Raw genomic sequence first — 45,571 nt, forward strand, 5'->3', positions numbered from 1 at the left:
GGGGTCCTTATAAGTCGTAAGTATGGGGATCTAAATACAAATGAGATAACCTGTTATTGTCAAATTTAAATATTAATCGATATTGTTTATTGACCCGAATGGAGTACATCTTATTCTCTTTCGGCTCTAATAATTCGAGATGATTTGCAGGGGGAATACGTAAGTCGTTAAGATTTTCCGCTGCGTTGATCATATCTAATTTACGCGCAAGCACTTTCCTTAAATTCGCAGGGATTTTGCTATCTGTTTCGCCATATTGGAAAAAACGATAAAGATAGCTATCCCGAAAGTGCGCATAGGTTAGGTTAAACATTAGCTTTCTCTCAATGAATATATAACAAAAAAATGCACAGTGCAACTATGCATTAACAGGTAAAAGAATAGAGATAGAAGAGATATTCATCAATCATATTGTATGATTTTTGGAATATGGATCACAAAATTAATATACAAGGGGCGAAAGATGTGTCGCCCCTACAGGATAGACAAACAAAAAAGGAAAAAACAATGCTCATCAACGAAAACACCATTGAACAAGCCTGTTTGCGATTTTTGCAGGAATTGGGTTGGGATTATACGCACGGTTCGACCATCAATGCCGATGGGGAAAATCCTTGGCGGTTGCGGACGGACGAGGTGGTGTTTCGTTCGGTGTTGCGTGAGGCGGTGGAGCGGTTAAATCCGCAGTTGCCGTCTGCCACGGTGGATGAAGTGGTGGCGTTGGTGTGCAAAACGGATATTACGGATTTAACGGAGCGTAATCAGCAAGCCTATCGCTATTTGCGTGAGGGCGTTCGGGTGGAATATCGGGAAAATGATGAGCAAAAGGTGGAGTTTGCCCGTTTGATTGATTTTCAACAGCCAAGCCTGAACCGTTTTGATGTGGTGAACCAGCTGACGATTTTGGGGCGGAAGGGTAATCGCCGTCCTGATGTGATTTGTTATATCAATGGCTTGCCTGTGGTGGTGTTGGAGCTGAAAAATCCTTTGAAAGAGAATGCGGATTTGCCACAGGCGTTTAATCAGTTGCAGACGTATAAGCAGGAAATCGGCGATCTGTTTGTGTATAACCAAGCCCTTGTGATCAGCGATGGTATTTTGGCGAAGGTCGGTTCGCTCACGGCAGATTTGGAGCGGTTTACCCCTTGGCGTGTGGTGGACGAGAAGAACAAGCAACGTATTTCCTTTGAACACGAGTTGGAAGGCTTGGTGCGTGGTTTGCTTAACCCTGCGAGTTTGTTGGATTATATCCAAAATTTTATTGTGTTTGAGCAAACCTCAAGCGGTCGTTTGGTGAAGAAAATTGCCGCTTATCATCAATTCTACGGCGTAAATGAAGCGGTGGATTGTACGCTGTGGGCGGCGAGCGAGCAGGGCAATGGCAAAATCGGGGTGATGTGGCATACACAAGGTTCGGGCAAGTCGTTGTCGATGTTGTTTTATGCGGGCAAATTGTTGTCGCAAGCGGAGTTACGCAACCCGACCATTGTGGTGGTTACCGACCGCAATGATTTGGACGGTCAGCTTTATGCCACCTTTTCAGGCGGTCAGGCGTTAATTCGTCAGCAACCTGTGCAAGCAGACGGCAGGGAGGCGTTGCGTGAAGAACTTGCCAAGCGAGAAACAGGCGGTGTGATTTTTACCACTATTCAGAAATTCGGTTTGCAAGAGGGCGAGCAGGCTCACCCTGTGTTAAACGAGCGACACAATATTATTGTGATCAGCGATGAGGCTCACCGTTCGCAATATGGTTTTAGCCAAAGTGTGAAACTGAACGATAAAAACTGCACAGGGACATACCGTGTCGGCTATGCAAAACATTTGCGTGATGCTTTGCCAAATGCCTCTTTTATTGGCTTTACCGGCACGCCGATTAGTCTTGAAGATAAAGATACCCAAGCGGTATTTGGCAAATATGTGTCAATTTATGACTTTGATGATGCAGTGAAAGATGGGGCAACGGTGCCGTTATCTTATGAACCGCGTCAAATTAAGATTGATGCGAGTAGTGACTTTGAAAATGCAGTGAAAGAAGCACAAGATTTATTTGTTGAAGATGAAAATTCCTACCGTTTCCGTTTGCGTGAGACGTTGATGGGAACAGATGAGCGTTTGCAACGCCTTGCTGAAGATTTTGTGCAACATTTTGAGCAACGTAGTGCTTTAGTAGAAAGTAAGGCAATGTTGGTGACGATGAGTCGTCAAATTTGTGTGAAATTGTATGAAAAAATCACCGCACTTCGTCCCGAGTGGCATAGTAATGATGTGAATGAAGGGGTGATTAAAATTGTGATGACGGGTTCGGCAGACGATTCTGATGAAATTCAAAGGCATATTTATTCTGCGCAAGATAAAAAGCTGTTGGAACGCCGTTTTAAAGATCCTGACGATCCGCTGAAAATTGTGATTGTGCGTGATATGTGGCTAACAGGTTTTGATGCCCCTTGTTGTAATACCATTTATATCGATAAACCAATGCGTGGACATAATTTAATGCAGGCGATTGCACGCGTAAACCGTGTGTTCCGCAATAAAAGCCGTGAAAATGGCGGTTTGATTGTGGATTATGTAGGTATTGTGGAAGAACTGAAAGAAGCGAAATTGGAATATTCGCGTGCAAACGGTAAAGGCGAAATTATCGTGGATATTGCGAAAGTGAAAGCCAAGATGCTGGAATATTTCGACATTATTCGTGTGCTATTTGCAACACCTGTGAAAGGTGAAAGTTTTAAACTGAATGATGTGTTGCAGTTAGAAGATGAAACAGCGTTGTTCCATCAAATTATGTTGGGTGGCAACCATATTATTGGGTTAGATCATCAAGAAAATAAAAACCAAAGTGATCGCACTTCTTCAGAAAATTCTCGCCGCAAAGTCTTTTTGAATGCGGTTCGTAGTGCGAAAAAGGGGTATTGTTTGTGTGGGACTTTACCTAGTGTCAAGACATATGAGAAAGAGCTTGCCTTTTATGATGCTGTGCGTGCGATTATTGCGAAACGTTCGCCAGGCGATAAAACCAATATGGCAGATCGTCAATTGAAATTGGTAGGGCTAATCAATCGGGCTGTGCAGGCAGATGGTGCTGTGAATTTGTTGGATATGTTACATCGCGACCAACCTAATATTAGTTTATTATCTGAAGAATTCTTAGACAAAGTCGGGAAAAGTAAGACAAAACATCTGTGGTTGCTTGCGGTAGAGCGGTATCTTCGTGCTGAAATTCAGAATAAAGGTGGTGTGAATATTGCGGTACAAAAGGATTTCGAGCAACGTTTAGCGGAAGCGATGCGTAAATATAATAATCACACCATTAGCATTTTAGATGTGCTTGATGAATTGATTAAGATGGCAAAAGATTTCACGGAGCGTTTACAACGTGGTGAAAAATTAGGTTTATCGCCAGCAGAAATTGCCTTTTACGATGCCCTTGCTCGCAATGAAAGTGCGGTACGAGAATTGGGCGATGAAGCCTTGAAAAACTTAGCAAAAGCGATTACCGATAAACTGCGTAAATCCGCCACTATCGACTGGCAATACAAAGAAGCCGTGCGTGCCAAAATGCGAAACTTGGTGCGTGTAACGTTGAGATTATTCAAATATCCACCGGATAAATGCGATGAGGCAATCCAATTTGTGTTGGAACAAGCGGAAGTGATTGCGGATGAATTGACGGCGGTGTGAGGTTTGACGATGGTATGGGCGGACATGAAATCCGCCCTATGACACAAATTAATCTAAATATTTAAATACTTTCATCACCTGTTTTACACCGCTCACTTCACTGGCAATTTTGGCTGCCGCAGTGGCTTGATCTTGGGTGACATTGCCCATTAAATATACGGTTGCATTTTCAGTGATAGCTTTAACGTCAGTCGTTTTAACTTTGGCATCAACCAGCATATTGGATTTTACTTTAGTGGTGATCCAACTGTCTTGTGCACGTTGTGAAAGACTAATTGGCGTGCCAATGGTCATTTCATTGTAAACCTCGTTATCATTTACGCCTTCAACGCCTTTGGTTAAGCTAGTTGCTGTTTCTTTGGACATCTCATTCGGCATTTGACCGATTAATAATACACGACCGCTATAAGCCACTACGACAGTACGTCCTTCGGCTTTAATTTGCTCATCTTTAGTAATGGCATCATAAACTTTAAATTCTAAGGTTTCGTCATCAATTTGCGTGCCGGTTGTACGAGGGTCTGTGGCAATTTTACCACCTATTGCCGCGCCGCCCACTACCGCCGCTACACAACCTTGTAGCAAAACCGCAGATCCTAGAATGAACGCTAATTTTTTTATGTGTTTGATTGTCATAAAAATCTCCTTAAATAATTGTGCCATAGTTTGCGGTTAAGTCATTAAGCTGTCAACTTTTATTTGTAAATTTAATCCACAAAGCGCGGTCAAGAAAATGAAATTTTTAACCGCACTTTTGCACTTATTTTTCAAAATGTGAGCATATTCACAAAATTTTATCAAAAAGTAACTATAATGTAACATAAATGTTACCAATTGCTCGATTTAACATTTTTAATAAGCTGGTTACGCTTTTCAGAATGTTGTACACCTAAATCACTCATCGAACATCAATCTCATTAAGGAGGATATTATGATTATAGGTTGTCCAAAAGAAGTAAAAGTTCAGGAATATCGTGTTGGTTTAACCCCTGCTAATGTTCAATCCTATGTGGAAGCAGTCCATACTGTTTATATTGAGCAGGGCGCGGGAGCAGAAATCGGATTTGCCGATGAAGCTTATCAAGCTGCGGGGGCGATTATCACAGATAAAACAACGCTATTTGAAAAAAGTGATATGATCATCAAAGTGAAAGAACCGATTGAATGTGAATATCCTTATTTTAGAGAAAACCAAATCCTTTATACCTATCTTCATCTTGCCGCAGATAAACCACTTACCGATATGTTGCTTGAACGTAACATTCAATCTATCGCTTATGAAACCATTAAAACCCCAACAGGTTTGCCTTGCCTCGCGCCAATGAGTTCTATTGCCGGACGTTTGGCAACCTTGGAAGCGGCGAAATATATTCAAAAAACCTTTGGCGGTGCCGGGGTGTTATTAAGTGGTACAGCCGGCACACCTAAAGCGAAAGTGGTGATTTTAGGTGCAGGCGTGGTGGGGTTGAATGCGGCTCAAGTGGCGATGGGTATTGGGGCTGATGTGACCATTTTAGATATTAATGCGGCACGCTTAGCTTATATCGATCAAATTTTTGATATGCGTATTAAAACCTTGACGAGTTCGCGCGGTAATATTTTGAGCTTGTTACCTGAAGCGGATGTGGTAATTGGGGCCGTCTTAATTCCGGGAGCAAAAGCACCGCACTTATTGCGCAAAGATGATTTGAAATTGATGAAAAAAGGCGCAGTGTTGGTGGATGTGGCGATTGATCAAGGTGGTTGTTTTGAGACCTCAAAAGCCACTACGCACAATGACCCCATTTATGAGATTGATGGCGTGATTCATTATTGTGTGGCAAACATGCCGGGTTGTGTGGCGCGCACATCGACATTAGGTTTAACTGATTCAACCTTAGAATATGGCTTAAAAATTGCGGCATTAGGTGTTAAAGCCGCCTGTTTATCTGATCCTGCCTTATTGCAAGGTTTAAATACCTATAACGGTAAATGCACGTTTAAAGGTGTGAGCGATGCCTTTGGCATTGAATATACCGAACCACAAGTGGCGTTAAACGCTTAATCAAAATATCAAGCCGAGTTGTATGAGAACGTCCCTCTGTGTGTTATCACAGACGGGCGTTTTGGCTATCCAAAAACGAGGTGAAATATGAGTGTTAACACAAAGAAAATACGACAGTCTTGGTCTAGTCAACTGACTTATATATTAACCGTCGCCGGGGCAACGGTGGGATTTGGCGCAACCTGGCGTTTTCCTTATTTAGTCGGTGAGAATGGCGGAGGGGCTTATGTATTACTGTTTTGTATTGCGATGATCGTTATCGGGATTCCGATGATTTTAGTAGAAAATGTGATTGGTCGACGCATGCAAGTCAATTCCATTGATGCCTTTGGTGGGGAAGTCAATGGGAAGAAAATTGCTGGCGCGTGGAAAATCTTAGGTTATATGGGGTTATTAGGCTCCTTTGGCATTCTTGCCTATTATATGGTGTTAGGCGGTTGGGTGTTGACCTATATTGGCAGCCTTATTTCAGGTAACTTAGATTTATCCGAGCATGTCACCATTGAAACAACATCTGCATTTTTTAATGACAAAATTAAAAACTCGCCCATTACTGTGCTCATTTACACCGCACTTTTTGTGGCAGCGAATTACGTCATTTTAATTAAGGGGATAAAAGATGGCATTGAGCGTTCTGTGAAAATTTTGATGCCGTTATTATTTATCTGTTTAATTATTATGATTATTCGGAATATCACCTTACCGGGTGCGATAGAAGGTATTAAATTCTACCTTGTGCCTGATTTTTCAAAAATCACAAAAGAGTTATTTGTCTTCGTGTTAGGGCAAGTATTCTTTGCTTTGAGCCTTGGTTTTGGGGTATTGATTACCTTATCAAGTTATCTGTCTAAACAAGAAAATTTAGTGCGTACAGCAACGATTACCGGTGTGATCAATACGCTGATTGCACTTGCCGCCGGCTTTATGATTTTCCCTTCGTTGTTTACTTTTAATGTTGCCCCCAATTCAGGGCCCACTTTAGTGTTCCAAAGTTTGCCGATTGTTTTTTCTCATATGTGGGCAGGGGGCATATTTGCCACCGTTTTCTTTAGCTTGTTGATTACCGCCGCATTGACGACATCCATTACAATTTATGAAGTGTTGGTTACCGCGGTGCAAGAAAAAACGGCATTTAGTCGAAAACAAGCCATTACCTTAGTCTTAGTGGGAACCTTTATTTTAGGCAATATTCCTTCTGTGTTGGGTGATAATGTTTGGGGGCATATTTCTATTGGGGGGCAAAGTATTTTTGATGCCTTTGATTATGCCAGTGGCAATATTTTGTTTATTTTGACCGCACTTGGTAGCGCGATTTTTGTCGGTTATGTGCTTAAAGATGAAGCAAAAAGAGAATTAGGCGCGGGAAAAACCTTTACAAAACTCTGGTTTAATTATGTGAAATTTGTTATTCCATTGATTATTCTTGTCATTTTTATTAATTCCAACTTCTTATAAGGAAGAATAAAGGATAGGCACATGTCTATCCTTTTCACCGAGAACAAGGATTGTCTATTGCATAATCACTTGAATTCCTATAGAATTTCGGCGTTTTGTAAAAAAGAATAAGCCAAGAGAGTCTATTTATACTTTGTTGGCAATTACAGTGAGTTAAATTTACTAGAAGGAATAACACTATTAAACCTGTAAAACGTGTTCAATCAAATCGCGCCCATCGTCTTAATGATGAAATTCGCGGTATTAAAGAAGTTCGCTTAACGGATGAGAATGGCGAGCAAGTAGGTATTGTTTCATTGCAAGATGCGCTTGCAAGAGCAGAAGAAGCAGATTTGGATTTAGTGGAAATTAGTCCAAATGCTGAGCCACCTGTTTGTCGTATTATGAATTACGGTAAATTCATTTACGAGAAAGAAAAAGCCGCAAAAGAGCAGAAGAAAAAACAAAAAGTAGTACAAGTGAAGGAAATTAAATTCCGTCCGGGTACAGACGAGGGAGACTACCAAGTTAAACTTCGTAGCATTATGCGTTTCTTAGAAGACGGCGACAAAGTAAAAATTACCGTGCGTTTCCGTGGTCGCGAAATGGCTCACCAAGAAATTGGTTTTGATGTATTAGAACGTGTTAAGCAAGATACATCAGAAGTGGCGGCAGTAGAATCAGCGCCAGGTAAATTAGAAGGTCGCCAAGCAGTAATGGTGATTGCACCGAAGAAAAAATAATATTTTCTTGCATAAAACGGATGGATTTTGTAAAATTCGTCCGTTTTTCGCATCTGAAAAACAGAGCAATCCACAGGCAGACTCAGCAGCCTGATTTGCTTTAGGCTTTTAATTAAGCCATATCGCGTAAGCGATTTTTAGAGATAAGCAGTGCTTTCCAAGTAAAAGCGCGGTTTGAAATAAACCTGTTTTTCGCCTGATTATCGTTGTATTAACAAAAACAATGCGGAGTTTATAAAACAATGCCTAAAATTAAAACAGTACGTGGTGCTGCGAAGCGTTTCAAAAAAACAGCTTCTGGCGGTTTCAAACGTAAACAATCTCACTTACGTCATATTTTGACTAAGAAAACTACTAAACGTAAACGTCATCTACGTCATAAATCAATGGTTGCGAAAGCAGACCAAGTTTTAGTTGTAGCTTGCTTACCATACGCATAAGCCGTTAAGCAAACGTACGTCAAGTAAATTTTAGTTATTAATATACATTAGGAGATTAAATAATGGCTCGTGTAAAACGTGGTGTTATTGCAAGAGCACGCCATAAGAAAGTTCTTAAGGCTGCTAAAGGTTATTATGGTGCACGTTCACGCGTGTATCGCGTTGCTTTCCAAGCAGTAGTTAAAGCTGCACAATATGCTTACCGTGACCGTCGTCAACGTAAACGTCAATTCCGTCAATTATGGATTGCACGTATCAACGCGGCAGCGCGTCAAAACGGTTTATCTTACAGCAAATTCATCAATGGCTTGAAAAAAGCATCTGTTGAAATCGACCGTAAGATTCTTGCTGACATCGCTGTATTCGACAAAGTGGCTTTTGCTGCTTTAGTTGAAAAAGCAAAATCTGCGCTTTAATTTAAAGCATAGAATTAGGACACCTTAGGGTGTCCTTTTTTATTACTGCAATATACCTTAAAGTAGTGAAGAAATAATATAAAAAAACCGCTATCAAAGGGATAGCGGCGAATAAAAAGTTAAGAATATTTATAAAAAAGACGACTGATATTTCTCAATAGCAGCGCACTAGCAATAACTCAGACTTGATAAGATAAAAATAGTTCAATCCATTTTGTTATTTTTTCAAAAATTGTTGAATTTTTTCTTCAATACCTTTCGCATCTAAACCTAAGTCTGCCATAATTTCTTGTTGTGTACCTTGCGGAATAAAGAAATCAGGTAAACCTAATTGTAAAAGTGCGGTGTTTTCTTGATGAGAATTTAACACTTCAGCCACGGCAGAGCCCGCTCCCCCTTGAATTGCATTTTCTTCTAAGGTGACAATTAATTTATGGCTTTGTGCAGTTTCTAAAATGCGATCTTCATCAATAGGTTTTACAAAACGCATATCAATTACGGTAGCGTTAATTTTTTCAGCGACTTCAATGGCTTGTGGTAACAAAGTACCGAAATTCAAAATAGCAACATTTTTACCTTGACGAATGAGTCTTGATTTACCTAATTCAAGCATTTGTAGTGGTGCCAATTCAACACCAACGGCGTTACCACGAGGATAACGTACAGCTGCAGGTTTTCCGCATTGATAACCGGTATAGAGCATTTGACGGCATTCATTTTCATCACTTGGCGTCATCACCACCAAGTTAGGAATACAACGCATAAATGATACATCGAATGCGCCTTGGTGAGTTTGTCCATCTGCCCCTACCACACCTGCACGGTCAATGGCAAATAATACAGGCAGATTTTGGATTGCGACATCGTGAATAAGCTGATCGTAAGCACGTTGTAGAAAACTGGAATAAATGGCAACAACTGGTTTATAGCCGCCAATTGCCAAGCCGGCAGCAAAGGTGACTGCATGTTGTTCCGCAATTGCCACATCAAAATATTGGTTTGGAAAACGTTGAGAAAATTCCACCATACCAGAACCTTCGCACATGGCAGGCGTAATCCCCACTAAGTGCGGATCTTTTTCTGCCATTTCGCATAACCAGTTACCAAAAATTTGAGAGTAGGTTGGTTTGGAATTACTTTTAGGTAAGGTACCACTTGCCGGATCAAATTTAGGCACACCATGGAAACCAATAGGGTCGTTTTCTGCCGGGGCATAGCCTTTGCCTTTTTTAGTGCGAATATGTAAGAACTGTGGGCCTTTTAGCTCTCGCATATTTTGCAAGGTTGCCACTAATTCTTCGATATTATGTCCATCAATTGGCCCAATATAGTTAAAGCCCAGTTCTTCAAATAAGGTACTTTCAGGAGAGAACATCACGCCTTTCATGTGTTCTTCTGTTTTTTTCATAAAGTTTTTAACAGACGGTACTTTATCCAGTAATTTTTTGCTGCTATCACGTACGTTGGTATAAAGTGACCCGGAAAAGAGACGGGCTAAATGATTATTTAATGCCCCCACATTTTTAGAAATAGACATCTCATTGTCATTTAAGATAACGAGCATGTCTGTATGTAATGCGCCTGCATGGTTTAAGGCTTCAAACGCCATACCGGCGGTAATCGCACCATCACCAATCACACAAACAGTTTTTCGACCTGCATTTTCTTTTTCAGCGGCAACGGCAATGCCTAGTCCTGCACTAATGGAGGTAGAAGAATGTCCCACACTCAAGACATCAAATTCACTTTCTTCGCGCCAAGGAAATGGATGAATACCGTTTTTTTGTCGAATAGTAGACATTCTATCTCTGCGACCGGTCAGGATTTTGTGGGGATAAGCCTGATGTCCGACATCCCAAATCAGTTGGTCGAAAGGCGTTTTATATACGTAATGGAGGGCAACGGTTAATTCTACACAACCTAAACCGGAGGATAAATGCCCGCTGCTTTGACTTACTGATTCAAGCAAATAAGCGCGTAATTCATCACAAATTTGAGGTAATTGCTCTTTATTGAACGCACGAAGATCGTCCGGACTATTAATTTGAGAAAGTAAAGGGTATTTTGTCATTGCTTGAAATCATCAATTTGTAAATAAAAATAAACTTCGCCATTGTACTTGATTTTGTCGGGTGTTAAAAGAAAGTCGAAAATGCTAATTCTTCCGCTGAATGATAAATCCAGCTAACGCACGTAATACTGTGGTGTCTGCTTCAATTTCATCCAAAACCGTCACCGCACTTTGATATAGCTCTTGTGCTTTTTGTTTGGCACCTTCTAAACCTAATAATTTAGGGTAAGTGCTTTTATCTAAATCTAAATCAGAACCGACAGGTTTACCGATTTCTGCCTGATTGCCTTCAATGTCTAAAATATCATCTTGTACTTGAAAGGCGAGACCGATGGCAGCGGAATAACGGGCCAGTTTCTGTTCTAAGGTCTTGTTTTGCCATTGTGGTGAACAAAGAAAACCCATCGTCACGGCGGCTGAGAGTAACGCACCGGTTTTATTACGATGAATACGTTCTAATTCTGTCAGTGAGACTTGTTTATGTTCTGAAATTAAATCTAAACTTTGTCCCAGACACATACCTTGCACGCCTGAAGCTTGCGCTAATATTTGCACTAAACGTAGTTGTTGTTCCGCAGAAAGTGCGGTGGATTTAGTCAGAATTTCAAAAGCCAATGTTTGCAAGGCATCGCCTGCGAGAATAGCGGTGGCGTGATCATAGGCAATGTGGCAAGTCGGCTGCCCACGGCGTAAGGCATCGTTATCCATTGCAGGCAGATCATCGTGAATCAGCGAATACGCGTGGATACATTCAATTGCGGCTGCTGCATGATCCAAGTGAGCTTGGGTTGCGCCGAGCATTGTGCCTGTGGCATACACTAAAAATGGGCGGATACGCTTGCCACCTAGTAATAACCCATATTTCATTGCGTCTGCTAGCGGAGACGGTTGGCTGTCAATGGCAGAAAATTGCTCTAGCATAAAATCATTAATATGCTGCTGGATGTGTTGTAAATCCTGTTTGAAATCGTATTGGCTCATATTATTCTTCAGCTTGATAATCGTCTAAAGGGGCGTTTTCATTTTTCTGCAACAAAATTTGAATACGTTGTTCCGCTTGCTGTAAGCGTTCTTGCCCGATTTTGGCTAATTTCACGCCGGCTTCAAATTCTTTTAAGGCGTCTTCTAAGGGTAAATCGCCATTTTCTAAGCGTGAAACAATGGTTTCTAATTGCGATAAGGTGCTTTCAAAATCTAATTCTGTGGGTTTACGTGCCATAGTGGTTCTCTTATAACTAAATTTTTTGTATTGTACTGGAATTTACGCAGACGGCAATTTAATTTCCCGTATTGCCATATTTAAGCCATCGATCATCAATAATCGACCACATAAATTCGTGCCAATTTTTAACCGCACTTTTAGGGCTTCTAAGGCCTGAATTGAGCCGACAATGCCCACGATTGGGGAAATTACCCCTGCTTCGACACAGCTTAATACATTATCACCAAAGAGTTGGCTTAAAGTGCGATAAGTCGGGGTATTGGGTTCGTAGGTAAACACGGAAACCTGTCCTTCAAAGCGAATTGCCGCCCCTGAAATCAGCGGGATTTTCGCTTGCCGGCAACAGCGATCCAATTGGTTACGAATATCCACATTATCCGTGCAATCTAAAATGACATCAAAGTGCGGTATGATTTCCGTCAGTTTTTCTTCGCTGAGCAAACCATTAATCGTTTGAATCTCGATATGTGGATTGATCTCTTGCAACGCAATTTGTGCTGATTGCACTTTGGGCATTTCTAATCGACTGTCGTTATGCAACACCTGACGTTGTAGATTTGACAGGGATACGGTATCAAAATCCAGCAAGGTTAAATGTCCCACGCCGGCGGCAGCAAGATATTGACTTGCCGCACAGCCTAAACCGCCTAAACCCACAATGAGCATTTTGCTGTCTTTAAGTTTTTCTTGTCCGTCAAAATCTACTGCTTTCAGTATAATTTGACGGTTATAACGCAATTCTTCTTGATAACTTAACTCAGCCATAATTTATGCTAACAAATGGTTAAAGGGTTCTATGGTCACAATTTCGCCTGCGCTAACGTTGCCGCGTTCTTGCTCTAATACAATAAAACAGTTGGCTTTTACAAAGGCACTAAATAAATGCGAGCCTTGGAAGCCGACCGGTTCCACTTCAATTTGCCCTTGTTCATTGACGCGGTAAAAACCCCGTTGGAAATCTAAGCGTCCGACACCTTTTTTCATAGGGGTTTTCGCCAGCGCAGGCAGTTGAGTTGAGCGTTGGTAATGGGCGCCTGATAATCGGGCAATCACCGGTTGAACTAATTGATAAAAGGTCACCAAGGCAGAAACAGGATTACCGGGTAGGCCGCAGAACCAAGCATTTTCTAATTTTCCAAAGGCAAAAGGTTTTCCTGGTTTAATAGCAAGTTTCCAGAAGTTCACAGAACCGACTTTTTCTAATACAGTTTTGGTAAAATCCGCTTCACCGACAGAAACGCCACCACTGGTAATGACTAAATCTGCTTGTGATTGCGCTTCGACAAAGGCTTTTTCAAACTGTTCTTGATTGTCAGGTAAGATACCAAAATCAATTACGTCACAGTGTAACTTTTCTAACATTAATTTTACGGCAAAACGATTGGTGTCGTAAATTTGCCCTTGCCCTAAAGGTTGACCTACGGGAACCAGTTCATCGCCTGTGGAAAGCACGGCGACTTTTAAACGTGGGAACACCGCGACTTCTGCAATACCTAAAGAAGCCAGTAGTGGTAATGAAACACTATTAAGCGGCGAACCTTGTTTTAAGACCACATCACCTTTTTTCACATCTTCACCGACACGGCGAATATTTTGGTTCAATTTAGGCAATGTAGAAAAGGTTACCGTACCATCTTCATTCAGTGTAACTTCTTCTTGCATCACTACCGCATCAGCCCCTTCAGGAATCATCGCACCTGTCATAATTCTCACCGCACTTTGCGGCATCCAATCACCGTTGAAAGGATTACCGGCAAAAGATTTGCCGGCTACAGATAAGGTCATGGATTGAGCCAAATCCGCCAGACGAACGGCATAGCCGTCCATTGCCGAATTATCAAAAGAAGGCACATTAATGGGGGAAACCACATCTTCCGCGCAAATATGATTAGCGGCTTGCTGAATGGCTAAGGTTTGGTGTTGTGTTGGGCGGGGTAAAGCGGTGAGCATTTTTTCTAATGCTTGATCTAAGGTCAACATAAATTTATCCTGTTTTCAAAAAATCAGCCTGATTTTAGCATAAAAGTGCGGTGAAAATTCCAATTAAATTTGGATATTATGGGTTATATGCCTTTTGTACGCCCGACATAATGCCGTTTAAATTTCGTAAAATCCGATAAAATCAGTATAATGGCGTCAATATATTTCAACTAGGACAACCAATGAAAATTATCTCTTTTAATATTAACGGATTGCGTGCGCGTCCACATCAATTAGAACAACTTGTTACGACTTATCAACCTGATATCTTAGGTTTACAAGAAATTAAAGTGGCAGATGAACAATTTCCTTATGAGTTGGTGGAAAACTTGGGTTACCACGTGTTTCATCACGGACAAAAAGGGCATTATGGTGTCGCTTTGTTCACTAAACAACAACCGAAAGCCGTGCGTAAAGGTTTTCCTACTGATGTGGAAGATGCACAACGCCGTATTATTATGGCGGATTTTGATACGCCTTTTGGTGAATTAACTGTGATTAATGGTTATTTTCCACAAGGGGAAGCGCGTAATCACGAAACTAAATTTCCTGCAAAAGAGAAATTTTATGCGGACTTACAGCGTTACTTAGAACAAGACTTAACGGCTGAAAATGTGGTGATTATGGGCGATATGAATATCAGCCCCTCAGATTTAGATATTGGTATAGGCGAAGAAAATCGTAAACGTTGGTTGCGCACAGGAAAATGTTCATTTTTACCTGAAGAACGCGAATGGTATCAACGTCTTTACGACTTTGGTTTGCAAGATACGTTTCGTAAATTAAACCCAACGGTAAATGATAAATTCTCATGGTTTGATTATCGTTCAAAAGGCTTTGACGATAACCGTGGTTTGCGTATCGATCATATTCTTGCCAATGAAAAATTGGCTGCACATTGTGTGGATACCGGTATTGCCTTAGATATTCGCGCAATGGAAAAACCGTCTGATCATGCGCCAATTTGGGCAACATTTGAATAAGGGGCAAAATGGATATTGAGCAAAATTGGCAAACCTATCGTTCCTCTTTAAATGATAAGGTGGCTGTTTTTTCAGCAAATTTAAGTTTATTTGAACAATTCCCTCATCCGCAATCGAGTCATGTGGTGCAATTTTCTTTATCTTATGAAACGGATGATGAAACAGGCTTGCCTAATGAAGAAGAGTATGAACGTTTAACGCGTCAAACCTTTAAAGCCTTGACACAACTGTCTGCTTTGCCTGATACGCTTTACGCAGGCAATATTATGTCGGCAGGAAAATCGAAATTGTATTTCTATACCAGTGATACTGCGGTATTTTTGACGGTGTTAAATCAAATTGACGGTGTTGATGATATAGAAACCCAGCGCGATGCGGAATGGGATTTATATTTTGATTTCTTATTGCCTTCGCCATTAGAAATGAAGATCAATGCGACAGAAGAAATTCTGGAAATGTTAACCCAAAATAACCGCGCTTTGAGTGAGACTTATGTGGTTGAGCATCGTTTTCATTTTGATGATAAGGATAATTTGCAAAAGTTTATTGAAAAAGTGCGGTTAAGTGATGTGCCGTTTAATCAAATTCAATATACGGACGAGCTTGTTCCTGTAAATGATGAAGAAATGATGTATATGGCAAAATTAATACAGGAAATTAAATTAGATTCGCAGGAAATATTTAAATTAGTGGAATATTTTGAACAACTGGCGAATCAACTTTCCGGCGAATATATTGGTTGGGAATGTGATGATCTTTTTTCGGATAAACAGCTGAATTAAGATAGCGGATCTTTTTTAGTCCCAACGAGAAACTTAATGACCTAGCACCGCGTGTGCTAGGTTATTTTTTGGTTTAGAATTCTTTCTTCGATAAGTTTCGCGTAGGTTTGTTTGTCGATGTGTATGGCAATAACTTCAAGGTAAAATACACTGCCCACACACAAATACTGCCAATAAGTGCAATACAAACTAGCCGAAATCCCTCAATGCCTTGTTCATACAACAACACACCAAATACCACAGGCGTAATAAGAATAAGCAAACTGAGTTCTTCGAGTAAATGAAAAAACGGATTGGAATGTTTCATACTCACCACCACAGCTTTTGTTCCTGTTATGGCTATTGTGCAGAAATTAGTAAGATGTTTCCGTGAGGGGGATCACAATTTAGGAAAATAGGGTGTGAAAAAGCACTTTAAACGCGCGGGATGTTCACCGAGAGCAAACCTAGCACGAGCCGTGCTAGGTTCATTAAACTCAGCCCCACTGGGGCTGTATGTAAGAGCTGTGAGTGGCTCAGATTAAGCAATCCTATACCACTTGTATAGGGCGCAATTAAAATATTACAAATTAATTTTCTTAAGCTGGTCGAAGAATTTGATTTGTCCATCATGTTGCACCATTAACTTATCAAACATAATGGATAGGTTTTTCACAACAGCTTGATTTCCATCTCTTTCAGCAAAAAGTTCTTTATTGTGCTTAAAGTTTACGAGCATATTTTCGTAATAGGCAAGATAGGCATTTAACACTTTCGTATTATAGTTGCCATTTAAAATGTCTAATAAAAGAACGTCATTATTTTTAAAAACCTTGCTGTATTCCTCAAATAAATCATTAAAGGGGATTAATTTGGGATTATCCTTAAATTGCTTAGCGAGAGAATTATCGTATTCTTTTGCTGCCTGAATTTGTTCTAAGAGTTGAGTTTGCATTACGGGCTGGCTTTTAGCTTTTTCGGGCGGATAATTTTTTCCTTGAAACTTAAAGCTTTGTAGTGTCGGGGTAATTTCTGCGCCGGCAGTAGGTGTTGTCAATACCATTGCCGTACCCAGTAAAAAAGAGAGAAGTAGCGTGCGTTTTTTCATGTTGTTCCTGCTTCATTCAGTGTTTAGTTAAGATAAAAAACCGCACATTAAAAGTGCGGTTAATTTATAGGTCAAATTAGAAATTCGCGTTACGTGGCGCGCGTGGGAATGGAATAACATCGCGGATATTTTGTACGCCGGTCACATACACGATTAAACGCTCAAATCCTAAGCCGAAGCCTGAATGAGGTACGGTACCGTATTTGCGTAAATCACGATACCACCAGTAATCTTCAGGTTTTAAGCCCATTTCCACCATGCGTTTATCTAATACATCTAAACGTTCTTCACGTTGTGAACCACCGATAATTTCACCAATTCCCGGGGCTAACACGTCCATCGCAGCAACGGTTTTACCGTCATCATTTAAACGCATGTAGAAAGCTTTAATGTCTTTCGGATAGTTTTTCACCACTACCGGCGATTTGAAATGTTCTTCCGCTAAATAACGCTCGTGTTCAGACGATAGGTCGATACCCCAAGAAACCGGGAATTCGAATTTTTTGCCTGATTTTAATAACACATCAATCGCATCTGTATAATCGATTTGTGCAAATGGTGAGTTGATGAAGTTTTCAAGACGTGTGATCACATCTTTATCTACGTGTTTAACGAAAAACTCTAAATCGTCACGGCGTTCTGCTAATACCGCTTTGAACACATATTTCAACATATCTTCTGCCACTTTAGCGTTATCAGCTAAATCTGCAAAAGCAATTTCAGGTTCAACCATCCAGAATTCTGCTAAGTGACGGGTTGTATTTGAGTTTTCCGCACGGAACGTTGGACCGAAGGTGTAAATTTTGCTTAAAGCACAAGCGTAGGTTTCACCGTTAAGTTGACCTGAAACCGTTAAGAAGGATTCTTTGCCAAAGAAATCTTGTGAAAAATCCACCGCACCTTTATCTGTGCGTGGTAAATTTTCAAGATCTAGCGTTGAAACACGGAACATTTCGCCCGCACCTTCCGTATCTGACGCGGTGATTAATGGAGTCGCCACCCAGTAGAAGCCTTGTTCGTGGAAGAAACGATGAATGGCTTGCGCTAAACAGTGACGAACACGCGCTACCGCACCAATTAAATTCGTGCGTGGACGAAGATGAGCTACTTCGCGTAGGTATTCGATAGAGTGGCGTTTTGCTGCCATTGGATAGGTATCCGGATCTTCTACCCAACCTGTGACTTCAACGCTTTCCGCTTGTAATTCGACTGCTTGACCTTCCCCTTGTGAAGCAACCACTTCCCCTGTCACAATAACAGAACAGCCGGTTGTTAAGCGCAATACTTCATCTTGATAATTTGTTACATTGCTATTGATTACCGCTTGAATCGGGTCAAAACAAGAACCGTCATAAACCGCTAAGAATGAAAAACCTGCTTTTGAATCGCGGCGTGTACGAACCCAACCGCGCACTGTTACTTTTTCGCCAATGGCTACTTTACCCTGTAGAACATCAACGATAGTTGCAATTTTTGCCATTTTTATCTCCGAATAAAATAGATTTGTGATGTAAAAAACGCGCTCTAGTTTACCCTAATTTAGTGAAATTACCAAAAAAAAGACCGCGCTTTGTTTAATCTTCTTGCTGATTTTGCTAGAATGCGCCATTAATTTTGACTTGGCTCTAAGAATAAAAAGTATTAAAGGATAAAAAAATGGCGATTTCAGCAGAAGCGGAAAAAGTTCGTGCTGCCTTAATTGAAAAGGGGATTGAAACCCCAATGAAAACATTGCGTATGGCGAAAGATGAACGCCGTACTGAAATTCAGCAAAAAATGCGCGAAGTGATGGAATTAATCGGTTTGGATTTAACGGACGATAGTTTGGAAGAAACCCCTACGCGCTTGGCTAAAATGTATGTGGACGAAATTTTTAGCGGTTTGGATTACGCGAACTTCCCCAAAATTACCAATATTGAAAACCGCATGAAAGTGAGCGAAATGGTATTGGTGAATGATGTAACCTTAACCAGCACCTGTGAGCATCATTTTGTGACCATTGACGGGTTGGTTTCTGTGGCGTATTACCCGAAAAAATGGGTGATCGGGTTATCAAAAATCAATCGTGTGGTGCAATTCTTTGCTCAACGCCCTCAAGTTCAAGAACGTTTAACGGAACAAATTTTATTGGCATTTCAAACGATTCTTGAAACGGAAGATGTGGCGGTTTATATGAAAGCGACCCATTTCTGCGTAAAATGTCGCGGTATTAAAGACACTAATAGTTACACAGTGACATCGGCATTTGGCGGTGTGTTCTTAGATGATCGCGAAACACGTAAAGAATTTTTGAGTCTGATTAATAAATAAGAAAACATTAAGTATGGGGCAGTTGTTGCCCCATATTGTTTTTTGTTTTTGCTTAATAAACGGATATTGCGCTTGGTAATTTGGCTTCAACTAATACGCCTTTGTCATTCATCCAATCCCAATCAATGACGGCTATTGTGGCAGGATGAAAACTCACGGTATTTTTCCCACAAAATTCTTTGACTAATTCCCCCACAAGCGGCAAATGAGACACAATGAGAATGGTCAAGTTATCGCCATTATTTTCTTCCGCTAACACATCTAAATAATTACGAACCAATTCAGGATTACCGTAAGGTGTGACGTTGTCCCAAGATTCGGTTAAATCGCTAAGGGTATGATTGAATTCAGCATTAATGGCTTCAAAGGTTTCCAACGCGCGCACATAAGGACTTACGATCACTTTATCAAGTGCGGTAGAATTTAAAGCAGTTTTTAACCATTGCCCTTGCTCTGCCGCTTGTTCTTTGCCCAGCGGGGTTAAATGACGTTCTTTGTCCGAAGGCGCAAGCATTTCTGCTTCACCGTGACGCATAATATAAATTCGCATAAATTTTCTCCGAAAATAAAACCGTCATAATCTACTGAAGAACCCATAGAAAAGTCAATGTATTCAGGTTGAATTTATGATAGAATGTGCCGATTTTTTTACTCATTAACAAGAATTCAACACATCATAGGTTTTTAATGAAAGACAGTATTATCAGTAAATTAGACAGCCTTTCAGAACGTCACGAAGAATTACAGGCGTTATTAGGCGATGCTTCAGTGATCAACGATCAAGATAAATTCCGTGCTTATTCAAAGGAATATGCGCAGTTAGAAGAAGTGGTGAAAACGTTTAATCGTTGGAAAAAACTGAATACGGATATCGAAGAAGCGCAATTATTGCTGGATGATCCTGACATGAAGGATATGGCAGCGGAAGAAATTGCGGAAAATAAAGCGGAAATTGAAAGCCTTGAAAATCATTTGCAGATTTTATTATTACCAAAAGATCCCCACGATGAATTTAATGCTTATTTAGAAATCCGTGCGGGAACCGGTGGCGATGAAGCAGGGATTTTTGCCGGCGATTTATATCGTATGTACAGCCGCTATTGCGAGAGCAAACGCTGGCGCATTGAAGAAATGTCTGCCAACGAAAGTGAACAGGGCGGATATAAAGAGATCATTGTGAAAATTTCAGGTGAAGGGGTTTATGGTCAGCTGAAATTTGAGTCGGGCGGTCATCGTGTGCAACGCGTACCTAAAACCGAAAGCCAAGGACGTATTCATACTTCTGCTTGTACGGTGGCGGTTATGCCTGAATTGCCTGAAAGCGAAATGCCTGAAATTAACCCGGCAGATTTGCGCATTGATACTTACCGTTCTTCGGGCGCAGGTGGTCAGCACGTAAATACCACAGATTCCGCAGTGCGTATTACCCATATTCCAACGGGTATTGTGGTGGAATGTCAGGACGAACGTTCACAGCACAAAAACAAAGCGAAAGCCTTATCCGTTTTGGCTTCGCGTATTGTTCAAGTGGAACAGGAACGCCAAGCAGCAGAACAAGCGGATACGCGCCGTAATCTTTTAGGTTCTGGCGACCGTTCGGATAAAATCCGTACTTATAACTATCCGCAAGGTCGTGTGACCGATCACCGTATTAACTTAACCGTCTATCGTTTAGACGAGGTAATGAACGGGAAAATTGACGAGCTTATCCAACCAATTATTACTGAATATCAAGCAGATCAGTTGGCGGCCTTGTCAGAAAATAATTAATTTGTATGCGTAGGGACAGGCTTTATGCCTGTCCTTTTCGCTTGTTAAATAGCGATATCAATAGATTTTGCGGACATTTTGGAAATTGGGAATGAACTATCAACAATGGCTTAATCGCGCAGCAATCTTTCTTTCAGAAAACCTAAAAAATGATCCCTATCTTAATGCGAAAGTCGATGTGCATTTGCTGTTGCAATCCGTTACGCAAAAATCCAAATCCCAAATTTTGGCCTTTTCTGAAACAGAATTAGACGCGCAAACCCTAGAAAAACTCACCGCACTTTTAACGCGCCGTGCCACAGGCGAACCTATGGCTTATATCCTAGGGGAAGTTGATTTTTGGACATTAAATTTAGAAGTATCGTCCGATACCCTTATTCCACGTCCCGATACCGAAATTTTAGTAGAGCAGGCATTAAATCGATTACCTTTAAAAGAACCTGTTATGATTTTAGATTTAGGCACAGGAACAGGAGCCATTGCGTTATCATTAGCGGATGAATTGAAAAAGCGCGGTCAAAACTCGCGAGTTTTGGGGGTAGATTTAATACCGAATGCAGTCGCGTTGGCACAACGTAATGCCTTGCGTAATCAGTTGCCACAAGTGGAATTTCGTCAAAGTTCATGGTTTGAAAATGTGACGGAAAAATTTGATTTGATTGTCACTAATCCCCCTTATATCGATTCACAAGATATACATCTAACACAAGGAGACGTGCGTTTTGAACCTTTGACGGCGTTAGTGTCTGAAGAAGAAGGGTATAAGGATTTGCGCCATATTATTGAACAGGCACCGGATTATTTAAATTCCGCCAGTTGGTTGCTTTTAGAACATGGCTGGCAGCAAGGGGAAAAAGTGCGGTCTTTTTTTGATAATAATTTGTGGGAAATGGTTGCAACGGTAAAAGATTATGGCGACAATGAACGCGTTACCTTAGCACGATTAAAATGATGAAATACGATAAACAAGCACTTTATTTAGAAATGGAAAGCTTTTATCTGATTACGACATCAGATGAAGGAGAAGATTTGCGCACAATTCGCTCCATGATGGGCGGTTTGGTTCGTAAAGCCCGTAAAGCGATTCCGGCCGAGGCGGATGTAAAAGAGAAAATTCATCAGTTGTTGCAATTAATGTATGGGGAGTGGGGGTTTTATTGTGATCCTAACACTTATTTCCGTCCCGAAAATTTATATATGAGTTATGTGCTACGAAGCAAGCAGGGTATGCCGGTTAGTTTAGGTTGTATTTTGCTGTATTTAGCAGATAAATTAGATTTGCCGATTTATCCTGTATTATTTCCTACACAATTAATTTTACGTGCGGATGTGGATAATCAAACGGCATTTATTGATCCTTGGAATGGTCAATATTTAAGCCAAGAAGATTTACAGAAATTATACCAAGGGGCTTTTGGCTTTGGGGCGCAATTAACCCCTGATGAATTAGCGATTGCTGAGCCTCGTGATTTAACCGAACGCTTTGCGCAAATGGCAAAAAGCTGTTTAATTCGGGAAGAAATGAATGATGCGGCATTTAAATATATTGAAAATCGTTTGCGTTATACTAAGACCCCAAAAGAAAAAGCCTATGAATTACGTGATCGTGGATTGGTATTGGCGCAAATGGGGGCTTATCATGCTGCGGTAGAAGACTTGCAGTATTTTATTGACCAATGTCCGGAAGATCCGACCGCTTATATGTTAATGGCACAGTTACCGGATATGGAAAAAGAATTAGAAACAGATTTATTAAACTGAGTACCAGTTAAGGAGCGTTTATGTTAGAAAAAATGAAAGATGAAGAACTAAGGGAGCTAGAAAAACAGGTTGAAGCGGCTCGCAAAGATATTCAATCAGGACGCTTTTTTACGCCTGAAGTTTCTAAAAAACGCGTCTGGGATATTGTTCAACGAACAATTAATGAAAAATATTGATAAGGAGCAAAACAAAATGACAAATAAAATCGTAAAAATTGGCGATATTGATGTGGCAAATAACAAACCTTTTGTGTTATTTGGGGGAATGAATGTGCTTGAAAGCCGTGATATGGCAATGCAGGTTTGTGAAAAATATGTAGAAGTAACGAACAAATTGGGTGTACCTTATGTATTTAAAGCTTCTTTCGATAAAGCAAACCGTTCATCAATTCATTCCTATCGTGGTCCCGGCATGGAAGAAGGGTTGAAAATTTTCCAAGAATTAAAAGAGACGTTTGGGGTAAAAATTATTACCGATGTACACGAAATTCATCAATGTCAACCTGTTGCAGATGTGGTTGATGTCATTCAGTTACCTGCTTTTTTAGCGCGCCAAACCGATTTAGTGGAAGCGATGGCACGCACAGGGGCTGTGATTAATGTGAAGAAACCGCAATTTTTAAGCCCGGGGCAAATGGGAAATATCGTTGAGAAAATCGAAGAATGTGGTAATGATAAAGTGATTTTATGTGATCGCGGTACTAACTTTGGTTACGATAATTTAATTGTGGATATGTTGGGTTTTAGCGTGATGAAAAAAGCCTCAAAAGGTTCGCCGGTCATTTTTGATGTGACGCATTCGCTACAATGTCGCGATCCTTTTGGTGCGGCTTCCGGCGGTCGCCGAGCGCAAGTCACAGAGTTAGCGCGTTCAGGTTTGGCCGTGGGGATTGCCGGTTTATTCTTAGAAGCGCATCCTGATCCGAATAAAGCCAAATGCGATGGACCTTCGGCATTGCCGTTATCCGTACTTGAGGGATTTGTGAGCCAAATGAAAGCGATTGATGATTTAGTCAAATCTTTCCCTGAATTAGATACATCAATTTAAGTCTATTTACTGTTGCTCTGTTGTTATAAAGATGGGCTTCGCGCTCATCTGTGTAATGATAATTCATTTTTTGTTTAATTCTGTAACAAGGAGAAGGTGATGAAAATCGTGTTTCTTGACAGTACAGCATTACCAAGTCATTTATCTATTCCGCGCCCTGATTTTGAACATGAATGGGTGGAATATGAAACGACTTCAGCCAATCAAGTGATTGAACGTGCGTTAGACGCTGAAATTGTTATTACGAGCAAAGTCGTGTTTAATCGCGAGGTGATGCAACAGTTGCCTAAACTAAAATTGATCGCATTAACGGCAACAGGCACTAATAATATTGATTTAGTGGCGGCAAGTGAGTTGGGTATTGTGGTGAAAAATGTCGCCGGCTATTCTGCGGTGACAGTGCCGGAACATGTATTAGGTCTAATTTTCACCTTAAAACACAGTTTGCATTTATGGTACCGCGATCAACAACAAGCCAAATGGGCGGAAAGCCCACAATTTTGTTATTTTGACCATCCTATTACGGATGTGCGGGGTTCCACGCTAGGCATTATTGGTAAAGGTAGCTTAGGGTCTGAAGTCGGGCGTTTGGCTGAATTGCTGGGGATGAAAGTGCTTTATGCTGAACACAAAAATGAGACGACTTGCCGTGAAGGTTATACCGCATTTTATGAGGTATTAGCACAGGCGGATATTGTCACATTACATTGTCCATTAACGGCAGATACTGAAAATTTAATTAATGAAGAAACCTTGTCACATTTCAAACCGGGCGCATTTTTAATTAATACCGGTCGTGGTCCCTTGGTGAATGAAAGTGCACTTTTAGCCGCATTGGAAAGTGGAAAATTAGCCGGGGCAGCTTTAGATGTCTTAGCCAAAGAGCCGCCGGAAAAAGACAATCCCTTAATTTTAGCGGCGAAGACGATGCCAAATTTAATTATAACACCGCATATCGCTTGGGCATCAGATAGCGCAGTGACCACGCTGGTGGGAAAAGTGCGGTCAAATTTAGAAGAATTTGTAAGAACAGGAAAATAATGAATTTAGGTGTTTCTTTATTTATCGCCTTACGTTATTGGCGTGCAAAAAGTGCGGATCGTTTTGGGCGTTTAGTTACCAATTTAGCCAGTAGCGGTATTGTGCTAGGCGTCATGGCATTAATTATCGTACTTTCTGTGATGAATGGGTTGGAGAATTACCAAAAACAACAGCTTTTATCGCACATTCCCCACGCCATTATTATGCAAAAAGAGGGAAATTTTGACTTAAAAGAAGCAAACATCCCTTTGCCCCAGTTACAAAAAATAACAGGGATTGAGGCAGTAACACCGATTAATACAACCAACGCCATTTACCAAACTACGCAAGGTGTGAGTGCTGGTACGGTAATTGGCGTGCAACATGCAACCGATGATCCACTCTTAGATTATTTGGATCAGGCTCAACTGGAAAGTTTATTGCCCATAGGGGAATTTAAGCTCATTATTGGTGCAACCCTAGCGGAAAAGTTAGGGCTTCATGTCGGTGACAAAGTGCGGTTAATGTTAACGGAGAATAGCCAATACACGCCTTTTGGTCGCGTGCCAGCTCAGCGTTTATTCACAGTGAGCGATATTTATGTGTCTGAGAGCGAAGCCGCAGGCTATGAAACCTTTGCGAATTTGGCGGATATCGGGCGTTTAATGCGTATTAAACCTGATGAAGTACAAGGTGTACGCTTATTCTTAACGGATCCATTTCAAATTACTGAACTTCCTACCATTTTTTCTGAGCAGCAATGGCAAATTATTGACTGGCGCGCGCAAAAAGGTGAGTTTTTCCAAGCGGTTCGTATGGAAAAAAATATGATGGGCTTATTAATTAGCCTGATTATTATCGTTGCCGTTTCCAATATCGTCACGTCTTTAAGCCTAATGGTGGTGGATAAACAAGGGGAAATTGCCATTTTACAAACCCAAGGTTTAACCAAAGGTCAGGTTCGCCGGATTTTTATTTTACAAGGTTTTTTAGTGGGCGCAGTAGGCACGCTTATTGGTGCAATTTTAGGGATTTTAATCACCTTAAATCTCGCCCCCCTATTAAATGTTATTAACCCTATGGGCGTGTCTTTACCCACTGAAATCAATGGGTTACAAATTATTGTGATTATTGCATTTTCTCTTGGATTAGCATTGCTTTCGACAATTTACCCGGCTTATAGGGCAAGTAAGGTGGAACCGGCAGAAGCATTGAGATATGAGTAGGGCTTTCCTACTTTTCTTTGCTTACTTTCTTTACACGAGTAAAGAAAGTAAGTCGCCCATTGTGCGAAACCCAATTGAAATAAAAAAAACTAAATAAAATGAAAAACACACTATTAACTTGTCAAAACATCACAAAACACTACACCGAAGGCACGATTCAAACGGAAGTGCTGAAGGATGTTTTTTTTCAACTAAACGACCGTGAGTTGGTGGCGATTGTTGGCGCATCGGGGTCAGGTAAAAGCACCTTATTGCACACCCTGGGGGGGTTAGATCAGCCAACTTCAGGGGAAGTGTTTATTAAAGGTCAGTCATTGCAAAAAGCGAGTAGTGATGAGCTGGCAAAATTACGTAATCAATACCTTGGCTTTGTATATCAATTTCATCATCTTATGGCGGATTTTACTGCATTGGAAAATGTATTAATGCCCATGCTCATCGGCCGTCAAAATAAAACGGAAGCACAAGACCGTGCAGAAAAAATGCTGGCAGCCGTGGGGCTTTCTCATCGAATTAGCCATAAACCCTCCGCACTTTCAGGGGGCGAACGTCAACGTGTGGCGATTGCGCGTGCTTTGGTGAACAACCCTGCATTGGTTTTAGCTGATGAGCCCACAGGTAATCTCGATCGTAAAACCACAGAAAGTATTTTTGAATTAATTCAGCAATTAAATCAAGAGCAAGGCATCGCCTTCTTATTGGTTACGCACGATTTACAATTAGCGGAAAAATTACAACGTTGTATGACCATGCAAGATGGTGTATTGCGAGCGGAGCGTTAATATGAATACGCCTTTTTTCATTAGCTGGCGTTACCAGCGCGCGAAGCAGCGAAATCGTCTTGTTTCTTTGATTTCCTTTTTTTCTACTTTAGGTATTGCCCTTGGTGTCGCGGTGTTAATTTTAGGATTAAGTGCAATGAATGGATTTGAGCGAGAACTGAATAATCGCATTCTTGCTGTCGTGCCGCACGCAGAAATTACCGCCGGTTACAATGAACCTATTTCACAATATCAGCAACTTGCGCAAACCCTTGAAAAAATTCCACATATTCAAGGCATATCGCCTTATGTCACCTTTACTGCGTTGATAGAAAATGGTGCCAAGATGAAAGTGGTACAAGTAAAAGGGGTGAACTCTACCGAGCAAGATAGCGTGAGTGCTTTGGGGAAATTTGTGCTTGAACAGGGGTGGCAAAACTTTACTCAACAGGGCGGTTTGGTTTTAGGTTATGGTATTGCCAAGGAACTTGAGGTTCAAGCCGGTGATTGGGTGACCTTGCTGATTTCGCAAAATAACCGCGGCGAGATGGCACAGCCTAGCCGTGAACGTGTTCAAGTGACAGGGATTTTGCGTTTAGATGGTCAATTAGATCATAGTTATGCCTTAATTTCTCTGGCACAAGCACAGCATTTTTTAGGTTATCAACCCGATCAAATTACCGGCTTTGACCTCAAAGTCACACAACCTTTTTCCATGCAACATATTGATTATTCTAGCTTAAATCATTATCCGCAATTACTCAACTTAAATACTTGGATGAGTAAATTTGGCTATATGTATCATGATATCCAACTTATTCGGACAGTGATGTATATCGCCATGGTGCTTGTCATTGGGGTGGCTTGTTTTAATATTGTTTCTACGTTGATTATGGCCGTGAAAGATAAAGCGAGCGATATTGCGATTATGCGAACCCTGGGGGCCAATAATGGTTTTATCAAACGTATTTTTTTATGGTACGGCTTACAAGCCGGAATGAAAGGCTGTTTAATTGGAATCCTATTAGGGGTATTTTTAAGTTTAAATTTAACCGCACTGATTCAAGGAATAGAGCAACTTATTGGACGAAAACTGTTATCAGATGGAATTTATTTCGTAGATTTTCTACCGAGTGAGTTGCACTGGCAAGATGTGGGATTTGTCCTGTTATCAGCGTTAATTCTCAGCTTAATGGCAAGCTTATATCCTGCAAGCCGCGCTGCAAAATTACAGCCTGCTCAAATTTTAAGTGGGCATTAATAAAATCTCTTGTACTACTTTACCAGTACAAGAAAATAGTGTTAAACTAACCGCACTTTCGAGCATTTGTGCGGTTTTCTTGTGTAAATGCTCATATTTTCAAATACAACATAAATAGAGAGTAAATTATGCCAAAAAGCAAAAATGAAGTACGCTTTGCTAATGACGACACGCGCATTGCTAATATTGAACAAGTATTGCCCCCTATCGCTTTATTAGAAAAATTCCCTGCAAGCGAAGTGGCGATTAAAACTGTAAAAAATGCACGTAAAAAAGCCCATGATATTATTCATGGCGAAGATGATCGCCTATTGGTCATCATCGGTCCTTGTTCTATTCATGATACAAAAGCGGCATTAGAGTATGCCAACCGCTTAAAACCATTACGTGACAAATACAAAGACAACCTTGAAATTATTATGCGCGTCTATTTTGAAAAACCGCGTACAACTGTAGGTTGGAAAGGCTTAATTAACGATCCGCACTTAAATGATACTTATGCATTAAATGACGGTTTACGTGTAGCGCGTAAGTTATTATCGGATATCAATGACTTAGGTTTACCGACAGCCGGTGAGTTTTTAGATATGATCACACCACAATACGTGGCTGATTTTATGAGCTGGGGGGCAATTGGTGCGCGCACCACCGAATCACAAGTTCACCGCGAATTAGCGTCAGGTTTATCTTGCCCGGTTGGTTTTAAAAATGGCACAAATGGTGGGGTAAAAATTGCCCTAGATGCGATTGGTGCCTCAGAAGCACCACATCATTTCTTATCTGTGACAAAATTTGGTCATTCCGCTATCGTCACCACAAAAGGTAATGAAGACTGCCACATTATTTTACGTGGTGGCGACAAAGGCACTAACTATGATGCAGAAAGCGTAGCAAAAGTCTGCGAAAGCATCGAAAAATCAGGTCGATTGGGGCATGTTATGGTGGACTTCAGCCATGCAAACAGCAGCAAACAATTCAAAAAACAAATGGAAGTCTGTAAAGATGTCTGCCACCAACTTGCCAACGGCTCAACACAAATTTTTGGCGTAATGGTAGAAAGTCACCTTGTTGAAGGTCGCCAAGATTTGGTTGAAGGTAAAGCTTTAACTTATGGACAAAGTATCACTGATGCCTGCATCGGTTGGGAAGATACGGAAATCTTACTCAGTGAACTTAATGACGCTGTAGTGGCTCGCCGAAAAGTAAATGCTTAATGTAACTTTTATATAAGTGGGGTATTGTATATACCCCCTTTCTTATTGAAAGATAAACACCTCTAATGTCCTCTTTAAGTTATTTTTGCTTTACCGAGCCAGTTATCAAATTTGAAATTTTGTTAGTAGAATTTTGTGATCTTTTTAGCATAATTTAAGATTACCACTTTCTGAAGTTTTTCTTTTTCTATATAAAATATATTGAAGTTTAACTCCGAATAAAGGTAATCATATGAAAATTAAAAATTCAAAATTCAAAATAACTGCAGTATCACTCCTAATATCTGCATCAATTAGCACGGCTTTTTCAGCAGACTTGTTACCTGAACACGCCAAAGTTCCGTTAGGTGCTATTCCTCAAAAAGAGCAGCTTCTATTTCATCAAAGCCTTTCTAGTAGCGATAGTGTCCCTATTTGGCGAATTCCCTCATTAATTAATATGAAGAATGGTGTGTTATTGGCCGCCGCTGATAAACGCTGGCAGCATCGCGGGGATTGGGGAAATATTGATATAGCTATGCGAACTAGTTCAGATAATGGTAAGAGCTGGGGAGATATTACTACTGTTTTAGATTTACCTTCTAATGGAGTCGCTTTAACGCCGGATAATCCCCCTAAATTTAACCCTTGGGGGGTAAGACAACGCAATCCCGAGTATCGAAATTCTGCATTTATCATGGATTCAGTTATGGTGCAGGATAAAAATAATGGTCGAATTATTCTTGCCGTGGATATGTTCCCACAAAGTACAGGACTCTCTGGTATTGCAGATAATGGTGTTCGTGATTTTGGTTCAGGATATGTCAATATTGGCGGTAAATCCTATTTAAAATTAAATAGAAATGGTAAGCAATGGACATTACGTGAAAATGGTATGGTATTTGATGAATATAACCAAGAAACTTCTTTTAGGGTTGTTGTTCAGGGGGATCCTAAGCAAAATTTCAAAAATTTAGGTGATGTTTACGAGGTAAATAATACCCAAAAATTAGGTAATATTTATTTAAATAAAGATGGCGAAAATAGTAATGTGCCTTTTACCGTTCCACATACTTCTTATTTTTGGATCATCACATCCGATGACAATGGCAAGACTTGGAATAACCCTATAGATATTACGCCCCAAGTAAAAAAAGATTGGATGCGTTTCTTTGGTACAGGACCAGGAGTTGGCATCCAAACAAAATCAGGAAATCTATTATTACCTGTATATTATTTCAATCGCAATAATAAACAGTCTTCAGCGCTCATTATTAGTCGTGATGGAGGGAAAACATGGGAGTTAGGGCAAAGCCCCAATGATACGAGAAATAATGCTACATCAGAAACCTTAAGCTATACCTATAATGGTGATGGGAAAGAAATTACTGAATCACAATTAGTAGAATTAGATAACGGCGATATTAAGTTATTTATGCGAAATAATAGTGGTCGTGTAATTATGTCGACATCTAAAGACGGTGGTTATTCTTGGGTTGATACACAAAAAGTAGAAGACTTACATCATGGGTATTCACAATTCTCCGTAATAAAATTCTCTAAACGTATTAATGGTAAAGAATACCTTATCTTTTCCGGACAATCAGAAATTGGTTCAGGTGGGGATAGTCTTCGTCGAAATGGCAAAATTTTATTAGGTGAAGTCGGCGAAAACGGTGAAATTACTTGGAAACGAGATACTTGGGTACGTCCTGTTGATAGTACCGGTTTAGCTAATGGGTCGCTATCAAATGGTTATGTTTATAGTTCAATGACAGAATTAAATAATGGTGGTATTGGTTTAGCTTATGAAAACACGACAGATTACACCACGATAATGTATTTCCCATTTGATTTACAAGAGCTTTTTTGGCGAGATTATAAAATCTTTGCAGATTCCCGAAGAGAAACACCGCTAGAAATTTCATATCAGAGTCCGAGTGAAGAAACCTTTTACAAAATCGGCGATGGCGAGATGGTTAAAGTCGGTGAAGGGGTAAATCCTGCAAAATTAGTTGTAGAAGAAGGGATTGCAACGTTAAGTCAAACGCCTGATGCTCAAGGTGGTGTACAAGCCTATTCTGATGTACAAGTGAATTCACAAGGAACACTTCGAGTAGGAAATGATCATTCACAAGTTCCATTAGCCAATATTCGCTTGAATGGTGGAACTTTAGATTTGAATGGACATTTTTTCATTATCGATCACGATGATAATCGTGAAGGGCTACTTGCGGAAAATATCAACGGCAATATTATCAATACCAAAGATGATGTCACTTTGGAATATCAAGTGGGTGGTAATGCAACGTTGAATGGTAAGCTAGGGGATATGGAAAATAGGGGCGTGTTGAACTTTAATTATGCTCCTGAAAGTACAAATTCTGAATTATCTTTAGCTGGTGATAGTACTTTAGGTTCATTAAACGTCCAAAAAGGCACCTTAGTTTTAGCCCCAAAAACAAATCATCTAACAGAAACAACACATATTGAGCCTAATGCGAATTTACGTTTGGAAGACAGTGTATTGAACACAAAATTAACGGAAATTGCGCCAAATGGTAATTTAATTGCCAAGGTTAGCGCACAAAATGTTGCAGCACTTTTCAGCGATCGTATTATAGGAGACGGTAATCTAATTAAGCAGGGTGAAGGCGTGTTGCTTCTTGACGGCGAAATTGCTCATCGCGGTAAAACCGATATTCAACAGGGTGGAGTTTGGTTAAATGGCGGTAGTTTGTCTGGAAGTGAAGTGATTTTAGGCGCAGGAACTCAGCTAGCAGGAACGGGTAAAATTACGGCTAACACCCAATGGAATCTAGGTAGTCGCATTGCCCCAAGTCTTTATCAAAATCTCGATGTTTCACAAGAACGAGAAGCCAATGTATTTAGCCCACAAACGTTATCTTTCAATAACGTAGAGAATTTGGGGGCAGAAGTTGAGTTACGAGTCGATAATCATCAGGATGATTTAACACAATGGGCGCATGATAGTGTGGTCATTGAGGGCGATTTAAAAACCCAAAGTGCGGTGCCGGTTGACGTTGTTTTATTAGGTGATCGCCAAGGTAAATCAGATCGTAATAATAATGGTGCTTACGATGCCGATGAGGGATTATCCCTAATTCGTGTTTATGGTAAAGGTGCATTAAGTCAGTTTGTTTTGCGTCAAGTGCAAGATTTGAGTCAGAGTCCATATGCTTTGTCTCTTGTTAGCGTGGATAAAGGTATTGCGGGCAATTATTATGACTACCAATTGCACAATACGTTAATTGACTCAAATGGTAATGCCATTACACCCGTTATTATGGCATCGGTACCAAGTGCCCAGAGTCCACAAGTTGAGCCAAATCCACAAGTGACACCAACGCCATCTGCTCGAGCTAAATTAAAAGCACAAGTGCCGTCTTATTTAGTAGCTGCCAATGCGATGTTAAGCCAAGGTAATGCATTGCGTAATCGTTTCCTTGATAATGCTTATGCCAAAGAAAAACAAGGATTCTACGTGTTGCAACAATATGATAAACGCCGTTATGAATCAGATTTAAGTTTTAGCAATTACGGCTATGATTTTGATTCTAAACAACATTCCACATTATTTGGCGGCTATATTCCGTTGACAGCACAAACGGATTTACATGGCGGTATCGGCTTCAGTCGTCAAAAAGTCACACCAAAAGCCGCAGATGGGGCGAGTGAAACTCGTTATAAAACCACGTCATTACTTTTGGCATTGCAACATAAATGGGATAATTGGCGTTTAACTGGTGGTGTTGGTGTACATTTCCACCGCGGTGATGTTTCTGCAGCAGGTGCGAACGGAAAAATTAAAGGTACGCAATATCAAGTGGATACAGAATTAGCTTACCAAATTGGTGATGAACAATTCCGTTTAATGCCAGCATTGGGATTATCTTATCAACAGTTACACATGAAGATCGATGATCGTTCAGCCAATCCGTTGTTTGTTGATCAGGATACACGTCACGTGTTGACGCCGTCTTTAGGTGCTTATGCCGAATGGAACCAAGAACGTTTTCAATGGAAACTTGGTGCGTTTTATGAACATAATCAAGATAGCGGGAAAGACCTTTATGTGGGTAGTGAACGTTTCTTGACAGGTAAATTGGGCAGCGCTGTAGTTGTTAAAGCCAGTGGTAATGTCGCATTAACACCACAATTAAGCTTAGGTGTTCAATTAAATCATCGTCATAGTGTTTCTAATGCAAAATTGACACAAACAGAAGTGGCAGGAAAATTGGAGTATCGTTTCTAATAGAAGGCAAAATAATCAAACGGCTGTTGGTTCTTGAAGAATCCTATACAAGCTTTATTAGTGATATAGGATTCTTCTATTTTAATGTCAAACTACGATCTTTTTCTCAACAATTTGCCTATTAACCAATTTTCCTACTAACTTGCCAAACCTAAGAAAAAATGCTAGGTTCTTTCTGTCGCTGTTGTTATTTTAAATGAAGATTTTTCTTTATTTTAATAGTGCGAATCTGATGCCTGCCAAAGGGTATGTTTATAACCACACTCATCAAAGGGGAAAAATATGCAATTCCGACAGTCACCAATTACTCTTGCGCTATTATTAGCACTTTCACCTGCTGTTACTATCTCAACTTATGCCAATGCAGCAGAAATATTTCAAGAAACAGCGGATAAAACGCAACGTGGAGAGCGTTTTAAGCAAATGCTTGAAACAGCCCAAAATGGCACAGTCATTAAGCTTGAAGGCGATACAGCCTTATTGCGTGGCGAAGGCTATCTCACCATCAACAAAAATATCACTATCGATGGAAATGGTCATCAATTACATATCGAAGGCTCAAATCTTTCACTTGAAGCGGATGTCACCATTAAAAATACTAATCTTTCACTAAAATCAAGCCAAACCTTAGACAGTATTTTTGGCGGTGGTTTTAATACGCAAAATGCAACACCATCTGTTATTGTGACTAATGGGCATAAATTAGTATTGGATGCAGTTGACACCAAAGTGTCAGGCGCACATGATGATTCGCGGCCAATTATTATTTTAGGTTCTAAAGATGATAGTACACAAAATGCAGGTCACGGTGAATTAGTCGTCACTAATTCCGCGTATAAAACCAAACTTTATGCGGTCGTTGCCGGTGGTAATGGTACGAATGATCAAAATCAACCCACTAAAATTACATTAGAAAAAGGCGTATCTTTTGTGGGTAAAAGCACGAGAGGAACGGATGAAGGTGTGGTTGTGGGAACTTTTAATGGTAAAAGTTATACGGGTGACCTTGATTTAGTGATTGCAGAAAATGATCAAAATCTCAAAACCTTTGATACGTCGACCAATCCAAATGTTTCATTAACCTTAACTAACGGCTTGTCAGGCGATGGTATTCTGAATTTAGGTGAAAAAGCCACATTAAAAAATTTAACGCTTGATAGCTCAAAAAGTATTACCGTTGAAAAATTAACGGTGACAGAAAATTTGACATTGAAAAATGGTGCTGTGCTACAAACCCCAAATTTCCCTAAAACGGCAAGCCAAATTAACCTAAACAATATTAAAGTTGAAAGCGGCGAAATTAAGGCTGAAGAAAAAAGCGGTCAAAAAGCCAATTTAACTATTTCCGGCAATATTGAGGGTGATTTAAAAATTGTAGGTAATGATGTCAAACTGAATGAGAATTATCAGCTAAATAGCCAAGGTAAGGTAGTAGCGAAAACGACAACGCCAACACAACCTCAAATCCCCCCAACAGATTCAAACCAAGGTGAAATTAATCAAGGTGAAACCGGGCAAAGTAACGAACCGGCAAATGAAAATGAGCAAGGTAATTCAAATGAAGTGACCCCGCCGCCAACCACAGAGCCTAAGCCACCACTACAACCAGAAGAACCTGTTGTTTCACCACAACCGGAGCAACCTTCTGTAGAACCCACTCAACCGCCAGTAGAGTCTGAACAACCCTCTGTACCGGTTGTTCCTTTGGATCCTGTTGAACCGCCGGTGACACCAAGCGAGCCTGCGGATAATTCTCAGGGTGAGAATGGTTCGGAAGAGAATACTGACACAACAACAAACTCGACACCGGATGCACCAATAGCTGGTGAAGAAACGCCACCGTCTAGCAACTCAGAAAATGGTAACGCCTCCCCTAGCGTAGAGCCGCCTAAGACGGAAATGCCGAATACAAACGAAGATCCGAATAATGCTGGTACAATAGAGACACCGTCTGAAAATAATGGTGCAACAGAAAATAATGACACGACCGGAACCGGTACTGAAGCGGGAAATAACAGCCCAAGCGAAAATAGTGGTGAGGGAGAAAATGCTGAAAATCAAGAAAGCAATCAACCGACTACAGAGCAGCCGATAGAAGAAACTGCACAAGAAGTAACTCAAGAAGAGAAAAGTCATACTGAAGAAGTTGAATCAAAAGAAGATAAAACGGAACAGGCACAGGAATCAACATCAGTAGAAACTGTGTCAAAAGTCACCGCACTTCCTTTAATCTCAGCTGCAGAAATTGCTTATCATCAATCAGCTGCAAAAGCAATTTATGCGTTAACAGTCTCCTCACAAGCGATGAATGGGCTTAACAAACGTCTAAATCAACTGCGTGCTTATGATTCACATCAGGATCTGAGTGCCGCACTAAACAGTGCCGCCGTACCATTTACCGGAGAATCCGGACTTTGGGTCAGCATACAATCTCAACGCCTCAAACAACATCATGATTACAAGCTCCGTCATTGGGGAGTGCAAATTGGTTATGATGCAACCTTACCGATTGAAAGTGGTTTATTGCGCTTAGGGGGCGCGGTGGATATGGCTAATGGACAGATCCGCTTAACGGAATCACGTGATGAGTTGCGTTTGCGTGATTATGGTGCAGCACTGTATGGCTCTTATGAAACAGAAAAAGGGCAGTACGTTGACGCTATTGCACGTGCAGCACGCATTTCAGTGAAAAATCCTGTTCAGCATTTCCGCTATCACCACAATCTGTATTCTGCAAGTGTCGCTTATGGACAACGCTTCCAACTTACGCCGTATTGGGTGTTAGATCCTTATGGACAACTGGCTTATCATCATCTTAGCGCAGCAGATTATCACCAAAATCAACTGGCGGTAAAACGTGATGCAGTCAATAGCCTTGTGGCAAGTCTAGGCATAAAAAGTGCGGTACAAATTAAGCCAAATTTACAGCTTTATATTGATGCGGCACTCTATCGCGAACTTGCCGGAAAACAAAAATTGTTCCTAACCCACGACGCCGCACCTTCTGATATTCTCCGTCAAGATTGGAGCAACCACGCTACTTGGGGAGTAGTCGGTGTGGGTATTCAAGCCAAATGGACACCGAATTTCTACTGGTCAACGGAACTTAATCATGTCATAGGCAATGGTTACAAACAAAGTTACCAAGCTCAAGTGAATGTAAATTGGTTGTTCTAACGTAAAATAAATAAAATCGCCTTGGTACTGCGTATTAGGGCGATTTTTTATTGTTGAGTTTTTTACTTGTTTGTTTAATTGCTCTCCAGTCATTTAAATTTTGGCAGGTAATACATGAAAAGCGCGGTTAAAATCTCCGTATTTTTTAACCGCGCTTTAGCGATGATAGGTTATAAGATAATCGAACCGATCACCGATAATCCAAATCCAACTAAGCCAATCAAGGTTTCTTGAACTGTCCAAGTTTTAAACATGGTTTTAGTATCAATTTCCAAGAAACGGCTGACTAACCAGAAACCACTGTCGTTAACATGGGCAAGAACGGTCGCGCCGGAGGCGATTGAGATAACAATAAAGCATAAATCAAATTCGCTTAATCCTGTTGTTGCAGAAACCATTGGAGCAACAAGTGCGGATGTTGTGGTGATGGCAACAGTGGCAGAACCTTGTGCGACACGTAATGCACTAGAAATAATAAATGCAGCGACAATCACAGGCATGCCAGTGTCTGAAAGCATATTCGCTAATACATCGCCAATACCACTTGCACGCAATACGCCACCAAACATTCCCCCCGCTCCCGTTACAAGTACAATGGAACAAATAGGGCCTAATGCGTTATCACAGATTTTTTCTATTTGCTCAACGCTACGTTGTTCTTTTAATAGATAGATTGTCACAATAAGTGTGATGAGCAATGCTACCGGCGTTTTACCAATTAAGCGTAAACTTTCTACCCATAATTGAGAACCATCAATGACTTTGGCTACCGATAAGGTATTGAGTACCGTATCTAACATAATTAAGCAAAGTGGTAGTAATAGGATAAATAATACGCGTCTAAAACTTGGTGGGTTAAGTACAGCAGTTTCATTAATCGGGGCGGCATTTAGAAATGATTTTGGTAAATCTAAATGAAATTTACGACCTAAGAATGTTCCGTAGAGATAAGCAGCAAAATACCAAGTTGGAATAGCGAGAATAAAACCGACAATGGTTAATAAACCGATATTAGCACCTAGTAAGTCACCGGCTGCTACGGGGCCGGGATGGGGTGGTAAGAATGCATGTGTTACCGCAAAGGCACCAGCCGCCGGGAATGCGTAACGGAATAGCGAACCACCGAATTGTTTTGCTACACTGAAAATAATCGGTAGCATCACCACTAAACCGGCATCAAAGAAAATAGGGAAGCCAAATAAGAATGATGCCACACCTAATGCCAAGGGGGCTTTTTCTTCCCCAAATTTATTGATTAAGGTATCCGCGAGAACTTTTGCCCCACCGGTAATTTCGAGCAGACGGCCAATCATCGCGCCAAAACCAACTAATAATGCAACGGAGGCCAGTGTGCCACCAAAACCCGTCATTAAGGTCGGTAGAATTTTATTGACAGGTACGCCAGTCACAAGTGCGGTCAATAAACTTACTAAAGTTAATGCCACAAAAGCATGCACTCTAAATTTCATAATTAATACAAGTAGCAGTGCAATAGAGCCAATTAATGTAATGATTAACATAGATAATTCCTCTTATACCGCCGCCAACATACCGCCATCAACAAACAACAAATGTCCGTTAACGAAGTCGGAGGCTTTTGATGATAAAAATACCGCAGCACCAATGAGTTCTTTTGGATCGCCCCAACGATTTGCCGGAGTACGTTTACATAACCATTCGGTAAACTCTTTATTTTCGACCAATGGCTTGGTTAATTCTGTTGCGAAGTAGCCTGGCGCAATGCCATTGACTTGAATGTTATAACGTGCCAATTCAACACACATACCACGCGTGAGCATCTTAACTGCCCCTTTTGTTGCTGCATAAGGGGTTATCGTATCGCGCCCTAATTCACTTTGCATTGAACCAATATTAATGATTTTACCGCGTTGGCGTTTCACCATATAACGCGCCACCGCTTGAGAAACAATAAAGACCGCTTTTTGATTGACACGAACAAGATCATCAAAATCTTGTTCCGGGAATTCACAAAACGGATGACGGCGTTGAATACCTGCATTATTGATCAATACATCAATGGCACCAATTTCTCTTTCAATATAATCAATGGCATGATGAACAGCTTCTGTGTCTGTAATATCAAAGGCAACGGCATGGGCTTTAAAGCCTTGCGCATTTAGCTCATCTGCGACAGCTTGGGATTTTTCTTGATTGGTGCTATTAATAATGACTTCCGCACCATGCTCAACCACCCCTTGAGCCAATAAACGACCAATACCTCGCGTAGAGCCTGTAATTAAAATACGTTTATTTTTTAAAGAAAATAAGTCACTCATGATTCATCCTTATTCAAAACTAAGTTGAACTTTTGCAATTTCATTTTTATTTCCAGCCAGTTTTATTGCGTCTTCAAAGGCTTGGAATGGCACGACTTTAGACAGCAAAGGCAACGGGTTGACTTTTCCTGAGCTTAACCATTCCACGGAAGTATTAAATTCTTCCACAAAACGGAATGTCCCTTTCCAACTTATTTCTTTGGCAATTAATGTCATCATATTAAATTCAGGCACAACACCGCCCATACCCACTTGAACTAATGTCCCACGAGCTTTGGTAATGGCTAAACAGCGTTCAATAGAAGAAGGGTGACCGGACGCTTCAAAAGCCACATCAAAGTAGCCTTTATGTTCTGCATAAGATGAAAAATCATCGTTAACGGCATGTAATGTTTTTGTTGCCCCCATCGCGGTTGCTAAATCTAAACAACGTTGGCTCATATCCGCACACACAATTTCACTTGCACCAAGTGTCTTAACCGCCGCAACCACTAAACACCCAATAGGTCCAACACCTGATACAAAGACTTTTTTGCCTGTTAAATCACCAGCCTGTTTTGCTGCATGAATGGTGACTGCTAGCGGTTCAGCAAAAGCCATCACCTCATCAGGTGCCTCTTGCGGATAATCAATACATTGTGCATTATCCACGACTTTAAATTGAGTAAAACCGCCATCAACATGTGGGTTATACATTGCACTACCAAAGAAACGCATGGTTTCACATTGATTAGTCTCACCGGATAAACAATATTTGCACTTCAAACAAGGTTTGCTTGGATTAATCGCCACTTTTTGCCCAACATAAAGCGTAGGATCATTCGTTTTTACGACTTTGCCAATGACTTCATGCCCTAAAATCATCGGGTGTTTTATTTCAAAATTCCCAATTTTGCCCTGTTGATAATAGCTTAAATCAGAGCCACAAATCCCGCCACGTGTAATTTGGACGAGAGTTTGACTAGGGCTATTTTCATCGTATTCAATCTGCTGAGTAATAACATCTAAATCTAATTTACCTTTAACTACACAGGATAATGTTTCTATTTCCATAAAGTTCTCCTTTTTAGCTATTGTTACGCGTAACATATGTTTTTTTAATAGAAAGGTAAAGATTTAATATTATGAATTGTGAGATGTATCACAAATTAAATTAATTGTTTGAAAATAGGTGATATTTTTTGTGATCAATATCACACAATCAAATGTTACCAGTAACACTTAATCAAAAAGTAAGCTATGGTAATAAGAAAACACGAGGAGCAGTAATATGACTATTGGAAAAAGTTTTATTTTAATGGGTGTGTCGAGTACAGGTAAAACCACAGTTGGAACAGAAGTGGCACATCAGTTGGGGATAAAATTGATTGATGGGGATGATTTACACCCTAGAGCGAATATTTTGAAAATGGGGGCGGGGCAGCCGTTGAATGATGAAGATCGTGCGCCTTGGTTAGAGCGAATTCGTGATGCGGCGTTTAGTTTAGAGAAAAAAAGTGAAATCGGGATTATTGTCTGTTCTGCGCTTAAGAAAAAATATCGTGATTTAATTCGTGACGGCAATGAAAATGTAAAATTCATTTGGCTGTATGGCAGTTATGACCTAATTTTGGAACGTATGCGGCAGCGTAAAGGGCATTATATGAAAGAAGAAATGCTCAAAAGCCAATTTGCCGCCTTGGAAGAGCCTGATCTTTTAGAAGAACCTGATGTCATTCCCATTAGCATTGACGGTAGTTTTGAAGAGATTGTGGCGCGTTGTGTGGATGTGTTAAAACCGTTGATTTAAGGGGAAGGTGTGATGAAAAAAGTGCGGTAAATTCGCCGCACTTTTTGGCGATATTATGTCGCACTGGTACAAGATTTTGTTATAAAGTTTCCCCTAAATGAATATCATAACCTAAATCAATAATTCGCCTTTGTTGGGGAAGGTTATTGATTCGATTTAATAACTCTTGAGCCGCAACTTGTCCGATTTCCAATCGTGGCGTAATCACTGTGGCAAGCTGAGGCGTGAGGGATTGCCCAACATCGTGACCATGAAAGCCGGCGATAGCTATTTTTTCAGGTACTGAAATCCCCAAACGTTGACATTCAAATAAGGCACCAATAGCAAGGTCATCGTTAGTGCAGAAAATACCGTTTATTTCAGGATACTCCTTTAAGGCTTGTTGCAAGAATTCTGCTCCCATGGTAAAGGATGACCGATCTTCAGAACTGATCACCTTGGATTTTAATTTGTGTTTTTTCATGGCTTTTTCATAACCTTGCATTTTTAATAAGGTTCTTTTGTCTTGTCGAGCTGAAAAATACACAATATTTTTATGACCGCGTAAAATCATGGTTTCTACCATTGCCTGTGCGGCGGAAATATTATCAAACCCGACCACTTGCTCAATGCCCGGTTCAGAGGTATCCATAATTTCAATAACAGGAATATTGGCCACTCCAAGCATTTTTAAGGTTCGTGCGGTATGCTGATTTTCCGATAAAATTAAACCGTCAATATTATAAGAAAGCAGACTTTCAATACGTTGTTCTTCTTTTTCTAGACTATAACCATAGTGGGCGAGCATGGTCTGATAGTTTGCTTTATCCGTCACAATTTCAATCCCCTTTAATACATCCGCAAAAACCGCATTCGTTAAGGAGGGGAGAAGCACACCAATGGCACGGCTTTTGGCATTGGATAGCATTTCAGGGGCTTTATTGGGAATATAACCAAAATGTTCGATAGCTTGTGCAATACGAACTTGTGTTTCCGGCGCAACGGTATCAGGATTACGCAAATAACGGCTAATAGTCATTTTTGTAATACCAAGATAGTTCGCAATATCTTGTAAAGTAGGGCGTTTAGATTTTGACATAAAATGCTCGTTGATTATTTTTTATTGATTTTACTCAAAACTTCGTAAAATTTCACCGCACTTTTAACTTAATTCTTATTTTGATTTCAGGTATCATATACGGCAATTTTTGACAGGTATTTTAGGTTAATTCAATGGCTAAACAACCCACTTCCACATATTCTTCCGAGCGAGATCAGCAATTAGCACAAGCCAGTATTCCGCCACATTCTATTGAAGCGGAGCAAGCGGTTTTAGGCGCGGTGATGATTAATAATAAGCATTGGGAAAATGTGGTAGAACGCGTGATTGCCGATGACTTTTATCTTGCTGCACATCGTATTATTTTCCAAGAAATTGAGCATTTAGCCCGTCAAAATTCGCCTATTGATCTGTTAACCCTTGAGCAATCCTTGCAAAATCGTGGTGTGATTAATGATGTAGGAGGATTTGCGTATCTTGCGGAATTATCTAAAAATACGCCAAGTTCTGCGAATGTGAATGCTTATGCGGACATTGTGCGGGAAAAAGCGATTTTGCGTGAATTAATTGGTGTGGGGAATAACATTGCTCAACGCGCTTATGCACCTAAAGGCAAAGATATCAAAGAAATTTTAGATGAAGCTGAGCGCGAGGTGTTTAGTATCGCAGAAAAACGTACCTCACAAAATGAAGGCCCTGAAAATATTGCGGCGATTTTAGAACGAACCTTGGATCGTATTGAAATGTTAAAAATGAGCGGTCATAAAGGGTTAACCGGTGTCACGACCGGTTTTGTGGATTTAGACAAAAAAACCGCCGGATTACAGCCTTCGGATTTAATTATTGTGGCAGCGCGTCCGTCTATGGGAAAAACGACCTTTGCCATGAATTTATGTGAAAATGCGGCAATGAATAGTGATAAACCTGTTCTGATTTTTAGCCTTGAGATGCCGGCGGAACAAATTATGATGCGTACCCTAGCGTCTTTGTCACGGGTTGACCAAACCGCTATTCGGACAGGGCAAATTAATGATGATGGCGATTGGGCGAAGATTTCAAGTACCATGGCAATGTTGGCGGAAAAACCGAATATGTATATTGATGATTCATCAGGTTTAACCCCAACGGAATTGCGTTCACGTGCACGCCGTGTTTATCGGGAACATAGCGGTTTAAGTTTGATTATGGTGGATTATTTGCAATTAATGCGCGCGCCGGGATTTGACAATAGAACCTTGGAGATTGCGGAAATTTCTCGTTCTTTAAAAGCCTTGGCAAAAGAGTTAGAAGTCCCTGTTGTGGCGTTGTCACAATTAAACCGTACGTTGGAAAACCGAACGGACAAGCGTCCGGTAAACTCAGATTTGCGTGAATCAGGCTCTATTGAGCAAGATGCGGATTTGATTATGTTTATTTATCGTGATGAGGTGTATCATGAAACCACAGAAGAAAACCGTAATCGCGCAGAAATTATTATTGGCAAACAGCGTAACGGTCCGATTGGACGTGTGCCATTAATTTTCCAAGGTCAATATTCTCGCTTTGATAATGCGCCACAAGCATGGCAGTTGTCCGATGAGTATTAGATGTAAAAATTAACTCCAAAAGAAGTAAAACATGAAACCAGCAACCGCCAAAATTAGTTCAGTGGCGTTAAAACATAATATTCAACTAATTAAACAAAAAGCCCCGGGAAGTAAAATTATCGCCATTGTCAAAGCAAATGCTTATGGACATGGTGTAGAATTTGTGGCATCTCAAATTGAAAATGAAGTAGATTGTTTTGGAGTGGCACGATTAGAAGAAGCCCTTGCCTTGCGCTCAAAAGGCGTCATTAAACCTATTTTATTACTGGAAGGCTTTTTTTCTGAAAAAGATTTACCCATTATTGCGGTGAATAACATTCAAACCGTGGTGCATAATAAAGAGCAACTGGAAGCCTTAAAAGCCGCACCATTGCCTAACCCGATTAAAGTTTGGCTAAAAATTGATACAGGGATGCACCGTTTAGGGGTGGCATTGGAAGAGGTGGATTATTTTTGCCAAGAATTCGCAAAATGTCCGAATATTGAACCGCACTTTGGCTTTGTAAGCCATTTCAGCCGAGCAGATGAGTTAGATAGTGATTATACCCAAATTCAGCTTAATCGCTTTTTAACAGCAACAAGTGGAAAAGCTGGAGAGCGCACTATTGCAGCTTCAGGTGGCATTTTGTTTTGGCAAGAATCCCATTTAGATTTAATTCGCCCGGGGATTATTATGTATGGTGTCTCGCCAACAGATACCCCTGCACAAGAATATGGCTTAGAGCCTGTGATGACATTAACTTCTTCACTGATTGCCGTGCGTGATCACAAAGCAGGGGAGCCGGTCGGTTATGGTGGTATTTGGACCAGCGAGAAAGAGACAAAAATTGGCGTAGTGGCTATTGGTTATGGCGATGGCTATCCGCGTAATATCCCACAAGGCACGCCAGTGTATATCAACGGCAGATTAGTCCCTATTGTGGGGCGCGTATCAATGGATATGATCACCGTAGATCTTGGTGCGGATTGCACAGACAAAGTAGGCGATGAAGTGATTTTATGGGGCAAAGAATTACCCCTTGAAACGGTGGCAAAACATATGGGGCTGTTGAGTTATGAATTAATGACAAAATTGACACCACGTGTTCTAACCGAATATATTGACTAGATTTTTTAAATTTTGATTATTCATAGGAGAAAATAATGCAAAATATTAACCCAACCACAACCCAAGCTTGGGCAGCTCTAGAAGCGCACAAAGCGGCGTTTGGTAAAACAACTATTCAAGAATTATTTGCGCAAGAACCTAACCGTTTCGCGGATTATTCTTTGACTTTCAATAACGAGATTTTGGTGGATTATTCTAAAAATAATATCAACCAAGAAACGTTGAAATTATTGCGTCAATTAGCGCAAGAATGTGCTCTAGACAGCGCAAAAGAAGCGATGTTTACGGGCGCAAAAATTAACCGCACCGAAAACCGTGCCGTATTACACACCGCATTACGTAACCGTTCAAACGCGCCTGTATTGGTGGATGGCAAAGACGTCATGCCGGAAGTGAACGAAGTATTGGCAAAAATGAAATCATTTTGTGAACGCGTTATTTCGGGCGAGTGGAAAGGTTATACAGGCAAAGCCATTACCGATGTGATCAACATTGGTATCGGAGGTTCCGATCTTGGTCCTTATATGGTGACTGAAGCCTTACGCCCATACAAAAACCATTTAACCATGCATTTTGTGTCTAATGTAGATGGTACACATATTGCAGAAACCTTAAAAAAAGTAAACCCTGAAACGACCCTTGTTTTAGTGGCATCAAAAACCTTCACTACACAAGAAACCATGACGAATGCGAATAGCGCGCGTGATTGGTTCTTAGCCACGGCAAAAGATGAAAAACACGTAGCAAAACACTTTGCCGCACTTTCAACCAATGCAGCAGAAGTGGCAAAATTTGGTATTGATACTGACAACATGTTTGGTTTCTGGGATTGGGTTGGTGGCCGTTATTCATTATGGTCTGCTATCGGTTTATCTATCGCCCTTTCTATCGGTTTTGATAATTTTGAACAATTATTAGCCGGTGCCCACGAAATGGATAAACATTTCCGTACCGCCCCGATCGAGCAAAATATTCCAACAACCTTGGCTTTAGTGGGTTTATGGAACACCAGTTTCTTAGGCGCACAAACAGAAGCGATTTTACCTTATGACCAATATTTACACCGT

The 45,571-nt window shown here is 40.6% G+C and carries 40 protein-coding genes; 25 read left to right on the plus strand and 15 right to left on the minus strand.

Annotation, left to right across the window (positions count from 1 at the left end; all coding sequences use genetic code 11):
* Positions 1-7: 7 nt before the first annotated feature.
* A complete protein-coding gene (locus Q0O89_RS05455; RefSeq protein ID WP_293730670.1) occupies positions 8-313 on the minus strand; it encodes a type II toxin-antitoxin system RelE/ParE family toxin in 306 nt (101 codons plus the stop codon).
* Positions 314-507: 194 nt separating this feature from the next.
* Between Q0O89_RS05455 and Q0O89_RS05460 the strand changes: the two genes are divergently transcribed.
* Positions 508-3,681, plus strand: a complete 3,174-nt coding sequence (locus Q0O89_RS05460; RefSeq protein WP_293730671.1) for a type I restriction endonuclease subunit R — start codon at positions 508-510, stop codon at positions 3,679-3,681.
* Positions 3,682-3,729: 48 nt separating this feature from the next.
* Here the strand turns inward: Q0O89_RS05460 and dolP are convergent, their stop codons facing one another.
* The gene (gene dolP / locus Q0O89_RS05465; RefSeq protein WP_293730672.1) at positions 3,730-4,317 is read right to left on the minus strand and encodes a division/outer membrane stress-associated lipid-binding lipoprotein; all 588 of its coding nucleotides are present in this window, start codon (positions 4,315-4,317) and stop codon (positions 3,730-3,732) included.
* A 295-nt stretch (positions 4,318-4,612) separates the two neighbouring features.
* Here dolP and ald point away from each other — a divergent pair, with 295 nt between their 5' ends.
* From ald to rplT, 5 genes are all read left to right on the plus strand, one after another.
* Positions 4,613-5,725, plus strand: a complete 1,113-nt coding sequence (gene ald / locus Q0O89_RS05470) for an alanine dehydrogenase (RefSeq protein WP_273396652.1) — start codon at positions 4,613-4,615, stop codon at positions 5,723-5,725.
* 87 nt (positions 5,726-5,812) lie between these two features.
* A complete protein-coding gene (locus Q0O89_RS05475; protein WP_293730673.1) occupies positions 5,813-7,180 on the plus strand; it encodes a sodium-dependent transporter in 1,368 nt (455 codons plus the stop codon).
* Between the two features lie 179 nt (positions 7,181-7,359).
* Positions 7,360-7,902 (plus strand): translation initiation factor IF-3, encoded by a 543-nt coding sequence (gene infC / locus Q0O89_RS05480; protein ID WP_135710072.1) that lies wholly within the window; start codon positions 7,360-7,362, stop codon positions 7,900-7,902.
* A gap of 242 nt (positions 7,903-8,144) precedes the next feature.
* Positions 8,145-8,342, plus strand: a complete 198-nt coding sequence (rpmI, locus tag Q0O89_RS05485) for a 50S ribosomal protein L35 (protein WP_005596065.1) — start codon at positions 8,145-8,147, stop codon at positions 8,340-8,342.
* 62 nt (positions 8,343-8,404) lie between these two features.
* On the plus strand, positions 8,405-8,758 hold the full coding sequence (rplT, locus tag Q0O89_RS05490; protein WP_006249240.1) for a 50S ribosomal protein L20: 354 nt from the start codon (positions 8,405-8,407) through the stop codon (positions 8,756-8,758).
* Positions 8,759-8,975: 217 nt separating this feature from the next.
* Here the strand turns inward: rplT and dxs are convergent, their stop codons facing one another.
* The 5 genes from dxs to moeA form a co-directional block, all read right to left on the minus strand.
* Positions 8,976-10,829, minus strand: a complete 1,854-nt coding sequence (dxs, locus tag Q0O89_RS05495; RefSeq protein ID WP_293730724.1) for a 1-deoxy-D-xylulose-5-phosphate synthase — start codon at positions 10,827-10,829, stop codon at positions 8,976-8,978.
* 84 nt (positions 10,830-10,913) lie between these two features.
* The gene (ispA, locus tag Q0O89_RS05500; protein WP_293730726.1) at positions 10,914-11,810 is read right to left on the minus strand and encodes a (2E,6E)-farnesyl diphosphate synthase; all 897 of its coding nucleotides are present in this window, start codon (positions 11,808-11,810) and stop codon (positions 10,914-10,916) included.
* A 1-nt stretch (position 11,811) separates the two neighbouring features.
* Positions 11,812-12,048, minus strand: a complete 237-nt coding sequence (gene xseB, locus Q0O89_RS05505) for an exodeoxyribonuclease VII small subunit (protein ID WP_135710069.1) — start codon at positions 12,046-12,048, stop codon at positions 11,812-11,814.
* A gap of 42 nt (positions 12,049-12,090) precedes the next feature.
* Positions 12,091-12,816 (minus strand): molybdopterin-synthase adenylyltransferase MoeB, encoded by a 726-nt coding sequence (moeB, locus tag Q0O89_RS05510; RefSeq protein ID WP_273317815.1) that lies wholly within the window; start codon positions 12,814-12,816, stop codon positions 12,091-12,093.
* Between the two features lie 3 nt (positions 12,817-12,819).
* Complete coding sequence (gene moeA / locus Q0O89_RS05515) at positions 12,820-14,031, minus strand: molybdopterin molybdotransferase MoeA (RefSeq protein WP_293730728.1); 1,212 nt, start codon at positions 14,029-14,031, stop codon at positions 12,820-12,822.
* Between the two features lie 182 nt (positions 14,032-14,213).
* On the opposite strand from moeA, the gene xthA reads away from it, so the two are divergent.
* Both xthA and Q0O89_RS05525 read left to right on the plus strand, forming a co-directional pair.
* Positions 14,214-15,014, plus strand: a complete 801-nt coding sequence (gene xthA / locus Q0O89_RS05520; protein ID WP_293730729.1) for an exodeoxyribonuclease III — start codon at positions 14,214-14,216, stop codon at positions 15,012-15,014.
* 8 nt (positions 15,015-15,022) lie between these two features.
* Positions 15,023-15,796, plus strand: coding sequence for a TIGR01619 family protein (locus Q0O89_RS05525; RefSeq protein ID WP_293730730.1), 774 nt, complete (start codon positions 15,023-15,025; stop codon positions 15,794-15,796).
* A gap of 73 nt (positions 15,797-15,869) precedes the next feature.
* Here Q0O89_RS05525 and Q0O89_RS05530 read toward each other — a convergent pair whose 3' ends face one another.
* The 3 genes from Q0O89_RS05530 to asnS all read right to left on the minus strand — a co-directional run bounded on the left by Q0O89_RS05530 (position 15,870) and on the right by asnS (position 18,363).
* Positions 15,870-16,103 (minus strand): hypothetical protein, encoded by a 234-nt coding sequence (locus Q0O89_RS05530; RefSeq protein WP_135710064.1) that lies wholly within the window; start codon positions 16,101-16,103, stop codon positions 15,870-15,872.
* 255 nt (positions 16,104-16,358) lie between these two features.
* Positions 16,359-16,883, minus strand: coding sequence for a hypothetical protein (locus Q0O89_RS05535; RefSeq protein ID WP_293730731.1), 525 nt, complete (start codon positions 16,881-16,883; stop codon positions 16,359-16,361).
* Positions 16,884-16,959: 76 nt separating this feature from the next.
* On the minus strand, positions 16,960-18,363 hold the full coding sequence (gene asnS, locus Q0O89_RS05540) for an asparagine--tRNA ligase (RefSeq protein ID WP_293730732.1): 1,404 nt from the start codon (positions 18,361-18,363) through the stop codon (positions 16,960-16,962).
* A gap of 176 nt (positions 18,364-18,539) precedes the next feature.
* On the opposite strand from asnS, the gene folE reads away from it, so the two are divergent.
* A complete protein-coding gene (gene folE / locus Q0O89_RS05545) occupies positions 18,540-19,193 on the plus strand; it encodes a GTP cyclohydrolase I FolE (protein WP_135710061.1) in 654 nt (217 codons plus the stop codon).
* Positions 19,194-19,245: 52 nt separating this feature from the next.
* On the opposite strand, the gene sixA is transcribed toward folE, so the two are convergent.
* Positions 19,246-19,743, minus strand: a complete 498-nt coding sequence (gene sixA, locus Q0O89_RS05550; protein WP_276984670.1) for a phosphohistidine phosphatase SixA — start codon at positions 19,741-19,743, stop codon at positions 19,246-19,248.
* Positions 19,744-19,880: 137 nt separating this feature from the next.
* Here sixA and prfA point away from each other — a divergent pair, with 137 nt between their 5' ends.
* From prfA to Q0O89_RS05610, 12 genes are all read left to right on the plus strand, one after another.
* On the plus strand, positions 19,881-20,963 hold the full coding sequence (prfA, locus tag Q0O89_RS05555; RefSeq protein ID WP_135710059.1) for a peptide chain release factor 1: 1,083 nt from the start codon (positions 19,881-19,883) through the stop codon (positions 20,961-20,963).
* A 91-nt stretch (positions 20,964-21,054) separates the two neighbouring features.
* Complete coding sequence (gene prmC / locus Q0O89_RS05560) at positions 21,055-21,915, plus strand: peptide chain release factor N(5)-glutamine methyltransferase (protein ID WP_293730736.1); 861 nt, start codon at positions 21,055-21,057, stop codon at positions 21,913-21,915.
* A complete protein-coding gene (locus Q0O89_RS05565) occupies positions 21,915-22,724 on the plus strand; it encodes a SirB1 family protein (RefSeq protein WP_293730756.1) in 810 nt (269 codons plus the stop codon). The genes prmC and Q0O89_RS05565 overlap by 1 nt, the downstream gene beginning before the upstream one ends.
* 20 nt (positions 22,725-22,744) lie before the next feature.
* Complete coding sequence (locus Q0O89_RS05570; protein WP_293730737.1) at positions 22,745-22,900, plus strand: hypothetical protein; 156 nt, start codon at positions 22,745-22,747, stop codon at positions 22,898-22,900.
* Between the two features lie 16 nt (positions 22,901-22,916).
* Positions 22,917-23,771 (plus strand): 3-deoxy-8-phosphooctulonate synthase, encoded by an 855-nt coding sequence (gene kdsA / locus Q0O89_RS05575; RefSeq protein WP_293730738.1) that lies wholly within the window; start codon positions 22,917-22,919, stop codon positions 23,769-23,771.
* A 99-nt stretch (positions 23,772-23,870) separates the two neighbouring features.
* Positions 23,871-24,812 carry a 2-hydroxyacid dehydrogenase gene (locus Q0O89_RS05580; RefSeq protein WP_293730740.1) on the plus strand — a complete coding sequence of 314 codons (942 nt, stop codon included), beginning with the start codon at positions 23,871-23,873 and terminating at the stop codon, positions 24,810-24,812.
* The gene (locus Q0O89_RS05585) at positions 24,812-26,017 is read left to right on the plus strand and encodes a lipoprotein-releasing ABC transporter permease subunit (RefSeq protein WP_293730741.1); all 1,206 of its coding nucleotides are present in this window, start codon (positions 24,812-24,814) and stop codon (positions 26,015-26,017) included. The genes Q0O89_RS05580 and Q0O89_RS05585 overlap by 1 nt, the downstream gene beginning before the upstream one ends.
* A gap of 98 nt (positions 26,018-26,115) precedes the next feature.
* The gene (lolD, locus tag Q0O89_RS05590) at positions 26,116-26,799 is read left to right on the plus strand and encodes a lipoprotein-releasing ABC transporter ATP-binding protein LolD (protein WP_293730742.1); all 684 of its coding nucleotides are present in this window, start codon (positions 26,116-26,118) and stop codon (positions 26,797-26,799) included.
* 1 nt (position 26,800) lies between these two features.
* Positions 26,801-28,039 carry a lipoprotein-releasing ABC transporter permease subunit LolE gene (gene lolE / locus Q0O89_RS05595; protein WP_293730743.1) on the plus strand — a complete coding sequence of 413 codons (1,239 nt, stop codon included), beginning with the start codon at positions 26,801-26,803 and terminating at the stop codon, positions 28,037-28,039.
* Positions 28,040-28,167: 128 nt separating this feature from the next.
* A complete protein-coding gene (gene aroG, locus Q0O89_RS05600) occupies positions 28,168-29,253 on the plus strand; it encodes a 3-deoxy-7-phosphoheptulonate synthase AroG (protein ID WP_293730744.1) in 1,086 nt (361 codons plus the stop codon).
* Positions 29,254-29,485: 232 nt separating this feature from the next.
* Positions 29,486-33,508, plus strand: a complete 4,023-nt coding sequence (locus tag Q0O89_RS05605; RefSeq protein WP_293730745.1) for an exo-alpha-sialidase — start codon at positions 29,486-29,488, stop codon at positions 33,506-33,508.
* Positions 33,509-33,790: 282 nt separating this feature from the next.
* Entirely contained in the window at positions 33,791-36,685 is a 2,895-nt protein-coding gene (locus Q0O89_RS05610) for an autotransporter domain-containing protein (protein ID WP_293730746.1), read from the plus strand.
* A 170-nt stretch (positions 36,686-36,855) separates the two neighbouring features.
* Here Q0O89_RS05610 and Q0O89_RS05615 read toward each other — a convergent pair whose 3' ends face one another.
* From Q0O89_RS05615 to idnD, 3 genes are read right to left on the minus strand one after another with little or no spacing between them, the layout of a single operon-like run.
* Positions 36,856-38,205 carry a GntP family permease gene (locus tag Q0O89_RS05615; RefSeq protein WP_273398169.1) on the minus strand — a complete coding sequence of 450 codons (1,350 nt, stop codon included), beginning with the start codon at positions 38,203-38,205 and terminating at the stop codon, positions 36,856-36,858.
* 12 nt (positions 38,206-38,217) lie between these two features.
* A complete protein-coding gene (gene idnO / locus Q0O89_RS05620; protein WP_276985368.1) occupies positions 38,218-38,982 on the minus strand; it encodes a gluconate 5-dehydrogenase in 765 nt (254 codons plus the stop codon).
* A 9-nt stretch (positions 38,983-38,991) separates the two neighbouring features.
* On the minus strand, positions 38,992-40,035 hold the full coding sequence (gene idnD / locus Q0O89_RS05625; RefSeq protein ID WP_293730749.1) for an L-idonate 5-dehydrogenase: 1,044 nt from the start codon (positions 40,033-40,035) through the stop codon (positions 38,992-38,994).
* Positions 40,036-40,252: 217 nt separating this feature from the next.
* On the opposite strand from idnD, the gene Q0O89_RS05630 reads away from it, so the two are divergent.
* Positions 40,253-40,771 carry a gluconokinase gene (locus Q0O89_RS05630; RefSeq protein ID WP_293730750.1) on the plus strand — a complete coding sequence of 173 codons (519 nt, stop codon included), beginning with the start codon at positions 40,253-40,255 and terminating at the stop codon, positions 40,769-40,771.
* A 79-nt stretch (positions 40,772-40,850) separates the two neighbouring features.
* Here Q0O89_RS05630 and gntR read toward each other — a convergent pair whose 3' ends face one another.
* A complete protein-coding gene (gene gntR, locus Q0O89_RS05635) occupies positions 40,851-41,849 on the minus strand; it encodes a gluconate operon transcriptional repressor GntR (RefSeq protein WP_293730751.1) in 999 nt (332 codons plus the stop codon).
* 134 nt (positions 41,850-41,983) lie between these two features.
* On the opposite strand from gntR, the gene Q0O89_RS05640 reads away from it, so the two are divergent.
* The 3 genes from Q0O89_RS05640 to pgi form a co-directional block, all read left to right on the plus strand.
* Entirely contained in the window at positions 41,984-43,396 is a 1,413-nt protein-coding gene (locus tag Q0O89_RS05640; RefSeq protein WP_293730752.1) for a replicative DNA helicase, read from the plus strand.
* Between the two features lie 31 nt (positions 43,397-43,427).
* Positions 43,428-44,504 carry an alanine racemase gene (alr, locus tag Q0O89_RS05645; protein WP_293730753.1) on the plus strand — a complete coding sequence of 359 codons (1,077 nt, stop codon included), beginning with the start codon at positions 43,428-43,430 and terminating at the stop codon, positions 44,502-44,504.
* Positions 44,505-44,539: 35 nt separating this feature from the next.
* Positions 44,540-45,571 (plus strand): glucose-6-phosphate isomerase (gene pgi / locus Q0O89_RS05650; protein WP_293730754.1); only part of this gene is annotated, 1,032 nt, incomplete at its 3' end.

This window comes from uncultured Actinobacillus sp. (assembly GCF_945915845.1).
GTDB lineage: Bacteria > Pseudomonadota > Gammaproteobacteria > Enterobacterales > Pasteurellaceae > Exercitatus.

Bases quoted from the DNA above. Each gene is read 5' to 3' on its own strand.
- ald (WP_273396652.1), top strand. From the start codon at position 4,613: ATGATTATAGGTTGTCCAAAAGAAGTAAAAGTTCAGGAATATCGTGTT.
- Q0O89_RS05585 (WP_293730741.1), top strand. From the start codon at position 24,812: ATGAATTTAGGTGTTTCTTTATTTATCGCCTTACGTTATTGGCGTGCA.
- Q0O89_RS05630 (WP_293730750.1), top strand. From the start codon at position 40,253: ATGACTATTGGAAAAAGTTTTATTTTAATGGGTGTGTCGAGTACAGGT.
- Q0O89_RS05605 (WP_293730745.1), top strand. From the start codon at position 29,486: ATGAAAATTAAAAATTCAAAATTCAAAATAACTGCAGTATCACTCCTA.
- aroG (WP_293730744.1), top strand. From the start codon at position 28,168: ATGCCAAAAAGCAAAAATGAAGTACGCTTTGCTAATGACGACACGCGC.
- asnS (WP_293730732.1), bottom strand. From the start codon at position 18,363: ATGGCAAAAATTGCAACTATCGTTGATGTTCTACAGGGTAAAGTAGCC.
- xseB (WP_135710069.1), bottom strand. From the start codon at position 12,048: ATGGCACGTAAACCCACAGAATTAGATTTTGAAAGCACCTTATCGCAA.
- ispA (WP_293730726.1), bottom strand. From the start codon at position 11,810: ATGAGCCAATACGATTTCAAACAGGATTTACAACACATCCAGCAGCAT.
- idnO (WP_276985368.1), bottom strand. From the start codon at position 38,982: ATGAGTGACTTATTTTCTTTAAAAAATAAACGTATTTTAATTACAGGC.
- Q0O89_RS05580 (WP_293730740.1), top strand. From the start codon at position 23,871: ATGAAAATCGTGTTTCTTGACAGTACAGCATTACCAAGTCATTTATCT.
- xthA (WP_293730729.1), top strand. From the start codon at position 14,214: ATGAAAATTATCTCTTTTAATATTAACGGATTGCGTGCGCGTCCACAT.
- Q0O89_RS05565 (WP_293730756.1), top strand. From the start codon at position 21,915: ATGAAATACGATAAACAAGCACTTTATTTAGAAATGGAAAGCTTTTAT.
- Q0O89_RS05455 (WP_293730670.1), bottom strand. From the start codon at position 313: ATGTTTAACCTAACCTATGCGCACTTTCGGGATAGCTATCTTTATCGT.
- lolD (WP_293730742.1), top strand. From the start codon at position 26,116: ATGAAAAACACACTATTAACTTGTCAAAACATCACAAAACACTACACC.
- dolP (WP_293730672.1), bottom strand. From the start codon at position 4,317: ATGACAATCAAACACATAAAAAAATTAGCGTTCATTCTAGGATCTGCG.
- moeB (WP_273317815.1), bottom strand. From the start codon at position 12,816: ATGGCTGAGTTAAGTTATCAAGAAGAATTGCGTTATAACCGTCAAATT.
- prmC (WP_293730736.1), top strand. From the start codon at position 21,055: ATGAACTATCAACAATGGCTTAATCGCGCAGCAATCTTTCTTTCAGAA.
- rpmI (WP_005596065.1), top strand. From the start codon at position 8,145: ATGCCTAAAATTAAAACAGTACGTGGTGCTGCGAAGCGTTTCAAAAAA.
- Q0O89_RS05640 (WP_293730752.1), top strand. From the start codon at position 41,984: ATGGCTAAACAACCCACTTCCACATATTCTTCCGAGCGAGATCAGCAA.
- Q0O89_RS05475 (WP_293730673.1), top strand. From the start codon at position 5,813: ATGAGTGTTAACACAAAGAAAATACGACAGTCTTGGTCTAGTCAACTG.
- Q0O89_RS05530 (WP_135710064.1), bottom strand. From the start codon at position 16,103: ATGAAACATTCCAATCCGTTTTTTCATTTACTCGAAGAACTCAGTTTG.
- Q0O89_RS05460 (WP_293730671.1), top strand. From the start codon at position 508: ATGCTCATCAACGAAAACACCATTGAACAAGCCTGTTTGCGATTTTTG.
- prfA (WP_135710059.1), top strand. From the start codon at position 19,881: ATGAAAGACAGTATTATCAGTAAATTAGACAGCCTTTCAGAACGTCAC.
- Q0O89_RS05535 (WP_293730731.1), bottom strand. From the start codon at position 16,883: ATGAAAAAACGCACGCTACTTCTCTCTTTTTTACTGGGTACGGCAATG.
- moeA (WP_293730728.1), bottom strand. From the start codon at position 14,031: ATGTTGACCTTAGATCAAGCATTAGAAAAAATGCTCACCGCTTTACCC.
- lolE (WP_293730743.1), top strand. From the start codon at position 26,801: ATGAATACGCCTTTTTTCATTAGCTGGCGTTACCAGCGCGCGAAGCAG.
- Q0O89_RS05570 (WP_293730737.1), top strand. From the start codon at position 22,745: ATGTTAGAAAAAATGAAAGATGAAGAACTAAGGGAGCTAGAAAAACAG.
- Q0O89_RS05610 (WP_293730746.1), top strand. From the start codon at position 33,791: ATGCAATTCCGACAGTCACCAATTACTCTTGCGCTATTATTAGCACTT.
- gntR (WP_293730751.1), bottom strand. From the start codon at position 41,849: ATGTCAAAATCTAAACGCCCTACTTTACAAGATATTGCGAACTATCTT.
- dxs (WP_293730724.1), bottom strand. From the start codon at position 10,829: ATGACAAAATACCCTTTACTTTCTCAAATTAATAGTCCGGACGATCTT.
- alr (WP_293730753.1), top strand. From the start codon at position 43,428: ATGAAACCAGCAACCGCCAAAATTAGTTCAGTGGCGTTAAAACATAAT.
- kdsA (WP_293730738.1), top strand. From the start codon at position 22,917: ATGACAAATAAAATCGTAAAAATTGGCGATATTGATGTGGCAAATAAC.
- rplT (WP_006249240.1), top strand. From the start codon at position 8,405: ATGGCTCGTGTAAAACGTGGTGTTATTGCAAGAGCACGCCATAAGAAA.
- Q0O89_RS05615 (WP_273398169.1), bottom strand. From the start codon at position 38,205: ATGTTAATCATTACATTAATTGGCTCTATTGCACTGCTACTTGTATTA.
- Q0O89_RS05525 (WP_293730730.1), top strand. From the start codon at position 15,023: ATGGATATTGAGCAAAATTGGCAAACCTATCGTTCCTCTTTAAATGAT.
- folE (WP_135710061.1), top strand. From the start codon at position 18,540: ATGGCGATTTCAGCAGAAGCGGAAAAAGTTCGTGCTGCCTTAATTGAA.
- sixA (WP_276984670.1), bottom strand. From the start codon at position 19,743: ATGCGAATTTATATTATGCGTCACGGTGAAGCAGAAATGCTTGCGCCT.
- idnD (WP_293730749.1), bottom strand. From the start codon at position 40,035: ATGGAAATAGAAACATTATCCTGTGTAGTTAAAGGTAAATTAGATTTA.